This is a genomic window from Hydrocarboniphaga sp., assembly GCF_965279055.1.
In the GTDB taxonomy this organism is placed as follows: domain Bacteria; phylum Pseudomonadota; class Gammaproteobacteria; order Nevskiales; family Nevskiaceae; genus Hydrocarboniphaga.
This window is the reverse complement of the sequence record NZ_OZ257125.1, coordinates 4920001-4977671: the sequence shown is the minus strand read 5'-3', so window position 1 is coordinate 4977671 and position 57671 is coordinate 4920001. Positions and strand designations below refer to the sequence as shown.

The 57671-nt window shown below is 63.9% G+C and carries 51 protein-coding genes, 4 tRNA genes and 2 rRNA genes (2 of these 57 only partly in view); 16 read left to right on the top strand and 41 right to left on the bottom strand.

Annotated elements, in window-relative coordinates:
- Positions 1-530, top strand: the 3' end of a protein-coding gene (locus tag ACQZF9_RS22290) for a glycosyltransferase family 4 protein (RefSeq protein ID WP_428311151.1). 643 nt of this gene lie to the left of the window's left edge; the window shows 530 of its 1173 coding nt (coding positions 644-1173); its start codon lies off the left edge, out of view; its stop codon occupies positions 528-530.
- 29 nt (positions 531-559) lie between these two features.
- On the top strand, positions 560-1813 hold the full coding sequence (locus ACQZF9_RS22285; RefSeq protein ID WP_428311150.1) for a hypothetical protein: 1254 nt from the start codon (positions 560-562) through the stop codon (positions 1811-1813).
- A 2-nt stretch (positions 1814-1815) separates the two neighbouring features.
- Here the strand turns inward: ACQZF9_RS22285 and ACQZF9_RS22280 are convergent, their stop codons facing one another.
- From ACQZF9_RS22280 to ACQZF9_RS22205, 16 genes are all read right to left on the bottom strand, one after another.
- Positions 1816-2670 carry a Wzz/FepE/Etk N-terminal domain-containing protein gene (locus tag ACQZF9_RS22280; RefSeq protein WP_428311149.1) on the bottom strand — a complete coding sequence of 285 codons (855 nt, stop codon included), beginning with the start codon at positions 2668-2670 and terminating at the stop codon, positions 1816-1818.
- Between the two features lie 175 nt (positions 2671-2845).
- Positions 2846-7093 carry a DNA-directed RNA polymerase subunit beta' gene (rpoC, locus tag ACQZF9_RS22275; protein WP_428311148.1) on the bottom strand — a complete coding sequence of 1416 codons (4248 nt, stop codon included), beginning with the start codon at positions 7091-7093 and terminating at the stop codon, positions 2846-2848.
- A gap of 80 nt (positions 7094-7173) precedes the next feature.
- On the bottom strand, positions 7174-11328 hold the full coding sequence (gene rpoB, locus ACQZF9_RS22270; RefSeq protein ID WP_428311147.1) for a DNA-directed RNA polymerase subunit beta: 4155 nt from the start codon (positions 11326-11328) through the stop codon (positions 7174-7176).
- A gap of 248 nt (positions 11329-11576) precedes the next feature.
- Entirely contained in the window at positions 11577-11954 is a 378-nt protein-coding gene (rplL, locus tag ACQZF9_RS22265; protein ID WP_428311146.1) for a 50S ribosomal protein L7/L12, read from the bottom strand.
- 70 nt (positions 11955-12024) lie between these two features.
- Positions 12025-12558: a 50S ribosomal protein L10 gene (gene rplJ / locus ACQZF9_RS22260; RefSeq protein ID WP_428311145.1), complete on the bottom strand. Its 534-nt coding sequence runs from the start codon at positions 12556-12558 to the stop codon at positions 12025-12027.
- A gap of 251 nt (positions 12559-12809) precedes the next feature.
- The gene (gene rplA / locus ACQZF9_RS22255) at positions 12810-13502 is read right to left on the bottom strand and encodes a 50S ribosomal protein L1 (RefSeq protein ID WP_428311144.1); all 693 of its coding nucleotides are present in this window, start codon (positions 13500-13502) and stop codon (positions 12810-12812) included.
- Positions 13503-13505: 3 nt separating this feature from the next.
- Complete coding sequence (gene rplK / locus ACQZF9_RS22250) at positions 13506-13937, bottom strand: 50S ribosomal protein L11 (protein ID WP_299695592.1); 432 nt, start codon at positions 13935-13937, stop codon at positions 13506-13508.
- Between the two features lie 200 nt (positions 13938-14137).
- Positions 14138-14671 (bottom strand): transcription termination/antitermination protein NusG, encoded by a 534-nt coding sequence (nusG, locus tag ACQZF9_RS22245; RefSeq protein ID WP_428311143.1) that lies wholly within the window; start codon positions 14669-14671, stop codon positions 14138-14140.
- A 7-nt stretch (positions 14672-14678) separates the two neighbouring features.
- Positions 14679-15059 (bottom strand): preprotein translocase subunit SecE, encoded by a 381-nt coding sequence (gene secE / locus ACQZF9_RS22240; RefSeq protein WP_428311142.1) that lies wholly within the window; start codon positions 15057-15059, stop codon positions 14679-14681.
- A 60-nt stretch (positions 15060-15119) separates the two neighbouring features.
- Positions 15120-15195, bottom strand: a tRNA-Trp gene (locus tag ACQZF9_RS22235).
- Between the two features lie 123 nt (positions 15196-15318).
- Positions 15319-16521 (bottom strand): elongation factor Tu, encoded by a 1203-nt coding sequence (tuf, locus tag ACQZF9_RS22230; protein WP_428311141.1) that lies wholly within the window; start codon positions 16519-16521, stop codon positions 15319-15321.
- A gap of 199 nt (positions 16522-16720) precedes the next feature.
- Positions 16721-16796, bottom strand: a tRNA-Thr gene (locus ACQZF9_RS22225).
- Between the two features lie 49 nt (positions 16797-16845).
- Positions 16846-16919: transfer RNA gene (locus ACQZF9_RS22220), tRNA-Gly, on the bottom strand.
- Between the two features lie 2 nt (positions 16920-16921).
- A tRNA-Tyr gene (locus ACQZF9_RS22215) sits at positions 16922-17007 on the bottom strand.
- 92 nt (positions 17008-17099) lie between these two features.
- Positions 17100-19580, bottom strand: a complete 2481-nt coding sequence (gene hrpB / locus ACQZF9_RS22210) for an ATP-dependent helicase HrpB (RefSeq protein ID WP_428311140.1) — start codon at positions 19578-19580, stop codon at positions 17100-17102.
- Positions 19581-19724: 144 nt separating this feature from the next.
- Positions 19725-20600, bottom strand: a complete 876-nt coding sequence (locus tag ACQZF9_RS22205) for an alpha/beta fold hydrolase (protein ID WP_428311139.1) — start codon at positions 20598-20600, stop codon at positions 19725-19727.
- Positions 20601-21025: 425 nt separating this feature from the next.
- On the opposite strand from ACQZF9_RS22205, the gene ACQZF9_RS22200 reads away from it, so the two are divergent.
- The 7 genes from ACQZF9_RS22200 to trpC all read left to right on the top strand — a co-directional run bounded on the left by ACQZF9_RS22200 (position 21026) and on the right by trpC (position 27787).
- The gene (locus tag ACQZF9_RS22200; protein ID WP_428311138.1) at positions 21026-21787 is read left to right on the top strand and encodes a peptidase; all 762 of its coding nucleotides are present in this window, start codon (positions 21026-21028) and stop codon (positions 21785-21787) included.
- Between the two features lie 270 nt (positions 21788-22057).
- Positions 22058-22738: a ribulose-phosphate 3-epimerase gene (gene rpe, locus ACQZF9_RS22195; protein WP_428311137.1), complete on the top strand. Its 681-nt coding sequence runs from the start codon at positions 22058-22060 to the stop codon at positions 22736-22738.
- Complete coding sequence (locus ACQZF9_RS22190) at positions 22738-23757, top strand: MFS transporter (RefSeq protein WP_428311136.1); 1020 nt, start codon at positions 22738-22740, stop codon at positions 23755-23757. The genes rpe and ACQZF9_RS22190 overlap by 1 nt, the downstream gene beginning before the upstream one ends.
- Positions 23758-23909: 152 nt before the next feature.
- Positions 23910-25349, top strand: coding sequence for an anthranilate synthase component I (gene trpE / locus ACQZF9_RS22185; RefSeq protein ID WP_428311135.1), 1440 nt, complete (start codon positions 23910-23912; stop codon positions 25347-25349).
- Between the two features lie 19 nt (positions 25350-25368).
- Positions 25369-25959, top strand: a complete 591-nt coding sequence (locus ACQZF9_RS22180) for an anthranilate synthase component II (RefSeq protein WP_428311134.1) — start codon at positions 25369-25371, stop codon at positions 25957-25959.
- A complete protein-coding gene (gene trpD, locus ACQZF9_RS22175) occupies positions 25956-26996 on the top strand; it encodes an anthranilate phosphoribosyltransferase (RefSeq protein WP_428311133.1) in 1041 nt (346 codons plus the stop codon). Before ACQZF9_RS22180 ends, trpD begins: the two co-directional genes overlap by 4 nt.
- The gene (gene trpC / locus ACQZF9_RS22170; protein ID WP_428311132.1) at positions 26993-27787 is read left to right on the top strand and encodes an indole-3-glycerol phosphate synthase TrpC; all 795 of its coding nucleotides are present in this window, start codon (positions 26993-26995) and stop codon (positions 27785-27787) included. Before trpD ends, trpC begins: the two co-directional genes overlap by 4 nt.
- A 16-nt stretch (positions 27788-27803) precedes the next feature.
- On the opposite strand, the gene crp is transcribed toward trpC, so the two are convergent.
- Entirely contained in the window at positions 27804-28460 is a 657-nt protein-coding gene (crp, locus tag ACQZF9_RS22165; RefSeq protein WP_428311131.1) for a cAMP-activated global transcriptional regulator CRP, read from the bottom strand.
- Between the two features lie 129 nt (positions 28461-28589).
- On the opposite strand from crp, the gene ACQZF9_RS22160 reads away from it, so the two are divergent.
- From ACQZF9_RS22160 to ACQZF9_RS22150, 3 genes are all read left to right on the top strand, one after another.
- A complete protein-coding gene (locus ACQZF9_RS22160; RefSeq protein ID WP_428311130.1) occupies positions 28590-29012 on the top strand; it encodes an OsmC family protein in 423 nt (140 codons plus the stop codon).
- A 128-nt stretch (positions 29013-29140) separates the two neighbouring features.
- Entirely contained in the window at positions 29141-29962 is an 822-nt protein-coding gene (speD, locus tag ACQZF9_RS22155; protein WP_428311129.1) for an adenosylmethionine decarboxylase, read from the top strand.
- 122 nt (positions 29963-30084) lie between these two features.
- The gene (locus ACQZF9_RS22150; RefSeq protein ID WP_428311128.1) at positions 30085-30783 is read left to right on the top strand and encodes an RBBP9/YdeN family alpha/beta hydrolase; all 699 of its coding nucleotides are present in this window, start codon (positions 30085-30087) and stop codon (positions 30781-30783) included.
- Positions 30784-30976: 193 nt separating this feature from the next.
- On the opposite strand, the gene coq7 is transcribed toward ACQZF9_RS22150, so the two are convergent.
- The 4 genes from coq7 to ACQZF9_RS22130 all read right to left on the bottom strand — a co-directional run bounded on the left by coq7 (position 30977) and on the right by ACQZF9_RS22130 (position 33981).
- On the bottom strand, positions 30977-31624 hold the full coding sequence (coq7, locus tag ACQZF9_RS22145; protein ID WP_428311127.1) for a 2-polyprenyl-3-methyl-6-methoxy-1,4-benzoquinone monooxygenase: 648 nt from the start codon (positions 31622-31624) through the stop codon (positions 30977-30979).
- Positions 31625-31631: 7 nt separating this feature from the next.
- Positions 31632-32336: a SanA/YdcF family protein gene (locus ACQZF9_RS22140; RefSeq protein WP_428311126.1), complete on the bottom strand. Its 705-nt coding sequence runs from the start codon at positions 32334-32336 to the stop codon at positions 31632-31634.
- Positions 32318-32722: an MAPEG family protein gene (locus ACQZF9_RS22135; RefSeq protein ID WP_428311125.1), complete on the bottom strand. Its 405-nt coding sequence runs from the start codon at positions 32720-32722 to the stop codon at positions 32318-32320. Before ACQZF9_RS22135 ends, ACQZF9_RS22140 begins: the two co-directional genes overlap by 19 nt.
- 77 nt (positions 32723-32799) lie before the next feature.
- Complete coding sequence (locus tag ACQZF9_RS22130; protein WP_428311124.1) at positions 32800-33981, bottom strand: vWA domain-containing protein; 1182 nt, start codon at positions 33979-33981, stop codon at positions 32800-32802.
- Positions 33982-34038: 57 nt separating this feature from the next.
- Here ACQZF9_RS22130 and ACQZF9_RS22125 point away from each other — a divergent pair, with 57 nt between their 5' ends.
- On the top strand, positions 34039-34707 hold the full coding sequence (locus tag ACQZF9_RS22125) for a DNA-3-methyladenine glycosylase family protein (protein WP_428311123.1): 669 nt from the start codon (positions 34039-34041) through the stop codon (positions 34705-34707).
- Between the two features lie 185 nt (positions 34708-34892).
- Here the strand turns inward: ACQZF9_RS22125 and ACQZF9_RS22120 are convergent, their stop codons facing one another.
- The 5 genes from ACQZF9_RS22120 to ACQZF9_RS22100 form a co-directional block, all read right to left on the bottom strand.
- Positions 34893-35960, bottom strand: coding sequence for an NADH:flavin oxidoreductase/NADH oxidase (locus tag ACQZF9_RS22120; protein WP_428311122.1), 1068 nt, complete (start codon positions 35958-35960; stop codon positions 34893-34895).
- Between the two features lie 153 nt (positions 35961-36113).
- Positions 36114-36956, bottom strand: coding sequence for an AAA family ATPase (locus ACQZF9_RS22115; RefSeq protein WP_428311121.1), 843 nt, complete (start codon positions 36954-36956; stop codon positions 36114-36116).
- A gap of 35 nt (positions 36957-36991) precedes the next feature.
- The gene (locus tag ACQZF9_RS22110) at positions 36992-37501 is read right to left on the bottom strand and encodes a TPM domain-containing protein (protein WP_428311120.1); all 510 of its coding nucleotides are present in this window, start codon (positions 37499-37501) and stop codon (positions 36992-36994) included.
- Positions 37501-38352 (bottom strand): TPM domain-containing protein, encoded by an 852-nt coding sequence (locus ACQZF9_RS22105; RefSeq protein WP_428311119.1) that lies wholly within the window; start codon positions 38350-38352, stop codon positions 37501-37503. Before ACQZF9_RS22105 ends, ACQZF9_RS22110 begins: the two co-directional genes overlap by 1 nt.
- A gap of 7 nt (positions 38353-38359) precedes the next feature.
- Positions 38360-38968, bottom strand: a complete 609-nt coding sequence (locus ACQZF9_RS22100) for a LemA family protein (protein WP_428311118.1) — start codon at positions 38966-38968, stop codon at positions 38360-38362.
- 123 nt (positions 38969-39091) lie between these two features.
- Here ACQZF9_RS22100 and ACQZF9_RS22095 point away from each other — a divergent pair, with 123 nt between their 5' ends.
- Together ACQZF9_RS22095 and ACQZF9_RS22090 are read left to right on the top strand one after the other, a co-directional pair.
- Positions 39092-40345 carry an MFS transporter gene (locus ACQZF9_RS22095; protein WP_428313478.1) on the top strand — a complete coding sequence of 418 codons (1254 nt, stop codon included), beginning with the start codon at positions 39092-39094 and terminating at the stop codon, positions 40343-40345.
- Between the two features lie 31 nt (positions 40346-40376).
- Positions 40377-40721: a RidA family protein gene (locus tag ACQZF9_RS22090; protein ID WP_428311117.1), complete on the top strand. Its 345-nt coding sequence runs from the start codon at positions 40377-40379 to the stop codon at positions 40719-40721.
- Positions 40722-41033: 312 nt separating this feature from the next.
- On the opposite strand, the gene ACQZF9_RS22085 is transcribed toward ACQZF9_RS22090, so the two are convergent.
- The 12 genes from ACQZF9_RS22085 to ACQZF9_RS22030 form a co-directional block, all read right to left on the bottom strand.
- On the bottom strand, positions 41034-42218 hold the full coding sequence (locus ACQZF9_RS22085; RefSeq protein WP_428311116.1) for a phosphoglycerate kinase: 1185 nt from the start codon (positions 42216-42218) through the stop codon (positions 41034-41036).
- A 70-nt stretch (positions 42219-42288) separates the two neighbouring features.
- Positions 42289-43290, bottom strand: a complete 1002-nt coding sequence (gene gap, locus ACQZF9_RS22080; protein ID WP_428311115.1) for a type I glyceraldehyde-3-phosphate dehydrogenase — start codon at positions 43288-43290, stop codon at positions 42289-42291.
- Between the two features lie 53 nt (positions 43291-43343).
- Entirely contained in the window at positions 43344-45338 is a 1995-nt protein-coding gene (gene tkt, locus ACQZF9_RS22075) for a transketolase (RefSeq protein WP_428311114.1), read from the bottom strand.
- Positions 45339-45443: 105 nt separating this feature from the next.
- The gene (gene rpoZ / locus ACQZF9_RS22070; protein ID WP_428311113.1) at positions 45444-45707 is read right to left on the bottom strand and encodes a DNA-directed RNA polymerase subunit omega; all 264 of its coding nucleotides are present in this window, start codon (positions 45705-45707) and stop codon (positions 45444-45446) included.
- Between the two features lie 35 nt (positions 45708-45742).
- Positions 45743-46402 carry a guanylate kinase gene (gene gmk, locus ACQZF9_RS22065; protein ID WP_428311112.1) on the bottom strand — a complete coding sequence of 220 codons (660 nt, stop codon included), beginning with the start codon at positions 46400-46402 and terminating at the stop codon, positions 45743-45745.
- A 324-nt stretch (positions 46403-46726) separates the two neighbouring features.
- On the bottom strand, positions 46727-49198 hold the full coding sequence (locus ACQZF9_RS22060) for a catalase (protein ID WP_428311111.1): 2472 nt from the start codon (positions 49196-49198) through the stop codon (positions 46727-46729).
- 423 nt (positions 49199-49621) lie between these two features.
- Complete coding sequence (locus ACQZF9_RS22055) at positions 49622-50983, bottom strand: FAD-dependent oxidoreductase (protein WP_428311110.1); 1362 nt, start codon at positions 50981-50983, stop codon at positions 49622-49624.
- Entirely contained in the window at positions 50980-51243 is a 264-nt protein-coding gene (locus tag ACQZF9_RS22050) for a 4Fe-4S dicluster domain-containing protein (RefSeq protein ID WP_428311109.1), read from the bottom strand. The genes ACQZF9_RS22055 and ACQZF9_RS22050 overlap by 4 nt, the downstream gene beginning before the upstream one ends.
- The gene (locus ACQZF9_RS22045) at positions 51231-53453 is read right to left on the bottom strand and encodes a molybdopterin-dependent oxidoreductase (protein WP_428311108.1); all 2223 of its coding nucleotides are present in this window, start codon (positions 53451-53453) and stop codon (positions 51231-51233) included. The genes ACQZF9_RS22050 and ACQZF9_RS22045 overlap by 13 nt, the downstream gene beginning before the upstream one ends.
- Before the next feature lie 301 nt (positions 53454-53754).
- Complete coding sequence (locus ACQZF9_RS22040; RefSeq protein ID WP_428311107.1) at positions 53755-53988, bottom strand: hypothetical protein; 234 nt, start codon at positions 53986-53988, stop codon at positions 53755-53757.
- A 123-nt stretch (positions 53989-54111) separates the two neighbouring features.
- Positions 54112-55032 carry a YicC/YloC family endoribonuclease gene (locus tag ACQZF9_RS22035; protein WP_428311106.1) on the bottom strand — a complete coding sequence of 307 codons (921 nt, stop codon included), beginning with the start codon at positions 55030-55032 and terminating at the stop codon, positions 54112-54114.
- 124 nt (positions 55033-55156) lie between these two features.
- Positions 55157-55561 (bottom strand): histidine biosynthesis protein HisIE, encoded by a 405-nt coding sequence (locus tag ACQZF9_RS22030; RefSeq protein ID WP_428311105.1) that lies wholly within the window; start codon positions 55559-55561, stop codon positions 55157-55159.
- Between the two features lie 151 nt (positions 55562-55712).
- Between ACQZF9_RS22030 and ACQZF9_RS22025 the strand changes: the two genes are divergently transcribed.
- Positions 55713-56492, top strand: coding sequence for a glutaminyl-peptide cyclotransferase (locus ACQZF9_RS22025; RefSeq protein WP_428311104.1), 780 nt, complete (start codon positions 55713-55715; stop codon positions 56490-56492).
- Between the two features lie 59 nt (positions 56493-56551).
- Here ACQZF9_RS22025 and ACQZF9_RS22020 read toward each other — a convergent pair whose 3' ends face one another.
- The 3 genes from ACQZF9_RS22020 to ACQZF9_RS22010 form a co-directional block, all read right to left on the bottom strand.
- Positions 56552-56827 (bottom strand): ComEA family DNA-binding protein, encoded by a 276-nt coding sequence (locus ACQZF9_RS22020; protein WP_428311103.1) that lies wholly within the window; start codon positions 56825-56827, stop codon positions 56552-56554.
- 189 nt (positions 56828-57016) lie between these two features.
- Positions 57017-57131, bottom strand: a 5S ribosomal RNA gene (gene rrf / locus ACQZF9_RS22015).
- A gap of 133 nt (positions 57132-57264) precedes the next feature.
- Positions 57265-57671 (bottom strand): 23S ribosomal RNA (locus tag ACQZF9_RS22010) (it continues 2435 nt past the right edge of the window).

The following is a 57671-nucleotide window of genomic DNA, read 5'->3' as shown; positions in this document are numbered from 1 at the left end:
GACGCCTGGAACACCAGAAAGGAGCGGACGTACTGTTGCATGCCGTCGCTCAACTAAAGACGGACAAGGCGGTCAAGCTATTGATCTGCGGCGACGGTACATTGATGGCGGAACTGCGTTCGCTGTGCTCCGGCCTCGGCATCGACGACCGGGTCCTTTGGCTGGGCTGGCAATCAAATCTGGAAAATTTTTATCGGGCAGCAGACATCTTCGTTATGCCCAGCCGCTGGGAATCGTTCGGCCTGGTTTTTCTTGAAGCGATGTTTTACAGGCTGCCGGTTGTGTCGACCACTGCGCAGGCCATCCCCGAGGTAGTATTGGACGGTGAGACCGGCCTACTTTCGATTAGCGAGGACAGCCTTGCCCTTGCTGCCAATCTGAAGTTGCTGCTGGAAGATAGCAATAGGCTGCAGGCTATGGGTTCTTATGGCCAAGTCAGAGCATCAGTTGCATTTGGCTTTGATCGCTTCGTTGCCGAGCACGACATGATGTATCGCAGAGTAACCGGTGGGTCGGCACTGCCTCTGTAGGACCATTCGACGGAACTCAGAAAAACCAAGTGGCATCATCTCCACGACCATTAGCTTTTTCATCGCCCGGGTTTGCGTACTTGGCGTTCACTGGCTTTTTCGTTTTTGGAGAATTTCTATATCGAGCTGCGATTAACGACCTGCCAGCCGACTGGCAGATCTGGTTGCTCGACACAGCGGCGGCCCTGGCTACGGCAGTCGCTTTCTATGTCCCTTACACCATTTTTCTCCACGGACACTTCGATAGTGTCCGCGCACACCGTCAGACAATATTTAAGGTGCGCCCGGTAGTTGTTTGCGTCTGTCACGCTGCGACGCTGCTGCTCGTATTTTCACTATTGGCCATCGGCGGCCGAGCCGTCGGCAGCCCCCTGAACGATCCATTAGGGTTCAGACAGGCGATCCAGGGCGGCGGTGCGGCATATTTCCTAGTCGCCTTCCTGTTTTTTTTGAAACTGCAGGGCCTTATCTACTTCAGTAGATGGCGATCAAACTCGCTCACTCTTCTCGATCACGCTGCAGCTGCAACCACAATCGGTTTCTGCCTGATCAGTGGCTTCGCGTCTCTTTTCGCCTATTTCTTTCTTGCAGGAATGCTGTTTTTGAACCAGCGCTATTCCGTAAGAGTGGTCAGACTAAACCTTGTTGTCGGATTTTTGGCCCTGATCGTTTTCGTGCCGCTGTACACCGTCGTCCGGGAGCAGCTTCGTTTCGGCACTCAAGCCCTCTCCCCAGACATCTGGATGACTTTCTATGATCGTGTATCGATAGATCCGCTTGCCGTGATCTACGATAGGTTCGACTATTTTGATAGTCAAACGACAGGCTCTATTGGAGCACGTGCTTACCACGATACTGGTTATATAACAGACACGCTATTTCAACCCTTGCCACGATCAATTTATCCAGAAAAACCGCTGACATTTTCCTCGACCCTGACTTCCAAGGTATTGCCCGAGGTCTACGCCATGGGCGTGACCGTCAATTTCGGGTTCATCAACGAGTTTATTCTTTATTTTGGGGACATTGGCCCCTTCGTAGCCGGCGCGTTTTTTGGAATGCTGCTTTGCATTTCGCACTACTATTTCGTTCGCGGCGGAAACGACGGCAACACTTGCCTGATCTACATCCTTGGCTTCTACCCTTATGTAAGCGGCTTCCCAGTCGGCTTTCTCAACGACATGCCTCTACCAACATTGATCATTTCGATGGCGTTTTTGCTTTCCCTAGGCTGGGGCAAATGGGGCGTCGAAGTTCCAGCCGACGCGGTCATACGGAACTAGCGCTAAGCCGCTGGTTCTCTATACCGCTTAGTCGATATCAGCACGGCAATGACGCATGACACTCCAAAGCCAAGAAAGAAACCGAGCCCAACAATAATGCCGCGCGCCGGACGTATTTTTTCTTCTGGGACAACGGCCGGATCAAGAACTTTGAACGCGTATTCCGAGTCGCCGTGCGCCAGCATTACTTTCTTGATCTCGTCTTCGAGCAGGCGATAGATCGACTGACGAACCTCGATCACACTGGTCTGATCCAATTGCGTTTTTAGAAAAGCGATATTGACTTCAGCATGCTCGATGGCTCTCGCTCGCAGCAGCCTGTTGGTGCTGTTGACCAATTCAGTAACCCAGTCAGCTGCGAGTGTCGGATCGGTCCACTCAACGGAAACTGTCACCAGACCTGTTTTTTTGTCATCCAATATCTGTCGAACGCTTTTCGAGAAAATCCGCTCGGCGTCCCACAGCGTCGGAACTTTAACGTTGTCTTTCCACCGATGCTGAGCTTGATCCCATTTTTTTGGAAATAGGAGTGGCAAAAGGTTTCTCTCTTTAATCAAAGAATACGTAAGCAGCCGCGATTTCAACATCGCAATTGCTTCGGCATCGTCTCCCGATTTCCCGCCCAGCGAAACCCCGGCCAAGGAGGCAAGTCCACCAATCTGGCTGGATAGTCCCCTCCCGCCAGATGAGTCGTGTTCGACTGGGACTAGCAGAACCTCGGCCTTGAATATCGGAGTGGACAGCAACGCCACCGCGAGGGCGGCGGCTGTCGCAGCCATCGTTACCGACATCACCAGCCATTTCGACTCGTAGAGCCGGCGCGTTAGTTCTGCAAACGACAACTCGTTGTCGGACATATTCCCTACCAACTGATAAACCGTTGACCGCCAAGAAGAGGCTGAGTATTACCTATCGGCGGCGACTCGTTAACCATCAACCAAAATAGAAAGCCGGCCACCAACCGTGCAGCAATCACGTAGTTGGTGGCCGGCCTTGATGTCTACCGGTCTGTCTGGATGAGTTCTCTTGCGACTACTCCTCGCTACCGCCCTCATCCCCATCATCATCCCCACCCGCAATCGTCCGGCGCTCGTTGCCAGTGGCTTCGAACACGTCGCTGATCGGGCTGGAGGCGGAGCTAACTTTCTGCAGGTCGTCGAGGAAGCTGCCGCCGCGGTTGCGGCGGCGCTGCTCGTGATGCGCCAGGCCCGTGCCAGCCGGGATCAGACGGCCGACGATGACGTTTTCCTTCAGGCCGCGCAGTTCGTCGCGTGAGCCGCGGACCGATGCTTCGGTCAGCACTCGCGTGGTTTCCTGGAACGACGCCGCGGAGATGAAGCTTTCCGTCGACAGCGAAGCCTTGGTGATACCCAGCAGCTGGCGGTAGTACTGCGCGCCCCGCTTGTTCTCGCCCTTGAGCTTCTTGTTCTCGGCCAGCACGTGGAAGATTTCGGCCTGTTCGCCCTGCAGGAAGCGGCTGTCGCCGGTTTCGGCGATCTCCACCTTGCGCAGCATCTGGCGAATGATCACTTCGATGTGCTTGTCGTTGATGCGCACGCCCTGCAGGCGATACACGTCCTGGATTTCCTTGACCAGGTGGTTGGCGAGCGCGGTCACGCCCTGCAGACGCAGGATGTCATGCGGGCTGGGTTCGCCATCCGACATGATTTCGCCCTTCTCCACGTGTTCGCCTTCGAACACACGGATTTCCACCCACTTCGGTACCAGCAGCTCGGCCTCTTCGCCGTCGGCCTGGACGATCTTGATGCGCTGCTTGCCCTTGGTGCCGGCACCGAACTTGATGGTGCCGCTGGCTTCCGCCAGAACCGCCGGCTCCTTCGGCTTGCGCGCCTCGAACAAATCGGCAACACGCGGCAGACCGCCGGTGATGTCGCGCGAGCGGCCCTTTTCCTGTGGGATGCGCGCGACGACGTCGCCGACCTTCACTTCGCCACCGTCTTCGGTGCCGATAACGGCCTTCGGCGGCAGCGAGTACGCGGCCGGAATGTCGGTGCCCGGGAAGTTCAGCTGCTTGCCCTTGGCGTCGACCAGCATCAGCAAGGGACGCAGATCCTTACCGGCGCTGCCACGCGAACGCGCTTCGGTGACGACCAGGTTGGAGAGGCCGGTGATCGCATCGCTTTCGCGCTGCACGGTCACGCCTTCTTCGAAGTCCTGGAACTTCACGAAGCCCGCCAGCTCGGTGACGATCGGGTGAGTATGCGGATCCCACTTGGCCAGACGCAGGCCGGCTTTCACTTCCTGGCCGTCGTCGACCAGGATGGTGGCGCCGTACGGAATCTTGTAGCGCTCACGCTCACGGCCGTCGGCGGCGATGACGCCGATTTCACCGGAACGCGAAACCGCAACCAGATTGTTGTCCTTGTTGCGGACCGTCTTCAGGTTGTGCACGCGCGCGGTACCGGCAGCACGCGCGTCGACACCGTCGCTGGACGCGCTACGGTTGGCGGCGCCGCCGACGTGGAAGGTGCGCATCGTCAGCTGCGTGCCCGGCTCGCCGATCGACTGCGCGGCGATGACGCCGACCGCTTCGCCGATGTTGATCTTGTGGCCACGCGCCAGGTCGCGGCCGTAGCACTTGCCGCAGATGCCGAACGGCAGCTCGCAGGTGATCGGCGAACGCACCCAGATTTCATCGACGCTGTTGCGCTCGATGGATTCGGCCCACTTTTCGTCGATCAGCGTACCGGCGGGCACGATGACTTCTTCGCGGCCCGGCTGGTAGGCATCACGCAGCGTGACACGGCCGAGCACGCGCTCGCGCAGCGGCTCGAGAATGTCGCCGCCTTCCACGATCGGCATCATCAGCAGGCCCTGATCGGTGCCGCAGTCTTCTGCGGTCACGACCACGTCCTGCGCCACGTCGACCAGACGACGCGTCAGATAACCGGAGTTGGCGGTCTTCAGCGCGGTATCGGCCAGGCCTTTACGAGCACCGTGGGTGGAGATGAAGTACTGCAGAACGTTCAGACCTTCGCGGAAGTTCGCGGTGATCGGCGTTTCGATGATCGAGCCGTCCGGCTTGGCCATCAGACCACGCATGCCGGCCAGCTGACGGATCTGCGCCTGGCTACCACGCGCGCCGGAGTCGGCCATCATGAACACGGAGTTGAACGAGGCCTGCTCGCCTTCCTTGCCGTCCTTGCCGACGTACTTCTCCTTGCCGATACGCACCATCATCGCCTTGGAGATGTCGTCGTTGGCACGCGACCAATGATCGACCACTCGGTTGTAGCGTTCCTGCTGCGTGGTCAGACCTTCGGAATATTCGCGGTCGACTTCCTTCACCTTGGCTTCGGCCGCGGCGAGGATCTTGGCTTTTTCTTCCGGGATGATGATGTCGTCGAGGCAGAAGCTGATGCCGGCCTTGGTCGACATGCGGAAGCCCGTGTACATCAGCTGGTCGGCGAACACGACAGTGTCCTTGGTGCCGGCCTTGCGGTACACGTAGTTGATCACGCGCGACACTTCCTTCTTGGTCATCGTTTTGTTGATGACCGAGAACGGAATGGTTTCCGGCAGGATTTCGCTGAGCAGGGCGCGGCCGGTGGTGGTCTCGACGCGGCGGAACAGCTTCTCGCCGCTCTCGGTCACGTCGCGCAGACGCACGCTGATCTTGGCCTGCAGGTGAACCTGCGCGGTCTCGTAGGCGCGATGCACTTCGCCCACGTCGGTGAAGACCATGCCTTCGCCCGGCGCACCGATGCGCTCACGCGTCATCCAGTACAGGCCGAGCACGACGTCCTGCGACGGCACGATGATCGGGTCGCCGGAGGCCGGCGACAGGATGTTGTTGCTGGCCATCATCAGCACGCGCGCTTCCAGCTGGGCCTCGAGGCTCAGCGGAACGTGCACGGCCATCTGGTCACCGTCGAAGTCGGCGTTGAATGCCGTGCAGACGAGCGGGTGCAGGTTGATCGCCTTGCCTTCGATCAGGATCGGCTCGAACGCCTGGATGCCGAGGCGATGCAGCGTCGGCGCGCGGTTCAGCAGCACCGGATGTTCGCGGATGCACTCTTCGAGGCAATCCCAAACGGCGGCTTCTTCGCGCTCGACCATCTTCTTGGCGGCCTTGATCGTGGTCGCCAGGCCCTTGCGCTGCAGCAGGCTGAACACGAACGGCTTGAACAGTTCGAGGGCCATCTTCTTCGGCAGGCCGCACTGGTGCAGCTTCAGCGTCGGGCCGACCACGATGACGCTACGGCCGGAGTAGTCGACGCGCTTGCCGAGCAAGTTCTGGCGGAAGCGGCCCTGCTTGCCCTTGATCATGTCGGCCAGCGACTTCAGCGGGCGCTTGTTGGTGCCGGTGATCGCACGGCCGCGACGGCCGTTGTCGATCAGCGCGTCGACCGATTCCTGCAGCATGCGCTTTTCGTTGCGCACGATGATGTCCGGCGCCGTCAGTTCGAGCAGGCGCTTCAGACGGTTGTTGCGGTTGATGACGCGGCGATACAGATCGTTCAGATCCGAGGTCGCGAAGCGGCCGCCGTCCAGCGGCACCAGCGGACGCAGATCCGGCGGCAGCACCGGCAGAACCGTCATCACCATCCATTCCGGACGGTTGTGGCTGGCGATGAAGTATTCGATCAGCTTGAGGCGCTTGCCGAGCTTCTTGATCTTGGTCTCGCTGGCAGTGCCGGCGAGCTCTTCGCGCATGCGGATCGTTTCCTTCTGCAGGTCGATCGCCTTGAGCAGGTCGTGCACGGCTTCGGCGCCCATGCGCGCGTCGAACTCGTCACCGTACTTCTCGACGGAATCGAGGTATTCCTCTTCCGTCAGCAGCTGGCCTTTCTCGAGCGGCGTCAGGCCCGGGTCGACGACGATGTGCGCTTCGAAATACAGCACGCGTTCGATCGCGCGCAGCGGCATGTCGAGCAGCAGGCCGATACGGCTCGGCAGCGATTTCAGGAACCAGATGTGCGCGACCGGCGAGGCCAGGTCGATGTGGCCCATGCGCTCACGGCGCACCTTGGCGACGGTGACTTCCACGCCGCACTTTTCGCAGACCACGCCGCGGTGCTTCAGGCGCTTGTACTTGCCGCACAGGCACTCGTAATCCTTGATCGGTCCAAAGATCTTGGCGCAGAACAGGCCGTCGCGTTCCGGCTTGAACGTGCGGTAGTTGATCGTCTCGGGCTTCTTCACTTCGCCGAACGACCACGAGCGGATCACTTCCGGCGACGACAGGCCGATCTTGATCGCGTCGAAATCTTCGAATTCTTCGGCCGGAGCGCGAAGCATGTTGAACAGTTCTTTCATGGTGACTCCAAAAACTCGATTCTTTGTAGGGTGGGCTAGCGGCTAGCCGCCAACCCACCTTCTGGTCACTCAACCACGCGCTACTGGTTCTGCTCCAGCTCGATGTTCAGACCGATCGAGCGGATTTCCTTGACCAGCACGTTGAACGATTCCGGCATGCCGGCGTGCATGCGGTGATCGCCATCGACGATCGCCTTGTACATGCGCGTACGGCCGTTGGTGTCGTCCGACTTCACGGTCAACATTTCCTGCAGCGTGTACGCCGCGCCGTAGGCTTCCAACGCCCAGACTTCCATCTCGCCGAAGCGCTGACCGCCGAACTGCGCCTTGCCACCCAGCGGCTGCTGCGTGACCAGCGAGTACGGGCCGGTGGAACGCGCGTGCATCTTGTCGTCGACCAGATGGTTGAGCTTCAGGTAGTACATGTAGCCGACCGTGATCGGACGAGCGAAGTCATCGCCGGTGCGGCCGTCGGTGAGCTGCGCCTGGCCGGTACGCGGCAGGCCCGCCAGCTCCAGCAGCTCCTTGATCTCTTCTTCGGCCGCGCCGTCGAACACCGGCGACGCCACCGGCAGACCGGTGGTCAGGTTCTTCGCCAGCGCCAGGATTTCCGTGTCGTTGAGCTGCGACAGGTCTTCCTTCTTCGCGGCCGGAGTCTTGCCGCTGTTGTAGACCTTCTCGAGGAACTTGCGGATTTCGCCGACCGCCTTCTGCTGCTGGATCATCGTGTCAATCTTCTTGCCGATGCCTTTCGCAGCCCAGCCCAGATGCACTTCCAGCAGCTGGCCGATGTTCATGCGCGACGGCACGCCCAGCGGGTTCAGCACGATGTCGACCGGCGTGCCGTCCGGCATGTGCGGCATGTCTTCCACCGGCACGATCTGCGAGATCACGCCCTTGTTGCCGTGGCGGCCGGCCATCTTGTCGCCCGGCTGGATACGGCGCTTCACGGCCAGGTAGACCTTGACCATCTTCAGCACGCCGGGGCTGAGCTCGTCGCCCGCCTGGATCTTGCGCTTCTTGTTCTCGTAACGAGCATCGAAGTAGGCGCGCTGATCCTTGAGCTGCTTGGTCGCGGCTTCGAGCTGCGCCTGCGCATCTTCGTCCTGCAGGCGGATTTCGAACCACTTGTCGCGCTCGACCGAAGCCAGATATTCGGCGTCGACCTTGCTGCCCTTCTTCAGCTTGTTCGGGCCGCCGTCGGCGACCTTGCCCTGCAGGATGCGGTACAGACGGTCGTAGATGTCGTCTTCGAAAATACGCTGCTGGTCGTTCAAGTCCTTGCGGACCGCGGTCAGCTCGCTCTCCTCGATCGACAGCGCACGCTTGTCTTTCTTGACGCCTTCGCGGGTGAACACGCGCACGTCGATGACGGTGCCGTCCATGCCGGCCGGCACGCGCAGGCCGGTGTCCTTCACGTCGCTGGCCTTCTCGCCGAAGATCGCGCGCAGCAGCTTTTCTTCCGGCGTCAGCTGGGTCTCGCCCTTGGGCGTGACCTTGCCGACGAGGATGTCGCCGGCCTTCACTTCGGCGCCGATGTAGACGATGCCGCTCTCGTCGAGACGACGCAGCGCCTGCTCGTTGACGTTGGGAATGTCGGCGGTGATTTCTTCCGGCCCCAGCTTGGTTTCACGCGCGACGCAAGTCAGTTCTTCGATGTGGATCGTGGTGAAGCGATCTTCTTCGACGACGCGCTCGCTGATCAGGATCGAGTCTTCGAAGTTGTAGCCGTTCCACGGCATGAACGCGATCAGCATGTTCTGGCCGAGCGCGAGCTCGCCCAGATCGGTGGACGGACCATCGGCCAGCACGTCGCCGCGCGCGACCACGTCACCCGGCGCCACCAGCGGACGCTGGTTGATGCAGGTGTTCTGGTTGGAGCGCGTGTACTTGACCAGGTTGTAGATGTCGACGCCCGCTTCGCCGGCGACGGTTTCTTCGTCGTTGACGCGGATCACGACGCGCGAGGCGTCGGACTTGTCGACCACGCCGCCGCGACGGGCGACGATCGCATTGCCGGAGTCGATCGCGACGCGACGCTCCATGCCGGTGCCGACCAGCGGCTTTTCGTTACGCAGCGTCGGCACGGCCTGGCGCTGCATGTTCGAACCCATCAGCGCGCGGTTGGCATCGTCGTGTTCCAGGAACGGAATCAGCGCGGCGGCAACCGACACGATCTGGCGCGGCGACACGTCCATGTACTGGACCTTGTCGGGCGTCATCAAGGTGAATTCGTTCTGGAAACGGCAGGACACCAGGTCGGACTGGAACGCGCCCTTGGCGTTGAGTTCCGAGTTCGCCTGCGCGATCACGTAGCGGCCTTCTTCGATCGCCGACAGGTAGTCGATCTCGTTGCTGACCTTGCCGTCGATGACCTTGCGATACGGCGTCTCGAGGAAGCCGTAGTCGTTGGTGCGCGCATAGCAGGCCAGCGAGTTGATCAGACCGATGTTCGGGCCTTCCGGCGTTTCGATCGGGCAGACGCGGCCGTAGTGGGTCGGATGCACGTCGCGGACTTCGAAGCCGGCACGCTCACGCGTCAAACCGCCCGGCCCAAGCGCCGAGACGCGGCGCTTGTGGGTGATCTCGGACAGCGGATTGTTCTGATCCATGAACTGCGACAGCTGCGACGAGCCGAAGAATTCCTTGATCGCGGCGCCGACCGGCTTGGCATTGATCAGGTCCTGCGGCGTCAGGTTCTCGGCTTCGGCCAGCGCCAGGCGCTCGCGCACCGCGCGCTCGACACGGACCAGGCCGGTACGGAACACGTTCTCGGTCATTTCGCCAACGGCACGAATGCGACGATTGCCGAGGTGATCGATATCGTCGGTGACGTCTTCGCCGTTGCGGATCGCGATGATCTGCTTCATCACGTCGGCGATGTCGCTGACGTCCGGGCCGAGCTTGGCGGCAAGTTCCTTGGCGGTTTCGTGCTTCAGCAGCTGGAAGAACTTGCCGTCGTACAGAATGCCGGAGCCGGTGGTCTCGTTGCGGCGCAGACGACGGTTGAACTTCATGCGGCCGACGCCCGACAGGTCGTACTTTTCGGGCGCGAAGAACAGGCCTTCGAACAGCGCCTCGGCGGCTTCCTTGGTCGGCGGCTCGCCGGGACGCATCATGCGATAGATTTCGACCAGCGCTTCGAGCTTGGTGCGCGTCGGGTCGATGTTCAGCGTCGTGCTGACATACGGGCCCTTGTCGAGATCGTTGACGAACAGCGTCGGCAGCTCCTTGATACCGGCGGCGCGCAGCTTCGGCAGCAGCACTTCGGTGATTTCGGAGTTGGCGGCGGCGAGCAGCTCGCCGGTGTTGGTGTCGATGGTGTCGCGCGCCAGGATGCGGCCGACCAGGTAGCTGTCCGGCACTTCCAGCTGCGCGATCTTGGCTTCGCGGATCAGCTTGATGTGGCGCGCGGTGATCGGTTTGCCGGCTTCCACCAGCACCTTCTTGCCGTCGACGATATCGAACTGCGCCTTTTCACCCTTCAGACGTTCCGGCACCAGATCCCACAGCGCGCCCGAATCCTGCAGCGTGAAGGTGTTGATCTCGTGGAACATCGCCAGCATCTGCTGGTTGTCGTAGCCGAGCGCGCGCATCAGGATCGTCGCCGGCAGCTTGCGGCGACGATCGATACGCACGAACAGGTTGTCCTTCGGATCGAACTCGAAGTCCAGCCAGGAGCCGCGGTACGGAATGATGCGGGCGCTGTACAGCAACTTGCCCGAGCTGTGCGTCTTGCCCTTGTCGTGATCGAAGAACACGCCGGGCGAACGATGCAGCTGCGACACCACGACACGCTCGGTGCCGTTGATGATGAAGGTGCCGTTGTCGGTCATCAGCGGCACTTCGCCGAGATAGACTTCCTGCTCACGCACGTCCTTGATGCGCTTTTCCTTCGACTCGCGATCGAAGATCACCAGACGCACGGTGACTTTCAGCGGGCTGGCGAAGGTCAGGCCGCGCACGCGGCACTCGACTTCTTCGAACACCGGCTCGTCGAGGCGGTACTTGACGTACTCCAGCATCGCGCCGCCGTTGTAGCTGGTCATCGGGAACACCGACTTGAAGGCGGCGTGCAGGCCGGCTTCCTTGCGCTTGTTGGCGGTGGTGTCGGCTTGCAGGAACTCGCGATACGAATCGATCTGGGTGGCCAGCAGGAAAGGAATTTCCAGCGTGTCGGTGAGCTTGCTGAAATCCTTGCGGATACGCTTCTTGGCGGTGAAGGTGTAGGCCATCTCTACCTCGTCTCAAGACTGGGGGCTACCAGCCGTGGATGAAAAAAAGTGCTGCGGAGTTTCAAAAACCACTGCAATGGATCGCTAAACCACTCGAGTGCCGCGAGCCATTGCAGTGACTTCTGTAAGCGGCGAAAGGCCGGGAGCGTGAGCCCCCAGCCTTTGCCGATTCAACTATGACGCGGATGCTTCAATTCGACTTTCGTTCCTCGACTCTCGCTGCCGATACGTGCAGCGATGAATCAGATTTACTTGATGTCGACCTTGGCGCCGGCGGCTTCGAGCTTCTTCTTCAGAGCTTCGGAGTCGGCCTTGTTCACGCCGTCTTTCACGGTCTGCGGCGCGCCTTCGACCAGATCCTTGGCTTCCTTCAGGCCCAGGCCGGTGATTTCGCGAACGACCTTGATGACTTCGACTTTCTTCTCGCCGAAGGCGGTCAGAACGACGGTGAACTCGGTCTTCTCTTCGACCGGGGCGGCGGCGGCAGCGGCCGGGCCGGCAGCAGCGGCGACCGGAGCGGCGGCGGAAACGCCGAACTTTTCTTCCATCAACTTGACCAGCTCGACGATGTCCATGACGGACTTGGCGGCGATCGCGTCAAGGATTTCCTGATTGCTGAGCGACATGGGTAACTCCTTAAAAACTTAAATAGATGTGTGTGCGAAAACTGGACTGCGTAAGTGAGGCTGCGACGACTTAAGCGGCTTCTTCTGCCTTCTTGTCGCCGACGGCCTTGACGGCGCGTACGAACTGGGCGGTGGGTTCCGCAACGGTACGGACGAACTGTGCGATCGGTGCCTTCATGACGCCGAGGAGCATGGACAGAGCCTGATCCTTGGTCGGCAGATTGGCGAGGCGATCGAGATCGGCGGCACCATAGAGGTTGCCACCCACCGCGAGACCCTTGACCACCAGCTTGTCGTTGGCCTTTGCGAAGTCCTTGATCACCCGACCGACGGAACCCGGATCATCGAGAGAAAAACCGATGACCAGCGGACCCGTCAGCACCGGATCCAGGCACTCGAACTCCGTGCCCTTCACCGCGCGCTTGGCCAGCGTGTTCTTCACCACGTGCAGGTAGATGCCGTTTTCACGGGCAGTACTGCGCAGGATGTCGAACTTGCCGGCGGTCAGACCGCGGTACTCGGCAACCACTGCCGAGAGCGCGCGCGACGCGACTTCATTCACTTCCGCAACCAGGACCTTCTTGTCTTCGAGCCTTAGCGCCATCCGACTTAACTCCTGTGTTGCTCTACTACGTTGACGACTCGGGCTTGCCCGACTTTCGCCGAGTGCCCACCTTTGCTGCGTACCACGGTGCCGTCAGCGGAGAGCCTCGTGCACCATCTGCGTAAGCGCTCTTTCGAGCTTTAAGCCTTGCGGCGACTTACGGTCTCGGATGGAGCAGCCTTGCGGCCACACACATCTGAATTACCAATCTGCGGCGATGCTTCGCAACGCCGCAGACACTTGAAAAAGCCTTACTCCGGCAGCGTCGACACGTCGACGCGGATGCCCGGGCCCATCGTGGTCGAGAGCGTGACCTTCTTGATGTACACGCCCTTGCTCGAGGACGGCTTCTGCTTGCGCACGTCGCGGACGACGGCCAGCAGGTTGTCCATCAGCTTGGCCTTGTCGAAATCGGCGGAGCCGACCGAGCAATGCACGATGCCGGCCTTGTCGGTGCGGAACTTGGCCATACCGGCCTTGGCGTTCTTGACCGCTTCGGCGACGTTCGGCGTCACGGTGCCGGTCTTCGGGTTCGGCATCAGGCCGCGCGGACCGAGCAGCTGGCCCAACTGACCGACGACGCGCATCGCGTCCGGGCTGGCGATGACGACCTGGTAGTCCATGTCGCCGGCCTTCATCTTGGCGGCGAGGTCATCCATACCGACGGCGTCGGCGCCGGCAGCAGTGGCTTCGGCCGCCTTGGCGCCCTGGGTGAACACGGCGACGCGGACCGACTTGCCGTTGCCGTGCGGCAGCACGGTGGAGCCACGGACGTTCTGGTCCGACTTCTTGGCGTCGATGCCGAGGTTGATCGACAGATCGACCGATTCCTTGAACTTGGCGGTGGAGCAGGTGGCGATCAGATCGAGCGCCTGCTCGAGCGGATAGGCCTTGCCCTGGACGACCTTGGATGCAAACAGTTTGGCGCGCTTGGTGAGTGCCATGGCTTAGACCCCTTCCACTTCGACGCCCATCGAACGGGCAGAGCCGGCGATGATCTTGATCGCGGCGGTCATGTCGGCGGCGTTGAGATCCGGCCACTTCAGCTTGGCGATGTCTTCCAGCTGGCTCTTCTTGATCTTGCCCACCTTCTTGGTATGGGGCGTCGGCGAGCCGGATTCAATACCGACGGCCTTCTTGATCAGGTAAGTCGCCGGCGGCGTCTTCATGATGAAGGTGAAGGACTTGTCCGAATACACGGTGATGACCACCGGGATCGGCATGCCGGGTTCGAGCTTCTGCGTTGCCGCGTTGAACTCTTTGCAGAAACCCATGATGTTCACGCCCTGCTGACCGAGCGCAGGACCAATGGGCGGCGAGGGATTGGCCTTGCCGGCCGGAATTTGCAGCTTGACGTAGCCTTGGACTTTCTTGGCCATGAATGCTCCTGATGGGTGATAGCGCCGCGTTTATTTCGCGGCTCCCCGGTTGATGCTTATGGAACCGGCTGCGCCGGCTCCGCCTTTGAAACGCTTACATCGCTAAAACAGCCATCCTTGGCGAAGCTTCCGGCCCGGCCATCCGTGGCCGGGCGCTGAGCCGGGCGAACAGTCCACTGGACTGTTCGCACAACCCCGTCTCAGCCCTTTTCGACCTGAGAGAATTCCAGCTCGACCGGCGTCGACCGGCCGAAGATCAGAACGGCCACACGCAGACGGTTCTTCTCGTAATTGACTTCCTCGACGACGCCGTTGAAATCGGCGAACGGACCTTCGGTCACGCGCACGGATTCGCCCGGCTCGTACAGCGTCTTCGGCTTCGGCTTCTCGACCGATTCCTCGACGCGATTCAGGATCGCATTGGCTTCCTTCTCGGAAATCGGCGCGGGCTTGTCCGGCGTACCGCCGATGAAGCCCAGCACTTTCGGCGTGGACTTGACCAGATGCCAGGTGTCCTCGCCCATTTCCATCTGCACCAGCACATAGCCGGGGAAGAACTTGCGCTCGGTGGTGCGCTTGACGCCGTCCTTGATCTCGACCACTTCTTCAGTGGGGACCAGGATGTCGCCGAACTTGTCTTGCAGACCCGCGCGGCCGATGCGCTCGACCAGGGCCTTCTTCACATTATTCTCGTACTGCGAATACGCATGTACGACGTACCAACGCATGCTCATCGTGTTCTTAACCCCGACCGGTGAGCGATTTCACGCCGAACAGCAGCACGGAGTCCAAGCCCCAGAGCAGCACCGACATGATCAGAACGACCACGGCGATCATCAGCGTGGCCTGCAGGCTTTCCTGGCGAGACGGCCAGACCACCTTGCGCAACTCGGTGCGGGCGCCGACGACATAGCCCCACAGTTCCTGGCCAAGATGGGTGCGATAAGCGAGTGCAACGGAGGCGCCGAGTGCAGCCAGCAGAATCAGCAGGCGCAGGGCCGCGTTGACTTCGCCGTTGAACCAGTAAAACGCCACCATGCCGCCCACGAGCAACAGCGCCGAACCGATCAGCAACAGGCTGTCGTAGCGCGATGAGCTGGGTGCTTCGATCTGGGGTTCCATCAACATCCCGGTGTGCGACTGATGCAAAATGATTTCGACGTGAAACGCTCTAGCGCTTAATGGCAGGGGCGGAGGGTGTCGAACCCCCAACCTTCGGTTTTGGAGACCGACGCTCTACCAATTGAGCTACGCCCCTACAGACACAAAGCCGAGCACTTCAAAAGGGGCGCGGAGTTTACGCGCCCTACCGCCAAAAATCAAAGACGAACCCTCGGCGCCCTGACCGGATGTCCGGTCGGGGCGCCGAGGGCTGGTGTCTTTAAGCGAGGATCTTCGTAACGACGCCGGCGCCGACGGTGCGGCCGCCTTCACGGATCGCGAAACGAACCTGCTCTTCCATCGCGATCGGGTTGATCAGCTCAACCGTCACCTTGATATTGTCGCCCGGCATCACCATCTCCGTGCCTTCCGGCAGGAACACAGAGCCCGTCACGTCGGTCGTGCGGAAGTAAAACTGCGGACGATAGCCCTTGAAGAACGGCGTGTGACGACCGCCCTCTTCCTTCGTCAGCACGTAAACCTCACCCTCGAACTTCGCATGCGGCTTGATGCTGCCCGGCTTGCACAGAACCTGGCCGCGCTCGATGTCTTCCTTCTTCGTGCCGCGCAGCAGCAGGCCGACGTTGTCGCCCGCCTGGCCCTGGTCGAGCAGCTTGCGGAACATTTCAACACCGGTGATGGTGCTCACCGCCGTCGGGCGAATGCCGACGATCTCAACGTTCTCACCGACCTTGATGATGCCGCGCTCGATACGACCCGTGGCCACGGTGCCGCGGCCCGAGATCGAGAACACGTCTTCCACCGGCAGCAGGAAGGGCTTGTCCACCTGGCGTTCCGGCTCCGGAATGTAGGTGTCCAGCGCGTCGTACAGCTCCTGCACCTTGGCCACCCACTCCGGCTCGCCGGCGATCGCCTTGGTCGCGCTGCCGCGGATGATCGGGGTGTCGTCGCCCGGGAAGCCGTACTTGCTCAGCAGGTCGCGTACTTCCATCTCGACCAGTTCCAGCAGTTCGGTGTCTTCCACCAGGTCGCACTTGTTCAGCCACACCACGACCTTGGGCACGTTGACCTGCTTGGCCAGCAGCACGTGCTCACGGGTCTGCGGCATCGGGCCGTCCACCGCCGACACTACCAGGATCGCGCCGTCCATCTGCGCGGCGCCGGTGATCATGTTCTTCACATAGTCCGCGTGGCCGGGGCAGTCGACGTGCGCGTAGTGGCGCGCGTTGGTTTCGTACTCCACGTGGCTGGTCGCGATCGTCAGAATCTTCGTGCTGTCACGACGACCCTGCGATTCCGACGCCTTCGCCACTTCGTCGTACGCCACGTACTTGGTCTTGCCAAACTTGTCCGACGAAATCTTCGTCAGCGCCGCCGTCGTCGTCGTCTTGCCGTGGTCAACGTGACCAATCGTGCCAACGTTCACATGCGGCTTCGCGCGCTCGAACTTTTCCTTTGCCATGACTCTTGCGACTCCAGTTTAGATAGCGTTTTTGCCGGACGACGGCGATTTTATAAAGAACAAGAAAAACTAAATTTGGTGCCCACGAAAGGAATCGAACTTTCGATGGCGCTTCGCGCCATCGAAACAACCCGATCCATCCATTGGAGGTCGAAGCTTCGATTCCTTTCGTCATCGCTGCCCTCAACCTCTTTGAAACTGGTGCCCACGAAAGGAATCGAACCTTCGACCTCACCCTTACCAAGGGTGTGCTCTACCGACTGAGCTACGGGGGCGTTGCTTGCAACTTGTTACCGCTTACGACTCGTTTCTTGAAGCATTCAATGGAGCGGGAGACGGGAATCGAACCCGCGTGATCAGCTTGGAAGGCTGAAGTTCTACCATTGAACTACTCCCGCAATGGTGGAGGGAGAAGGATTCGAACCTTCGTAGACATAAGTCAGCAGATTTACAGTCTGCCCTCGTTGGCCGCTTGAGTATCCCTCCCACGCAGGCAAAGACCCGAAGGCCCCGGCCCAAAACGAGCCGCGTATTCTGGTGACCGGGACCGGGCGCGTCAAGGGAATTCGCGAGAATTTTTATGGGGCGCGCGGCTTGGCTCGCGCCGTCGGCGGCGCCTGCAGCGGATCGTCCGGCCAGGGATGGCGCGGATAACGGCCTTTCAGCTCTTTCTTGACCTCGGCGTAGGTGCGCGCCCAGAAGCCGGCCAGGTCCTGGGTGACCTGGATCGGCCGCTTGCCCGGCGACAGCAGGTGCAGCATCGCCGGCATGCGGCCGTCGTCGACCGCCGGCGTCCGGGTCAGCCCGAACAGCTCCTGCAGCTTGACCGCCAGCACCGGCGGCGCGCCGTCGGGCGAGTAGTCCAGCGCGATGCGCGAGCCGCTGGGCACCCCGAGATGGGTCGGCGCCAGCTGCGCCAGCCTCTGCTGGCGCTCGTAGCTGAGGTCGCCGTTGAGGATCGACCCCAGATCCAGCCGCTCCAGATGCTCGCGCCGGGTGATGCCGGCCAGATGCGGCAGCAGCCAGTCGTCGAGGCTCGCGGCAAGGGCCTCATCGGACACGTCCGGCCAGCCATCGTCGGCGCGCCAGCGGCGCAGCGACAGCACCCGCGCCTGCCACTGCCGCGTCGCTTCGGTCCACGGCAGCACGCCCACGCCGAGCGCGGCGACGCCCCGGATCATCGCCGCGGCGGTCGCCTCCGCGCCGGCGCGCCAGGGCCGGCGCTCCATCACGATCGCGCCGAGGCCGCGGCGCTCCTCGGCGATCACCGCCTCGGCGATCGCGTCCCAGCGCACCTGGCGCTGCCAGCTCAGCGCCTCGGCCTGATCCTTCAGCAGCTGCGCCTCGACCAGCCGCGCGGCGGCGCGCACCTTGCGCGGCGGGCCCGGGTCCCAGTTGCCGATCGCCAGCCAGGTCTGCTGCGCCAGCGGATCGTTCTCCGGCAGCCGCGCCTCCGAGCCGTCGGCGCACAGGTAAAGCCCGCGGCCGCTGTCGCGTCGCCGCGCGATGCGCTCCGGGTAGGCCAGTGCCAGCACGCGGCCGACATCGTCCTCGTCGAAGTCGGCGGCCAGCTCGGCGTCGCGGGCATCCCGCTGGCGCAGCAGCTGGCGCACCGAGTCGCGCACCCGGCGCAGCGCATTGGGGTCGCTGACGCGGCCGAGTACGTAGCCGCGGACGGTATGCGCCAGGTCGAGTTGCGAGCTGCCGTCGCGCTCGTCGAGCACCGCCGCGGTCCAGGCCGCGACCGCCTCAAGCCCGAGCGCTCGCGCGCCGACCAGCATGTGGCCGCGCCGCGGCGAGGCCGGCAGCCGCACCAGCTCCCGGCCATGGGCGCTGATGCGACCGTCGTCGCCGAGCGCGCCCAGCGCGCGCAACAGATCGCGTGCGACCTGCCAGGCGATCGCCGGCGGCTGATCGAGCAGCCTCAGTTCGGCCGGCGTCGTGCCCCAGGACGCCAGCTCCAGCGCGAAGCGGCTGATGTCGGCGGTCAGGATTTCGGGATCGTCGAACGGTGCCAGCCGTCCCTGCTGCTCGCTGCTCCACAGCCGGTAGCAGACGCCGGGGCCGAGACGCCCGGCGCGGCCGGCGCGCTGCTCGGCCGAGGCGCGCGAGATGCGCTCGGTCTGCAGGCCGTTGGCGCCAGAGCCGAGGTCGTAGCGCGCGACGCGCGCATAGCCGGCGTCGACCACCGTGGTCACGCCTTCGACGGTCAGGCTGGTCTGCGCGATGTTGGTCGCCAGGATCACCTTGCGCCGCCCGGCCGGCACCGGCGCCAGCGCCAGGTCCTGCTCGCGGCTGTCGAGCTCGCCATACAGAGGCCGTATTTCCACCGACTCGGGCAGCCGCGATTCCAGCCGTCTTTGCACGCCGCGGATTTCGCGGCCGCCGGGCAGGAAGGCGAGCACGTCGCCCTCGGTCTCGTTGAGGCCGGCGAGCACGCCGCCGACCATCGCGCTCTCCAGGTCCTCGCCGGCCTTCGGCGGCCGATAGCGGATCTCGACCGGAAACATGCGGCCGCCGGCCTCGATCACCGGCGCCTGGTCCAGCAGCTTCGACACGCGCGCGGTGTCCAGCGTCGCCGACATCACCAGCAGCCGCAGGTCGGGCCGCAGGCTGGCACGGGCGTCCCAGCACAGCGCCAGCGCCAGATCGGCGTCGAGGCTGCGCTCGTGGAACTCGTCGAAGATCACCAGGCCGACGCCGGGCAGATCGGCATCCGCCTGCAGCCGCCGCGCGAGCAGGCCTTCGGTGATCACCTCGATACGCGTGTCCGGGCCGATGCGCCGCTCGAAGCGCACCTGATAGCCGACGGTATCGCCGACTTTCTCCGCCAGCAGGCTGGCCATGCGCGCCGCCGAGGCCCGCGCGGCGATGCGCCGCGGCTCCAGAATGACGATGCGCTTGCCGGCCAGCCAGGGTTCGTCCAGCAGCGCCAGTGGCACCACCGTGGTCTTGCCCGAGCCCGGCGGCGCGGCCAGCACCGCGCGGCCGGCGTCGGCCAGCGCCAGGCGCAGCGCGGGGACGGCTTCGAGGGCGGGGAGCGGAGGCAGAGCACGCATGCTAGCTACCGCCCCCCTCCCCCGCCTGCGGGGGAAGGCCGGGATGGGGGCGCCTCGCAGTTACAGAGCTACGCCGCGACGTCCGCCCCCACCCTAGCCCTCCCCGGCACGCGGGGGAGGGGATGTTGTTTGGGGAGCGACGCATCAATCCGCGAAAAACGCCCGCAGTAGCGCGGCCGTCTCGGCCGGGCGCTCGAAATGCAGCATGTGGCCGGCGTCCTCGACGATCTGCTCGCGGCGGTCGCGGAAGCAGGCGCGCCGCTCGGCTCGCTCGTCGTCGCTGATCTGCCGGCGCAGCTCGGACTGGCCGCCGTCGATGAACAGGGTCCTGGCAGTGACTTCGGACCAGGCCGCCTTGCTCTCGGCAACGCGGTAAGGCACCGCGAACACGCGGCGGTGCTTGGGATCGGCGCACAGGCCAATACGGCCGTCCTCGCGCAGATAGCTCCAGCCGTGAGCGACGGACAGCGCGCGCTCCGGCGTCAGCCGCGGATGCAGCCGGCGGACGCGCTCGGCCAGCTGCTCGTAGCTGGCGTAATGCTGCTCGCGCGGCGACTCGCGCAGCTCGTCGAGCCATTGCCGCAGTTTCTTTGGCGTCTCCGCCGGCGGCTGGTCGCGCATGAACAGCCCGTCCAGCAGCGCCAGCTTTCCGACGCGATGCGGCCGCAAGCCGGAATAAATGCTGGCGATCTGCGCGCCGAGGCTGTGGCCGATCAGGCGCACCGCGGCATCCGGCGCATAGTGGTCGAGCAGCGCGTCGAGGTCGCCCAGGTAATCGGCGAACCAGTAGCCGTCCTGCGGCCATTCGCTCAGGCCGAAGCCGCGCAGATCGGGCGCCAGCACCTGCCAGTCGGGCAGCAGCGGCTGCACCAGGTCGTGGAACGTCGCCGAGGTGTCGAGCCAGCCATGCAGCAGGAACAGCGCCGGCGCCTGCGGCGAGCCCCAGCGGCGAACGTGGTAGCGCAGGCCGCGCAGCTGGACAAATTCTGATCGGCTGGCTGAGGGGTTGATAGGCTTCATCGGTTGGGCGTTTTCGGGCGAGTCTGCATGCGTGGCTCAGGAATTGCACCAGAGCCGGCACGACCCGGAACAGATAAGCCGTGACGTGGCTCCCCACCACCCCTAAACTGTGATCGCCAATGCGCGCTCAGCTTGCCAGCCTCTACAAGGAACCTCTGATTAAGTCCTGCGCGCCCGCGTTGCCCCGGAAATGGCGCCAGGCCAGGCGCGGGCTGCGCGGCTTGGTGATTCCAAGCAAGCAGCGCGCAACGCCGCATGGCGACATTTCCGGGGCAACCCGAAGGGCGGTGACCGAAAGGGGCGCATTGCTGCGTCTCTCCTTCCTCACGTACGTCCAGTACATTTCGTCAGTCGTTCCTTGCACTGCGCCCCTTTCGGTCACCGCGCGGACGTGCAGGACTTAATCTGAGGTTCCCGAAGACTCCATGACCTATTGCCTCGCCATCAAAGTGGACGACGGCCTCGTGTTTGCGTCCGACACCCGCACCAGTGCCGGCGTCGACGATGTGCGGACCTACAACAAGCTGCACATCTCCGAGACCGCCGGCGAGCGCGTGTTCGTGGTGCTGTCGGCCGGCAACCTGGCGACCACGCAGTGGGTGCTCAACACCCTGCGCCGGGATCTGGACTCGCCCGACGCGCCGGTGTCGCTGCGCAACGTGCGCCACATGTACGACGCCGCCGAGTACATGGGCACCCTGTCGGTGCGCGCGCAGAAAGAGTCCTCGGCCTACGGCCAGTACAGCAACGTCGACTTCCGCACCACGTTGATCCTCGGCGGCCAGATCCTCGGCGAGGAACCCTCGCTGTACATGATCTACCCCGAGGGCAACTGCATTTCGGTGTCGCCGGAGACGCCGTATCTGCAGATCGGCGAGAGCAAGTACGGCAAGCCGATCCTGGACCGCATCATCCGCCCTCACATCTCGCTGGAAGAGGCCACGCGCTGCGCGCTGGTGTCGCTGGACTCGACGATGAAGTCCAACCTCACAGTCGGCCCGCCGCTGGACGTGGCGATCCTGGCGCGCGACGCGCTGCGCATCACCCACAAGCTGCGCCTGGACATCGACACGCCTTACTACGCGGCGCTGAAGAAGGCCTGGGGCGAGAACCTGGAGCGGATCTTCCGCGAGGAACTGCCCAAGTTCGACTGGGAAGCCAATCCGCACCAGCGGTCGATGCTCTGATCGCGCTATCCCCGGGGTCTCAACGGGGCTGCGGCAGGTTTCATGTAGCCCGGGTGAAACCCGGGTCGCTTCAGCCGGAATTCACCGCCAGCGCCTAGCGTTCGGTTATCCGACGAATGCAGCGAGGCCCGCCATGGCGCTCTACTACCTGACCCGCACCCACACGCTGACGTTCGCGTTGTCGCTGTGCAGCGTGCTGGCGAGCTTCCCGGCCTAGCGAAGCCGGCTTTTCTGGGATAATCGCGGGCGCTTTCCAGCCGGTGGTGTCCCATGTCACGTCAAAAGCCCGTCATTGCTCCCTCGATCCTGTCCGCTGACTTCGCGCGGCTGGGCGAGGACACCGCCAAGGTGCTGGCCGCCGGCGCCGACTGGGTGCATTTCGACGTGATGGACAACCACTACGTGCCCAATCTGACCATGGGCCCGATGTTCTGCGAGGGCCTGCGCAAGTACGGCATCAAGGCGCATATCGACGTCCATCTGATGATCGAGCCGGTCGACGCGCTGGCCCAGGGCTTCGCCAAGGCCGGCGCCAGCTCGATCACCTTCCATCCCGAAGCGACGCGCCATATCGACCGCAGCCTGCAGGCGATCCGCGACGCCGGCTGCCAGACCGGCCTGGTGTTCAACCCGGCGACCTCGCTGGACTGCCTCGAATACGTGATGGACAAGATCGACATCATCCTGCTGATGTCGGTCAACCCCGGCTTCGGCGGCCAGAGCTTTCTGCCCAGCGCGCTGGTCAAGCTGCGCCAGGCGCGCGCGCTGATCGACAAGAGCGGACGCGACATCCGTCTGGAAATCGATGGCGGCGTCAAGATCGACAACATCGGTGAAATCGCCGCCGCCGGCGCCGACACCTTCGTCGCCGGCTCGGCGATTTTCGGCACGAGCGACTACGCCGCGACGATCAAGGCTATGCACGAGCAGATCGCGCGCAGCGTCGGCTGATGACCGATACACACGCGCCGGCAATGGGCCCGGCGCTGACCACGCTGTTCGCGGTCGGCTGCGGCCTGATCGTCGCCAACCTGTACTACGGCCAGCCGCTGATCGGCCTGATCGGCCCCGAACTCGGGCTGCCGGCCGAGACCATCAGCCTGGTCGTCACGCTGACCCAGATCGGCTACGGCCTCGGCCTGTTGCTGATCGTGCCGCTGGGTGACCGGCTGGAAAACCGCCGCCTGCTCGCCGGCATCCTGCTGGCACGGCCGGTGGCCAGCATGACCGCGCACCTGTTCGGCTGGCGCGCGATCTACGCGGCGTCCGCCTTGCTGATGGTCGTGCTGGCGCTGGTGTTGCGGCGCGCGCTGCCGGCGCGGCATCCGAGCGCGACGATGCGCTATCCGCAGCTGCTGCATTCGCTGTACGAGCTGTTTCGCGACACGCCGCTGCTGCGCCGGCGCTCGGCTTATCACGCGGCGATGTTCGGCGCCTTCAGCCTGTTCTGGAGCGCGATCGCACTGCTGCTGGCGTCACCGGCTTTCGGCTATTCGCAGAGCGGTATCGCCGCGTTCGCGCTGGCCGGCGCGGCCGGCGCCTTGTGCGCACCTTTCGCCGGACGTCTTGCCGATCGCGGCCTGACCCGGCCGGCGACCGGCGCGGCTCTGGCCCTGGCGGCGCTGGCCTTCGTCATCGCCGCGATCGGCGCGGCGACCACGTCGGTGAGCCTGCTGCTGATCGCCGCGCTGCTGCTCGACGTCGGCGTGTCGCTGAACCTGGTGCTCGGCCAGCGCAGCCTGTATGCGCTCGGCGACGCGATCCGCAGCCGCCTCAATGCCCTGTACATGTCGCTGTTCTTCGCCGGCGGCGCGGTCGGCTCGGCGTTGGCCGGATGGGCCTGGGCGCGGCACGGCTGGAACGGCGTCTGCGTGGTGGGCCTGGCGTTCGCGCTCGCGGCACTGCTGTATTTCGCCACCGAATTCGGCAGCCGCCGCTCGGCTGCGAGCCGCAGCGGCGGCGGTGTATAGTTCCGCCGATGAACAACACGCAGATGCAGTTTCGGGAGTCGATCGCGCGGGCAGCCTGCCCGCGCCTGTGGTGGCGATGGCGCTGACCAGCGCCCGGCGCGGACCAAGGTCCGCGCACTCTCCCGCTGCACGATCCACTTAAAGCCGAACTCATGACTTCTGCGACTCCGTACACGCATGTTGCGCTGACGCGCGAACTCTCCGCCGACCTCGACACGCCGGTCGGCGCCTATCTGAAGCTCGCCGCCGCGCCCTACTCTTTCCTGCTCGAATCGATGGTCGGCGGCGAACGCTGGGGCCGCTATTCCTTCATCGGCCTGCCGTCGCGCGAAGTGCTGCGGGTCAGCGGCGATGCGATCACGCTGAGCCGCGATGGCCATGTGATCGAGAAAGCGAGCGCGACCAATCCGATGGAGTGGATCCGCGCCTACGCCGCGCGCCGCCACGTTCAACCCGACGCCGCGCTGCCGCGCTTTTCCGGCGGTCTGGTCGGCTATTTCGGCTACGACTGCGTGCGCTACTTCGAGCCGCGGCTGGCGGCGACGCAGCCGGCCGACACCGTCGGCACGCCGGACATCCTGCTGATGCTCGCCGACGAGCTGGTCGCTTTCGACAACCAGCGCGCGATCCTGACGATCATCACCCACGCGCTCGCCGACGACGCGGCCGACCAGGCGCGCGCGCGCCTGCGCCTCGACGAAATCGAAGCGCAGCTCAACGCGAAAACCGAAGTCTCGCGCGCACCGCTGCCGACGAATGCGCGGGAACTCGATTTCACATCCTGCTTCGGCGAAGCCAAGTTCAAGCAAGCGGTACAGCGCGTGCAGAACTACATCGCCGCCGGCGACTGCATGCAGGTGGTGCCGTCGCAGCGCCTGTCCGCGCCGTTCGCGGCCGAGCCGATCGCGCTGTATCGGGCGATCCGACGCCTTAATCCGTCGCCGTATCTTTACTGCATGGACCTGGGCGATCACCACGTCGTCGGCTCCTCGCCGGAAATCCTGGTGCGCGTCGAGGACGGTGATGTCACCGTGCGGCCGATCGCCGGCACGCGCAAACGCGGCGCGACGATCGTCGAAGACCAGCAACTCGAAACCGAGCTGCTCGCCGACGACAAGGAACTCGCCGAACACCTGATGCTGATCGATCTCGGCCGCAACGATGTCGGCCGCGTCGCGTCCACCGGCAGCGTCAAGGTCACCGAGAAAATGGCGATCGAGCGCTACAGCCACGTGATGCACATCGTCAGCAACGTCACCGGAAAGTTGAAGCCGGGCCTCGACGCGCTGCATGCGCTCGCGGCGACCTTCCCGGCCGGCACCTTGTCCGGCGCGCCGAAAGTGCGCGCGATGGAAATCATCGACGAAGTCGAGCCGGTGAAACGCGGCATCTACGGCGGCGCCGTCGGTTATCTGGGCTGGGACGGCAATATGGACACCGCGATCGCGATACGCACCGCGGTGATCAAGGACGGCCTGGTGCACGTACAGGCCGGCGCCGGCATCGTCGCCGACTCGGTGCCGCAATCCGAATGGGACGAGACCATGAACAAGGCGCGGGCGATGATGAAAGCCGCCGCGCAGGCCTCGTGAACGGAATCGGAAGAACGCCATGCTGCTGATGATCGACAACTACGATTCCTTCACCTACAACCTCGTCCAGTATTTCGGCGAGCTCGGCGTCGAGGTGCAGGTGCACCGCAACGATGCGATCACGGTCGACGAGGTCGCCGCGCTCAAGCCCAGCCAGATCGTGCTGTCGCCGGGGCCATGCACGCCGAACGAGGCCGGCATCTGCCTGGAGCTGATCGACAAGCTCGGCAAGACCGGCCGCTTTCCGATACTCGGCGTGTGCCTGGGCCATCAGGCTATCGGCCAGGCTTTTGGCGGCGACGTGCGCCGCGCACGCGCGGTGATGCACGGCAAGACCAGCCTGGTGCATCACCAGGGTGTCGGTGTATTTCGCGATCTGCCGTCGCCGTACACGGCGACGCGCTATCACTCGCTGATCGTCGAGCAGGGCACGTTCCCGGCGGAGCTGGAAGTCACCGCCTGGACCGAACACGCCGACGGTACGCGTGACGAGGTCATGGGCCTGCGTCATAAAACGCTGGCAATCGAGGGCGTGCAGTTTCATCCCGAGTCGATCCTGACCGAGCACGGTCATGCGCTGCTGAAGAATTTCGTGGAGCACAGCCGATGAGCATCACGCCGCAGCAGGCGCTGACGCGCACCATCGAGCATCGCGAGATTTTTCACGATGAAATGATCGACCTGATGCGCCAGATCATGCGCGGCGAGGTCTCGCCGCTGATGGTCGCGGCGCTGCTGACCGGCCTGCGCGTGAAGAAGGAAACCATCGGCGAAATCGCCGCCGCGGCCAGCGTGCTGCGCGAGTTCTCGCGCAAGGTGGTGTTGCCGCCAGACCCGCATTTCGTCGACGTGGTCGGCACCGGCGGCGACGGCGCGCACACGTTCAACATCTCCACCGCGGCGAGCTTCACCGCGGCGGCGGCCGGCGCGCGCGTCGCCAAGCACGGCAATCGCGGCGTGTCGTCGAAGAGCGGCGCCGCCGACGTGCTCGAAGCCTTAGGCGCGGCAATCGAGCTGGAGCCCGAGCAGGTTGCGGCCTGCCTGAAGGAAGTCGGCTTCGGCTTCATGTTCGCGCCCAAGCATCACCCGGCGATGAAGGTGGTCGCGCCGGTGCGCAAGGAACTCGGCGCGCGCACGATCTTCAACATCCTCGGCCCGCTGACCAATCCGGCGGACGCGCCGAATATTTTGATGGGCGTATTCCACGTCGACCTGGTCGGTATCCAGGTGCGCGCGCTGCAGAAACTCGGCAGCGAGCGCGCGCTGGTGGTCTGGGGCAGCGACGGTCTCGACGAGATTTCACTCGGTGCCGCGACCAAGGTCGGCGAGCTGCGCGACGGCCTGGTGCGCGAATACGAAATCCATCCGGAAGACTTCGGCATCGCGATGTCGGCGACGCGCAACCTGCGTGTCGACAATGCAGAAGAATCGAAGACGCGATTACTCGAAGCCTTGGGCGATCAGCCCGGCCCGGCGCGCGACATCGTCGCGCTCAATGCCGGCGCCGCGCTGTATGCAGCCGGTGTCGCCCGCGACATCGCCGACGGCCTGGCGCGCGCGCGCGCCGCCATCCGCAGCGGCGCGGCACGCGCCAAGCTCGACGACTACGTGCGCGTTTCGCGCCGTCTCGGAGATATCAAGGCATGAGCGACATCCTCGACACCATCCTGGCACGCAAGCGCGAAGAAATCGCCGAGCTGCGCAAGACCACGACGATCGATCAGCTGCGCACGCTGGCGCTGGCTCAGGATCCGCTGCGCGGCTTTTCCGCGGCACTGCGCCGCGCCGCGGTCGCCGGCCCCGCGGTGATCGCCGAGATCAAGCGCGCCTCGCCGAGCAAAGGTCTGATCCGCGCCGATTTCGACGCGGCCTGGCTGGCGCTGGAGTACGAGCAGGGCGGTGCGGCTTGCCTGTCGGTACTGACCGACCGCGATTTCTTTCAGGGCGGCGACGAGTATCTGGTCGCCGCGCGCCGCGCCTGCTCGCTGCCGGTGATCCGCAAGGATTTCCTGATCGACGAAATCCAGATCGTGCAGGCGCGCGCGATCGGTGCCGACTGCGTGCTGCTGATCGCGGCCGCGCTGAGCACGCAGCGCCTGCGCGAATTGCACACCTGTTCGCGTGAACTCGGCCTCGACGTGCTGGTGGAGATTCACGACGGCGCCGAACTGCAGCAGGTGCTCGACGCGCAACTCGGCGACGACTATCTGCTGGGCATCAACAACCGCAACCTGCGCAGCTTCGCCACCAGCCTGGACACTACGCTGGATCTGCTGGACCAGCTGCCGGCCGGTGCCGAAGTGGTCACCGAAAGCGGCATCGCCGCGAGCGCGGACGTACAGCGCATGCTCGCCGCCGGCGTGCGTCGCTTCCTGGTCGGTGAGTCGCTGATGCGCCAGCCGAGCCCGGCCGCGGCGCTGCAGGCGCTGATCGGCTGAGGCGCGACGACCGGCGCTAGCTGCGCTCGCCGGCCCGGCCGATGTTTTCCTTGCCCTTGTGCTGGACGCCGAGCACCAGGATGCTGCGGCCCTGGGCTTGCAGCATGCCGTCCTCCTCCAGCTTCTTCAGCACGCGGCCGGCCATTTCGCGCGAGCAGCCGATGATGCGCGCCAGCTCCTGGCGACTGCATTTGACCATGGTGCCGCGCGGATTCGGCTGTGCGTCGGGCTGCTGGCACAGCTCCAGCAGCGCGTGGGCAAGGCGGCCGGCGACATCCAGAAAAGCCAGGTCGCCGAGGCGCCGGCTGGTGTCGCGCAGGCGGGCCGCGAGCTGGCCGGCGACTTCGTACATGATTTGCGGGTTCTGCTGCACGAAAGTCGAAAACGCCTGGTAGCCGATTTCGGCGACCAGGGTCGGCACGCGCGTGCGCACGATCGCCGAGCGCCGCGGCTGATCCGGAAACAGGCACATTTCGCCGAAGAAGGAGCCGGTGTTCAGGTAGGCCAGCACCATCTCGCGCCCATCCTCGTCCTCGAGCAGGATGCTGACCGAACCCTCGAGGATCAGGTACAGCGACTTGGGCTCGTCCCCGGCATGAATGACCGTATGCTTGGGAGGCAGCGTGCGCTTGTGCGCCTGCGCGATGAAGGCCTGCACGGCCGGCTTCTGCATGAACATATCCCCACCCCCTTTTACCGCAATGGACCACGTGAAACAGCCAGAATAATTATTGGGTCGTGCCCTTTTATTGGGGAAAATAACACCAAAATTCCATGTCAACTAGTAAATACGGAGAGAATCGTGCAAGCACGGGTGAAGTGGGTCGAGAACGCCGCGTTCATCGGCGAAACCGGCAGCAGCCACGCGGTGGTGATCGACGGGCCGCCGGATATCGGCGGCCGCAACCTCGGCGCGCGGCCGATGGAGCTGATGCTGCTCTCGGTGGGCTCCTGCTCCGCAGTCGACATGGTGCATATCCTCAAGAAGGCCCGGCAGCCGGTCAGCGACTGCTCGGTGGAAGTGGACGGCAGGCGTGCCGACACCGAGCCCAAAGTGTTCACCGACATCCACCTGAAGTTCATCATCAAAGGTAAGGGCATGAACGAGAACCAGGTGAAACGCGCGGTGGAACTGTCGGCCGACAAGTACTGCTCGGCCTCGATCATGCTCAAGCGTGGCGGCGTCAACGTCACGCACAGCTACGAGCTGATCGAGACGCCGTAGCGGGAGCCTGCAGCGGGAAGCCGGGCGACGCACCGCTGTCATCGAATTCCCTCATAATGTCGCCCCTTCGCGTGCGGGGTTCGCACGCGGTCCCTCTCAATCTGCTCATCTCCTCGGGGATCTCTCGCGTGACGAAGACCAAGCCGACCAATAATCCCAAGCTCAAGCTCCTCGGGTTCAACAACCTGACCAAGACCTTGAGCTTCAACATTTACGACATCTGCTATGCGCGCACGCCGCAGCATCAGCAGGAATACATCGAGTACATCGACGAGGCCTACAACGCCGAGCGTCTGACCGCGATCCTGACCGAAGTCGCCGACATCATCGGCGCCAACGTGCTCAACGTCGCCCGCCAGGACTACGACCCCCAGGGCGCCTCGGTGACGATGCTGATCTCCGAAGGCCACCTCGACGGCCTGCCGACGCCGGGCATGCCGGAACCGGGCACCGAGATCACCAAGGAGTCCGTGGTCTCGCACCTGGACAAGAGCCACATCACCGTCCACACCTACCCGGAAACGCACCCGGACGCCGGCATCAGCACCTTCCGCGCCGATATCGACGTCAGCACCTGCGGCAAGATTTCGCCGCTGAAGGCGCTGAACTACCTGATCAAGAGCTTCGAGAGCGACATCGTGGTGATGGACTACCGCGTGCGCGGCTTCACCCGCAACGTGCGCGGCATGAAGCATTTCATCGACCACAACGTCGACTCGATCCAGAACTTCATCGGCAAGAGCATCCGCGAGCGCTACGACATGGTCGACGTCAACGTCTACCAGGAGAACATCTTCCACACCAAGATGAAGCTCAAGGAACTGGACCTGGACACCTACCTGTTCGGCGAAGGTGCAGCCGAGCTGCCGCTGCGCGACGCCAAGCGAATCAGCGAGCGGGTCGACCACGAGATCATGGAAATCTTCTACGGCAGGCTGATCCAGCGATAGAAGTCGGGCGCTTTATACCGCTTTGTTAGGCATAAATACTTTCATATTCCTTTTGCATTAAGCGCGTTCTCCCTAAGGTGGCGATACCGCAGCAGCCTGCTGCGGGTCTTATGGAGAACGTGATGCCGATTCAGGCCCTCGCCCGCCCGCAGCGGGCCACCCCGCAGACCAGCGGCAGCAGCCGCGACACGGTCAGCGAGCGCAGCCGCAATGCCACCAACGACGGCCAGATGCTGGTCGACGTCGCCGGCGCGCGCTTCGCCGGCGTCCGGGTGCTGATGGCGCCGGGCCTGTTCGGCAGCGGCCCGGATCACTGGCAGAGCGCCTGGCAGCGCCAGCATCCGCGCTTCACTCGCGTCGAGCAGGACGACTGGACCTGGCCCAACCTCGAGCGCTGGTCGCGCAAGGTGGTCGAGACCGCGATCAGCGCCAACGAGCCGGTGGTGATCGTCGCGCACAGCTTCGGCTGCCTGGCGACGGTGCGCGCCTCGGTGTTCCAGAGCAACCTGATCGCCGGTGCCCTGCTGGTGGCCCCGGCCGATCCGGCGCGCTTCCGCGTCGAGGACAAGCTGCCGCAGCACACCATCGACTTTCCGACCACGGTCGTGGCCAGCACCAACGATCCCTGGATGCCGTTCGAGAAGGCCCAGGCCTGGGCCGAACGCTGGGGCAGTGACTTCGTGCGGCTGGACGCCGCCGGTCACATCAACACCAAGTCCGGCTACTCGGAATGGCCGCTGGGCCTGCAACTGCTGGAGCAGCTTTGTGAGCGCGTAAACCCGCAGCCGGCGCGAATGCCATTGCTGCAGCTGCTGCATTGAGGTGAAAAAAGCCGGCGAAAGCCGGCTTTTTTGTTTGGCGGATACCGCGCTCCTCCGTTCGTCCCGAGTAGCCTCGCTGGCAGGCGTATCGAGGGAGCCGACGGCACGCGCAGTCCGATCCCTCGATACGCGGGCTCAAGCCCGCTGCTCGGGACGAACGGGGTTTCGTGGCGGGGTTTTTGTGGGATCGGCCCTAAAAGCGGTATGCCGCGGTCTTCATCACGATGGCGACGCGCTTCATCAGCGCGCGCACCGGCGCCGGCAACGGACGGCCGCCAAGGTCATGGGCTTCCTGGCCGTGGCGCTGCTCGTCGGCGCGCATGGCCTCGATGACGGCGCGGCTGCGGGCGTCGTCGACGGGGAGTTTCTGCAGATGCTCTTCGAGATGTTCGGCGACCTGCTTTTCGGTCTCCTCGACGAAGCCCAGGCTCCAGCGATCACCGGCGATGCCGGCGGCCGCGCCCATCGCGAACGAGCCGGCGTACCACAGCGGCTGCAGCAGGCTAGGCTTTTCGCCGAGTTCGGTGAGGCGCTGCTCGCACCATTGCAGATGCGCGCGCTCCTCGTCGGCGGCCTGCAGCAGGTGCTCGCGCAGCAGCGGATCACGCGAGGCCAGCGCCTGGCCGTGATACAGCGCCTGAGCGGCGACCTCGCCGGCGTGGTTGACGCGCATCAGCCCGGCCGCGTGGCGGCGCTCGCTATCGGCGAGGTCGCCGGCCGGCGCGCCGCGCGCCGGGCTCGGCATGGTCGTCGCGCGGCTTGAAGCCGCACGATTGAAACCGGAAAGGCGCTGCTGCAGGCCGATCAGCAGCCGGTCGGCGGCGCTGTACTCGCGGCTCATCAGCGGCTCACCGCGAACCGCCGCTGGCGCCGGCACCGACGCTGCCGCCCTGGTTCAGATCGATGGTCTCGGGCGCGCCGAGAAACTTCGGCCGCGTGCGCAGCACGAACAGATCGAGCACCGCCTTGACCCGCGCGAACACCTCGCGCGTATACGGCTGGAAATGCGGGCCGGGCCCCGGCGCTGCATAGGCGGCGATGCGCATGTTGATCTTCTTGCCGATGAAAACGGCGCGGTAGGCGTGGTATTCCTGGGTGATCACGGTGATGCGGTCCAGCCCGAACACGTCGTGCGCGCGGGTGATGGAATCGAGCGTGCGCAGGCCGGCGAAATCCATGGTGATGACGTTGTCCGGAATGCCGGCCTTGACCAGCTCCTTGCGCATCTGCCGTGGCTCGTTGTAGGTCTCGTCGGGGTTGGCGCCGCTGACGATGATGTGCCGGATCTTGCCGATCTGGTAGAGCTGCACCGCGGCCTCGATGCGGCCGTAGAAATGCGGATTGGGCTTGCCGTTGCCGGTGTACGGGCTGGTGCCGAGCACCAGACCGACATCGTTCTCCGGCAGCAGCGCCCAATTGCGGTAGACGTAGGCGTCGGTGCTGTTGATGACCCAGCGATTGGCGAGCAGGGTCAGCAGCGCGATCACGAATAGCGCGCTCCACAACAGGCGCCACAGGCGGCGCCGCAGTCGTTTCAGACGAAGAGTTGCCACAGCATCCAGAACATGAGGAAGAGTTGGATCGACCAGAACGTGGCGCGGATCAGCACCAGGATCTGGTTGGTGCCGATCAGGTGCACGACGCTCTGGCCGATGCGGGCGTACAGCACGTACGCGGCGAAAGCCGCAATCGCGTCCGCACGGCCCAGCGCCTGCGCCGACAGCACGATCGCAGCAAAGACAACCAGATTCTCCACTGCGTTCGCATGCGCGTCGCCGGCGCGAATCGCGAAGCCCGCCTCGTTGGCCGGCTTGCTGCCGCGCGGCCAGGCATTGATCGGCGTGCCGGTCAGGAAGCGGAAGCCGCGGTAGCCGAACACGATCAGCACCAGCAGCAGGGTCCAGCCAGCAAATCCAAGCAAAGCGTGAATGGCAGCCATCAGATTGTCTCCCCAGTAGTTTTTTGTTGAAGCCCTGTCGAGCAGGGCGGCTAGTGTAGCGGACGCACCACGCGCCCCTAGTGGCTGAGCCGGCGCATGCCCTGCTCGAGCCCGGCCAGCGTCAGCGGGAACATCCTGTCCTCACCGACGAGCTTTTGCACTACCCCAACCGAAGGCGTGTACTCCCAGCGCTGCGGCGCTTCGGGATTGAACCAGACCAGATGCGGATAGGCGTTCATCAGCCGCTGCATCCACACCGCGCCGGCCTCCTCGTTCCAGTGCTCGACACTGCCGCCAGCCTGGACGATTTCGTAGGGACTCATCGCAGCGTCGCCGACGAACACGATCTTGTAGTCGGGCGTGTACTTGCGCAGCACGTCGTACAGCGGAATACGCTCGGCGTGGCGGCGCGCATTGTCCTTCCACACACTTTCGTAAATGAAGTTGTGGAAGTAGTAGTACTCGAGATGCTTGAACTCGGTCTTGGCCGCGCTGAACAGCTCTTCGCAGATCTTGATGTAAGGGTCCATCGAGCCGCCGACATCGAGAAACAGCAGCACTTTGGCCGCGTTGCGGCGCTCCGGCACCATCTTGATGTCGAGGTAGCCGGCGTTGCGCGCGGTGCTGCGGATGGTGTCGTCCAGGTCCAGCTGATCGGCCGCGCCTTCGCGCGCAAAGCGGCGCAGGCGGCGCAGCGCGATCTTGATGTTGCGCGTGCCGAGCTCGACGCTGTCGTCGAGGTTCTTGAAGTCGCGCTTTTCCCAGACCTTGACCGCTTTCTTCTGCCCGCCTTCGCCGCCGATGCGCACGCCTTCCGGGTTGTAGCCGCCATTGCCGAACGGGCTGGTGCCGCCGGTGCCGACCCATTTGTTGCCGCCCTGGTGACGGTCCTTCTGTTCTTCCAGACGCTGCTTCAGCGTCTCCATCAATTTGTCGAGGCCGCCGAGCGCGGCGATCTTGGCCTTCTCCTCATCGGTGAGGAATTTGTCGGCCTGCTTGCGCAGCCATTCTTCGGGGATGCTGGTGCCGAAGGCTTCGCCGGTCACCGCCTCGATGCCCTTGAAATAGGCGGCGAACGCGCGATCGAAGCGGTCGTACTGGCTTTCGTCCTTGACCAGCGTGGTGCGCGCGAGGTGATAGAAGTCGTCGATCGAGAAGATCGCGACGTGCTTGGACAGCGCTTCGAGCAGGGTGAGAAACTCGGAGAGTGCCGTTTTCAATCCCGCGGCACGCAGCGTGAAGAAGAACGAGAACAGCATGGTCCAGGCCGATCCGGGTGGTTACGGGTTCATCGCATTGTACGCAAGGGCGCGCTCTTGAGTCCGGCGCCGGTCAAAGTGCTGGTCAGCGCCGATGAGATGGCCGCCGCCGAGCGCCATCTGGCCAGGCGCTGCCCGGTGATGAAGCGGCTGATCAAGACCTACCCGCGTTGCACCATCGGCCAGTCGCGGCTCGATCCGTTTCATGTGCTGTGCACCTCGATCATCAGCCAGCAGCTGTCGGTGAAAGCAGCCGACACGATCCAGGCCCGCGTCGCCACCGCCGTGCTGGCCGGCGCGACAAAGAAGGGCTGGTTCACGCCGGCGCATTTCGTCGAGGCCGAGCACGAGATCCTGCGTGCCGCCGGCCTGTCGAATGCGAAAGCCAGATGGCTGGTCGGCATCGCGCGACTCGTACACAGCGGCGAATTTAGTTTTGCGAAGCTGCGCCACATGGACGACGAGTCCGCGATAGCAGCGCTGGACGCGCTGCCCGGCATCGGCCGCTGGACCGCCGAGATGTACCTGATGTTCGCGCTCGCGCGCCTGGACATTTTCTCGCTCGGCGACGTCGGCCTGCGCAACGGCGTCAACCGGCTGTTCAACGATGGCGACAAGCTCGACGACGAGGCGACGCTCGCGATCGCGGCGCGCTGGGCGCCTTACCGGTCGATCGCCAGCTGGTACCTGTGGCGCGCGATGGAGGCGGCGCCCAAGCTGGCTTAGCGCTGCACCCGCATGGAGTTGCCGACACCACCCTCCGTTCGTCCCGAGTAGCTTCGCTTGCGAAGCGTATCGAGGGAGCGGATCGCGGTCGGGTCCCTCGATACGCGGGCAAAGCCCGCTACTCGGGACGAACGGAGGGTGGTGGTATCCGCACCGGATTCCCGCTTTCGCGGGAATATCAGGCCCTACCAGGCGCGCCCGTATTGCAGCGGCGCCTTGATCTCCGCGCCGAGCTGCTTGGCGGCATGCATCGGCCAGTACGGATCGCGCAACAGCTCGCGGGCCAGCAGCACCAGATCGGCGTCGCCGGCTTCGATGATCCCCTGCGCCTGCAGCGCCTCGGTGATCATGCCGACCGCGCCGGTGGCGATGCTCGCTTCGCGGCGGATGCGCGCCGACAACGGCACCTGGTAGCCGGGCCCGACCGGGATTTTCACTTTCGGCAGATTGCCGCCGCTGGAGACGTCGATCAGGTCGACGCCCAACGGCTTCACGCGGCGCGCCAGCTCGATGCTCTGTTCGATGTCCCAGCCGCCGCTATCGGCCCAATCGGTCGCGGAGATGCGCAACAGCAGCGGCAGCCGTTCCGGCCACACGGCGCGCACCGCGGCAATCACATCGAGCGTCAGCCGGATGCGATTGTCGAAGCTGCCGCCGCAGTCGTCGCTGCGCTGATTGCTCAGCGGCGACAGGAATTCGTGCAGCAGATAGCCGTGCGCGCCGTGAATTTCGATCAGCTCGAAACCGGCGGCGAGCGCGCGTTGTGCCGCCAGCGCGAAGCTCGCGATCAGGTCGGGCAGCTCGGACGCCGCCAGTGCGCGCGGCGTGATGGAGCTGTCGTCGAAAGCCAGCGCGCTCGGCGCGACGATCGGCGCCCAGCCGCCCTGCTCCGGCGTGATGCCGAGACCGCCGTCCCAGGGCAGGGCGCAGCTGGCCTTGCGGCCGGCATGCGCAAGCTGGATTCCGGCAACCGCGCCGGCTTCCCTGATGAAACGCGTGATCGGCGCCCAGGCCGCGATGTGCTCGTCGCGATACAGGCCGGTGTCGCCGGGGCTGATGCGGCCGCGCGCCTCGACGGCGGTGGCCTCCGCGATCACCAGGCCGGCGCCGCCGATCGCGCGGCTGCCCAGATGGACGCGATGCCAGTCGTTGGGCGATCCGTCGACGGCCGAGTACTGGCACATCGGCGAGACGACAACGCGATTGCGCAATGTGAGGTCGCGCAGCTTGTAGGGCTCGAAAAGACGACTCATCTGAAACTCCGAATGCGAATGCTTGCCTCTCCCTCCGGGAGAGGTCGGCGCGCTTGGCGCGTCGGGTGAGGGCGTTTCAGATTAGATCGGCGCTGCGAGGCCCTCACCCGTCGCTTCGCGACACCCTCTGCCGGAGGGAGAGGGAAAAAGCAGCTAGTTTCCGCGACGCGCCATGAACGCGATGCGCTCGAACAGATGCACGTCCTGCTCGTTCTTCAGCAGCGCACCGTACAGCGGCGGCAGCGATTTCTTGGTCGCGGTTTCGCGCAGCACGCTGGGATCGATGTCCTCGGCCATCAGCAGCTTGAGCCAGTCGAGCAGCTCCGAAGTGGACGGCTTTTTCTTCAGGCCCGGCAGATCGCGCAGGCCGAAGAACACTTCCATCGCCTCCTTGACCAGATTCTTTTTCAGATCCGGGAAATGCACGTCGACGATCTTCTGCATCGTTTCCTTCTCGGGGAAACGGATGTAGTGGAAGAAGCAGCGGCGCAGGAACGCATCCGGCAGTTCCTTTTCGTTGTTCGACGTGATGATGATCACCGGGCGATTGGTCGCGCGGATGGTCTGCTTGGTTTCGTAGACGTAGAACTCCATCTGGTCGAGTTCGCGCAGCAAATCGTTCGGGAACTCGATGTCGGCCTTGTCGATTTCGTCGATCAGCAGCACCGGCTGCTGGTTGCTTTCGAAACACTCCCAGAGCTTGCCTTTGATGATGTAGTTGCCGATGTCCTTGACCTTGTCGTCGCCGAGCTGGCTGTCGCGCAGGCGCGACACCGCGTCGTATTCGTAGAGGCCGTGCTGGGCCTTGGTCGTGGACTTGATTGCCCAGTCCAGGAACGGGCGGTTCAGCGCCTTGGCGACTTCCATCGCCAGCTGGGTCTTGCCGGTGCCGGGCTCGCCCTTGACCAGCAGCGGCCGGCCGAGGGTCACGGCGGCATTGACCGCCATCGTCAGGTCGTCGGTGGCGACGTAGTTTTCGGTACCTTCAAAGCGCACGGCGGATCCTCGGTGGCGGGCAGCGTTACCGCAGTCTAAATGACGATCGGTGCATCCGGCAGTTCATTGCCGGCATCGGCGCGCTCCGGCGGGTACTTCGCCAGCACCGCGGCGACGGCCTCGATACCGGCGACCGAGCCGGCGCTGTAGCGGCCGGCGGCGTAGTGCTGCTCCATGATCCGGCAGCAGGCTTCCCATTCGGCGGGCGGCACGCGGCCATCGGCGACCCCGCGGTCGGCGACGATTTCGACGTCGCGATCCGCCAGCAAAACGTAGATCAGCACGCCGTTGTTATGTTCGGTGTCCCAGACGCCGTAATGCGCGAACAGCTCGACCGCACGCTGCCGCGGCGTGGTGCCGGCGAGCACGCTGGCGACCGGCAGCGCGGCCTCGACGATGAAGCGGATTTCGCCCGGATGCTGGCCTTCGCAGCGCTTCGTCGCGGCTTCGATGTCGGCGAGCACGGCTGCCGGAAAATGGCGGCGCGTGGCGCGCGCGCCGAGCAGATGGCGCCACAGGCGCGAGCCCTTGCTTGCGGATGTCATCACCATCTCCCCGAAGCGCCGCCGCCACCGAAGCCGCCGCCTCCGCCGCTGAAACCGCCACCACCGCCGCCGAAGCCGCCGCCGCCACGACCACCGCCACTGAGCATGCCGTAGAGCACCGCTTCGGCGCCGCCGATGACGAAGATGAAGGCGAAGATCGCGTAGATCAGCGCGCCGGCCAAGCCGATCAGTAGCGCCGCGATGACGCCGGACACGATCAGCGCGGTGCCGGCGCCGGCGACGCGATTGGTCGAGAAACGCACCACGAAACCGACGATGACGCCGATGATCACCGCGATCACGCCCAGCGGCGAAATCTCGCCGTGCCGCGAAGAATGCGAGCGATCACGCGAAGGCTCCGGCAGCGGCTCGCCGTCGACGACTGCGATCATCGCGTCGACACCGGCGGAGATGCCGGTGTAGAAGTCGCCGTTGCGGAAGTAGGGCGTGATCGTCTCGCTGATGATGCGCTTGGCGATCGCATCCGGCAGCGCGCCTTCCAGGCCGTAGCCGACCTCGATGCGCAGCTGCCGGTCGTTCTTGGCGACCAGCAGGATCGCGCCGTCGTCGACGTTCTTGCGGCCGAGCTTCCAGGCTTCCGCAACGCGAATGCCGTACTGCTCGATGGTCTCGTCGCCCAGCGTCGGCACGATCAGCACCGCCAGCTGGCTGCCCTTGCGCTGCTCGAACGCCGCGAGCTTGCTGTCCAGCGCCTGCTGCTCGGTCTGCGTCAGCGTGCCGCTGGTGTCGGTAACGTGGGCACGCAGCGCCGGCACCGGTGTCTGCTGCGCCCACGCCGGCACCGCGGCGAACAGCGCCGCGAGCAGCAGAAAACGGCTGAAAATCCGCACGCGACGCTTACTGCGGCTTGCCGAAATCCACGGTCGGCGGCTTGGCAATCTGCGCCTCGTTCTCGACCTTGAAGTTCGGCTTGACGCTGGCGCCGAACATTTTCGCGGTCAGATTCTGCGGGAACGAGCGCACCGTGACGTTATAGACCTGAACCGCGTCGATGTAGCGCTTGCGCGCCACGGTGATGCGGTTCTCGGTGCCTTCGAGCTGCGCCTGCAGATCGCGGAACGCGGCGTCGGATTTCAGGTTCGGATAGTTCTCGCTGACCACCAGCAGGCGCGACAGCGCCGAGGTCAGCTGGCCCTGGGCCTGCTGGAATTTCTCGAAAGCTTCCGGATCGTTGATCAGCTCCGGCGTCGCATTGATGCCGCCGACTCTCGCCCGCGCCTCGGTCACCTCGACCAGCACGCTTTTCTCCTGGTCGGCGTAGCCCTTGACGGTGTTGACCAGGTTCGGCACCAGATCGGCGCGCCGCTGGTACTGGTTCACCACTTCGGACCAGGACGCCGTCACCGCTTCATCCTGCTGCTGGATCTTGTTGTAGCCGCAGCCCGACAGCAGCAGCGCCAGCATCGGCACCAGCCAGATCGCGAACCGCTTCGACGTATGTTTCATCGTCACTCCCTGTGTGTTCAACGGCCATCCGCCAGGATCGGCAGAGGCCCTCTGCGGAATGATCTTAGCGGTCGCCGCCTTTTCAAGCTGGCATCATGGCCGTCCGATCGTCGCAGCGCCCGTATCGTGTCGACTTCCACCGCCGCTCCCGCCGTCGCTTTCGCCGCGCTGCGCCATCCCGGCTATCGCCAGTATTTCGCCTGGTCGGCGATGGCGATGATGGCCGACAGCATCGAGCACGTGATCAGCTACTGGGTGTGTTTCCAGAAATTTCATTCGCCGGCGCTGGGCGGCTTCGCGGTGATTTCCCACTGGCTGCCGTTCCTGCTGTTTTCGGTGTACTCCGGCCTGCTGACCGACCGCTACGATCCGCGCCGCATGATCCAGCTCGGCATGGGCCTGTTCAGCGCGGTGTCGGTGGCCTGGGGTCTGCTGTTCCTGAACGACTCGCTGCAGCTGTGGCATGCGGCGCTGCTGCTGATCCTGCATGGCTGCGCCGGCGTGCTCTGGGGCCCGGCCTCGCAGGTGCTGCTGCACGACATCGTCGGGCCTGCGCATCTGCAGAGCGCGGTGCGGCTGACGGCGACCTCGCGCCAGCTCGGCCTGCTCGCCGGCCCCGCGGTCGGCGGTGCTTTCCTGCTGCTGCTCGGCCCGTCGTTCGGCATTCTGGCGAATGCGCTGCTGTATCTGCCTTTCATCATCTGGCTGATCGCCGCGCCTTACGGGCCTCAGTTTCGCGCGGCCGGTGCGAGCGTGGCGCGTCGCGCGATCCGCGGCTTCGGCGACATCTGGAGCACCCTTCGCGAAGTCGGCAGCAACCGCGTGATCGTGTCGATGACCGCACTCGCCGGCTCGGCTTCGCTGTTCATCGGCAACGCCTACCAGGCGCAGATGCCGGGCTTCGCGCAGGACCTCGGTCACACGCATGCGGACCTGTCGTACAGCGCCCTGCTCGCCGCCGATGCGGCCGGCGCGCTGGTTGCCGGCGTTTTGCTGGAAAGCCGCAACCTGCTGCGGCCGGCGGCGCGCACCGCCTGTGTGCTGGCGATGATCTGGTGCCTGTCGCTGGGCACCTTCGCGCTGCTGCCGTTCTACCCGCTGTCCCTGCTGCTGCTGTTCTTCACCGGCTTCGTCGAACTGGCCTTCAACTCGATGGCGCAGACCCTGGTGCAGTTGGAGGCGCCGGCCGAAATGCGCGGCCGCGCGATCGGCGTCTACAACATGTTCGCGATGGGCATGCGCACGTTCAGCGGCATCACCGTCGGCCTGGTCGGACAGCGCATCGGCATCCACTGGTCGCTGGCGCTCAGCGCGGCGGTGCTGTTCGTCGTGGTCGGCGTGCTCATGCAGCGCGGCTTGCGCGCGCAGCCGCAATAGAATGAGCGCTTCAACCGCAGGAGCCCGTTCGATGATCCAGCGTTTCGAGGTGGGGCGGCGCATGTCCGAGATGGCCGTTCACAACGGCGTTGCCTACCTGGCCGGCCAGGTCGCCGACGATGCCAGCGCCGACATTCGCGGCCAGACCGCGCAGGTGCTGGCGTCGATCGACGCCTTGCTGGCGCAGGCCGGCAGCGACAAGACGCGCATCCTGCGTGCCGAGGTTTTTCTGGCCGACATCGCCGACTTCGCGGCGATGAACGACGTCTGGGACGGCTGGGTCGCTCAAGGCCACACCCCGCCGCGCGCGACCGTGCAGGCGCGGCTCGCGCTGGCGGAGTGGAAGATCGAAATCGTGGTGACGGCGACGGTTTGAGCCGGACAATAGCGGCAGGTCACGAACCGCCCTGCGCGCGCGGGAGATGCGTCCCTCGATACGCCGCTACGCCGCTACGCGGGATGAACGGGCTCAACGCCAGCCCATGTAGGGTCGTGATCCGCCGTTTTAAGCCGCCACAACAAAACTCCGTTCGTCCCGAGTAGCGGGCTTTGCCCGCGTATCGAGGGAGGCGACCGCACTTTCGTGCCGGATTCCGACGATACGCCGCGTCGCGGCCACTCGGGATCAACGGAGAGCGGTGATATCCGCGCAGGATTCCCGCTTTCGCGGGAATGACAGCGGCGAAGCTCAGCCCTTGAAGCGCTGCTCCAGCGCTTCCACCGCCGGCAGCTTCTTGCCTTCGAGGAATTCCAGGAACGCGCCGCCGGCGGTCGAGATGTAACCGACGTCCTTCTCGATGCCGAACTTGGCGATCGCCGCGACGGTATCGCCGCCGCCGGCGATCGACATCGCGCTGGACCTGGCGATCGCCTCGGCCAGCGACTTCGTGCCGGCCGCGAACGAGTCGAACTCGAACACGCCGACCGGTCCGTTCCAGACGATGGTGCCGGCCTTGGCCATGATCTCGGCGAGCTGCGCCGAGGTATCCGGGCCGATGTCGAAGATCATGTCGTCGTCGGCCACGTCATCGGCCGACTTCACGCTCGGCGCGGCATCGGCGGCGAACCGGGTCGCGGTGACCACGTCGGTCGGGATCGGCACCGAGGCGCCGCGCTGGGCGAGCTTGTCGATGATGCGCCTGGCTTCCGGCACCAGATCTTTTTCGGCCAGCGATTTGCCGATCGGCTTGCCCGCCGCGAGCAGGAAGGTGTTGGCGATGCCGCCGCCGACGACCAGCTGGTCGACCTTGTCGGCGAGCGCGTCGAGAATCGTCAGCTTGGTCGAGACCTTGGAACCGCCGACGATCGCCACCAGCGGGCGCTTCGGATTGCCCAGCGCCTTGCCGAGCGCTTCCAGTTCGGCGGCCACCAGCGGGCCGGCGCAGGCAACTTTCGCCGCGAGCGCGAGACCCACCGTGGTGGCCTCGGCGCGATGCGCGGTGCCGAAGGCGTCATTGGCGTAGACGTCGCACAGCAGCGCCATTTTTTTTGCGAGCTCTTCGCTGTTCTTCTTCTCGCCCTTGTTGCAGCGGCAGTTCTCGAGCAGCACCACTTCGCCCGGCTTGACGGTGAAACCACCGTCGACCCAGTTCTGGATCAGCTTCACTTCCTGGCCGAGCAGCTCGCTCATGCGCTTGGCGATCGGCGCCAGCGAATCGGCCGGCTTGAACTCGCCTTCGGTCGGACGGCCCAGATGGCTGGTGACCATCACCGCCGCGCCTTTCTTCAAAGCCAGCTGAATGCCGGGAATCGACGCGCGGATGCGCGTGTCTTCGGTGATCGCGCCGGTGTCGTCCTGCGGCACGTTGAGGTCGGCGCGGATGAACACGCGCTGGTTGGTCAGATCGAGATCAGCGAGGCGGAGAAAATTCATGTGTGTTCCATAAGGCTGTGCAAGCGAAAACCCCTCCGGTAAAGGAGGGGTCTCATTCGAAACGCGGCGATTACTTCGCGGCTACGACGCGCGCCATTTCCAGGCACTTGTTGGAGTAGCCCCACTCGTTGTCGTACCAGCTGACCAGCTTGACGAAGGTGCTGTCGAGCGCGATGCCGGCGTCGGCGTCGAAGATCGAGGTGCGGGCGTCGCCGCGGAAGTCGGTGGCGACGACCTTGTCTTCGGTGTAGCCGAGGATGCCCTTGAGCGCACCTTCGGACTGCGCCTTCATTTCGGCCTTGATCTCTTCATACGTCGCCGGCTTTTCCAGCTCGGCGGTCAGATCGACAACCGAAACGTCGGAGGTCGGCACGCGGAAGCTCATGCCGGTGAGCTTCTTGTTGAGCTCCGGAATCACCACGCCGACGGCCTTGGCCGCGCCGGTGGACGAGGGAATGATGTTCTCGAGAATGCCGCGACCGCCGCGCCAGTCCTTGCTGCTCGGACCGTCGACGGTCTTCTGCGTCGCGGTGGTGGCGTGCACCGTGGTCATCAGGCCGCGCTTGATGCCCCATTTGTCGTTGATGACCTTGGCCAACGGCGCCAGGCAGTTGGTCGTGCACGAGGCGTTGCTGATGATCTGCTGGCCGGCGTAGGTCTTGTGATTGACGCCGTAGACGAACATGGGGGTGTCGTCTTTCGACGGCGCCGACAGGATGACTTTCGGCGCGCCCGCGTCGATGTGCTTCTGCGCGGTGGCCTTGTCGAGGAACAGGCCGGTGGATTCGATGACGACGTCGGCGCCGACTTCGTTCCACTTCAGGTTCAGCGGATCGCGTTCCTGCGTCAGGCGGATCTTCTTGCCGTTGACGATCAGCGCGCCGCCTTCGATCGAGACTTCGCCCTTGAAGTGGCCGTGCACGGAATCGTACTTGAGCATGTAGGCGAGATAGTCGGGCTCGAGCAGGTCGTTGATCGCGACGATTTCGATGTCGCCGAAATTCTGCACTGCGGCGCGCAGCACGTTGCGGCCGATGCGGCCGAAGCCGTTGATGCCTACTTTCACTGCCATGTCTCGATCCTCTTGATTAGCCAAACGTTGACGACAAAGGTGGGAGCGACGCTTCAGCCGATCAAGGCCTGCACGCGCGAAACGATGTTGGAAACGGTGAGCCCGAAGTGCTCGAACAGCGCCGGCGCGGGCGCCGATTCGCCGAAGCTGTCGACGCCGATCACGTCGCCGTCGTCGCCGACGAAGCCGCGCCAGTACTGCGTAACGCCGGCTTCGACCGCGAGGCGCTTGGAGCCTTTGGGCAACACGCTCGTGCGGTAGGCCGCGTCCTGCTTCAGGAAGCGCTCGGCGCAGGGCATCGATACGACGCGCACCGCGTGGCCGGCGTCGGCCAGTTTCTTCGCCGCGTCGACGGCGATCGAGACTTCCGAGCCGGTGGCGATGATCACCGCCTCGAAGCTGCCGAGCGGCTCGTGGACGACGTAGCCGCCACGCAAAATCTGTTCGGCCTGCCCGGCCGGATGCGGCTGCGGCGGCAGGTTCTGCCGCGACAGCGCCAGCGCGGTCGGGCCATTGCGGCGCTCGACGGCCGCCTGCCAGGCGATCGCGGTTTCGAACGCGTCGGCCGGGCGCCAGGTTTCCAGGTTCGGAATCAGGCGCAGCGCCGAAACATGCTCCACCGGCTGGTGCGTCGGGCCGTCTTCGCCCAGGCCGATCGAGTCGTGCGTGAATACGTGGATCACGCCGATCTTCATCAGCGCGGCCATGCGTACCGCGTTGCGCGAATAGTCAGAAAACACCAGGAAGGTGCCGCCGAACGGGATCAGGCCGCCGTGCAGCAGCATGCCGTTCATGGCGGCCGCCATGCCGAATTCGCGCACGCCGTAGGAGATGTAATTGCCGAACACGCGAGCCGGCTTGCTGGTCAGCGCGCCTTCCCAGCGAGTCAGGTTGGAATCGGTCAGATCCGCCGAGCCGCCGAGGAATTCCGGCAGCTGCGGCGCGATCAGGTTGAGCGCGTTCTGCGAGCTTTTACGCGTCGCCACCGGCTTGTCGACGGCGAGGAAAGTCGAATGCAGGTGAGCGACGGTTTCCGCCCAGTTTTCCGGCAGCTTGCCGGCGATGCGGCGACGCAGTTCGGCGGCTTCCTTCGGATACTCGGCGGCGTAGCGATCGAACAGCGCGTTCCACACGCGTTGCGCGGTCGCGCCTTTCTCCATGGTGTTCCAGCCGTCGCGGATGTCCTGCGGAATCTCGAACGGCGCATGCGGCCAGCCCAGCTGCTCGCGGGTCTTGGCGATCTCCTCGGCGCCCAGCGGCGCGCCATGCGAGGACTCCTTGCCGGCCTTGTTCGGCGAGCCGAAGCCGATGACGGTCTTGCAGCAGATCAGCGTCGGCTTGTCCTTGGACGCGCGCGCGGTTTCGATCGCCAGCTTGATCTCGGCCGGGTCGTGGCCGTTGACCTTGCGCACGACCTGCCAGCCATAGGCTTCGAAGCGGCCGGGCGTGTCGTCGGCGAACCAGTCATGCACTTCGCCGTCGATCGAGATGTTGTTGTCGTCGTAGAACACGATCAGCTTGCCCAGGCCGAGCGTACCGGCCAGCGAGCAGGCCTCGTGGCTGATGCCCTCCATCAGGCAACCGTCGCCGGCGAAGACGTAGGTGTAGTGATCGACGACCGGAAAGCCGTCGCGGTTGAACTGCCAGCCGAGCACCGATTCGGCGATCGCCATGCCGACCGCGTTCGCCAGGCCCTGGCCCAGCGGGCCGGTGGTGGTTTCGACGCCGGCCGTCACGTACTGCTCGGGATGGCCCGGCGTCTTGCTGTGCAGCTGACGGAAGTTCTTCAGATCATCGATCGTCAGGCCGTAGCCGCTCAGATGCAGCAGCGAATACAGCAGCATCGAACCGTGGCCGTTGCTGACGACGAAGCGGTCGCGGTTGAACCACTTCGGGTCCGCCGGATGATGCGAGAGGTAGTCGTTCCACAGCACTTCGGCGATGTCGGCCATGCCCATCGGCATGCCGGGGTGGCCGGAGTTGGCTTTCTGCACCGCGTCCATCGAGAGGGCGCGGATCGCGTTGGCAAGTTCGAGACGTGTGGGCATTAAGTACTTTTTGAAAGGGACGACGGCAGCGCGGACGCGTTCGCAAACGACAAGGCCGGCAATAAGCCGGCCTCGCTACAGCATGCTTGCACGCAAGAGGACAGCTTAAAGATCGAAGCTGGCGTCGAGCGGCTCGAGGTCGACCTTGGGCTGCTGGATCGCCGGCAGATCCTGCTCGGCGAGGACGTCCTTGCCGACATGTCCGTCGGCGATTTCACGCAGCGACAGCACGGTGGACTTGTGGTTGCCCCAGGGCAGGCGCGCTTCGGCGCCGCGGGCGAGCTGACGGGCGCGCTTGGCTGCGACCAGGGTCAGTTCGAACTGGTTGGGGATCTTATCGAGGCAATCTTCGACGGTAACGCGGGCCATGTGCACAACTCTGGCAGCGGAAAAGGGCGGCGAGTTTAGCCGATTTGCCCGGGCGAGGCCAGCAGATCCTCGATCAGCGCCTGGTGGCCGCTGCGCTGGCGCGCCGCCTGCAGCCGCGGCGCCAGCAGGATCGCGCCGAGTTCGGCCACGGCCCTGTCGAAATCCTGGTTGATGACCAGATAGTCGTATTCGTCGTGGTGCGACATCTCCTCGCGCGCAGCGGCCATGCGCCCGGCGATGACGTCGTCGCTGTCGGTGCCGCGCGAACGCAGCCGGCGTTCGAGCTCAGCGGCCGAAGGCGGCAGGATGAAGATGCTGGTCACGGCCGGATGCTGCTGCCGAACCTGGCGCGCGCCCTGCCAGTCGATGTCCAGGATGACGTCGTGGCCGGCGTCGAGCAGCGCCCGGGTGCGGGCGCGCCCGGTGCCGTAGCGGCGGCCGAAGACTTCGGCGTGCTCAAGGAATTCGTTGCCTTGCGCCATCGCCAGGAAACCCGGCATGTCGGTGAAGTGGTAGTGCACGCCATGCTGCTCGCCGGGCCGCGGCGCGCGCGTGGTGTACGAAACCGAGATTTCGGCGCTGACGCCATGCGCCGCCAGGTAGGGCAACAGCGCGCGGCTGAGGCTGGTCTTGCCGCCGCCGGACGGCGCCGACAGGATGAACAGACCGCCTGGGGAAGTCGGGTTGAGGCTCACGAAACGCTCGGTTGTCGGCGGCGGCAGCAACGCCGGGCGGCGCAGTTTGCGGTCAAAGCGCGCGGACCGGAAGAGCCGGCGGCGGAAAAGGGCTCGGCAGTCCGCCCGAACGGTAGCGTGAACGCTTCCGACGACCGTCGCCAGGCGATTCATGGATCCCTCATCGGCACGCCCCTAGGCTTGCCGACACGGAAACAAATCTAAGGTAGAAGGGGCTGCCGTCATCGACCCGCGCCGATACCAAGCCCAGACGACGTCGCCAACGAACTGCGGCGGACCTCGCCGTGCAAGGCAAAGGGCCACCGCGCCCCGTTGCCTGTCTGCCTAAACCAACGGCGGATCCATGTCTCGATCGAAGTAGCGATGCTTGGCCAGTGCGGCGATGAACGCGTCCACGCCGGCCGACCTTCGTTTCCCCTTCGCCGACATCGCATCCTGGATGATTCCCAGATCGGGGCTGCCATCGGCAAGCACCGTCGGTAAACCGGCCGCCTCGATGAGCTGCCGCGATGCGCCCAGCGCGAGTATCGGTTTGCAGTGGCGGTATTGGTCCTTCAGGAATTCCTTCACCTGCCCGAGCGCCGACAAGCTGGCCTGCGCCGCCTCGCCGCCGGGAATCACCACGGCGTCCCAGAGCACGGACGGCGCGGTTTCGGTGGTGATCTCGACGTGGATGGGCTGGCCCGATTCGGGCTTGACGATGCCGAGCCTCGCGCCGACGAAGCGCGGCGCGGCACCGGCTTCGATCAGCGCCTGATGCACGGCGCGCAAGGACACACCGTCGACGCCATCGCACACCAGCAATGCGATCTTCTTGCCGGTGGCGCTGCCATCGCCCGGACGAGCGAACAGCGACAGCATCTTCGACACCTCGACTTCGGGCTTGGCCGCGTTCGCCAGCGCCCTCGGCTGGGCCGGTGGCACCGGAATGCCGAGACCAGCGGCGACACCCTGAGCGAGCTCGTCCGCCACATTCGCCAGCAGGCCGAGCACGCGCTCGCGGATCGCCTGCACCTGCACGCGCGTCAGCTCGAAGCGGAACGCGGCGATGATGTGGTTCTTCTCCACCTGCGTCTGGCTGTTCCAGAACAAAGTCGCCTGCGTGTAGTGATCGGCGAACTTCTCCGGCTTGCCGCGCAGCTTGTCTTCGAACACCGGCGCGGGAAACGTCGTGAAGCCGCGCATGCCGGCCTGAAACGGGCAACCGCCGCCGAGTGAATTCGGCTCGTAGGCGACACGCCCGCGCGGTATCGCCTGACGGTGGATGCCGTCGCGCTGATTGTTGTGCACCGGCGCGATCGAGGCGTTGATCGGCAGCTCGTGGAAATTCGGGCCGCCCAGGCGGCTGAGCTGCGTGTCGAGATACGAGTGGTGCCGGCCGTGCAGCAGCGGGTCGTTGCTGAAGTCGATGCCCGGCACCACGTTGGCGGTACCGAAAGCCACCTGCTCGGTTTCTGCGAAGAAGTTGTCGGGGTTGCGGTTCAGCACCATGCGGCCGACGGGAACCAGCGGCACCAGCTCCTCCGGCACGATCTTGGTGGCGTCGAGCACGTCGAAGCTGAACTGTTCCGCCTGCTCCTCGGTGAACGTCTGCAGGCACAGTTCCCATTCCGGGAACGAGCCGGCCTCGATCGCTTCCCACAGATCGCGGCGATGGTAGTCGGCGTCGGCGCCGCTGATCTTCACCGCCTCGTCCCAGACCACGGAATGCGTGCCGGCCACCGGGTTCCAATGAAACTTGCAGAACACCGACTTCCCGGCTTCGTTGACCAGCCGGAAGGTGTGAACGCCGAAACCCTGCATCGTGCGATAGCTGCGCGGCAGCGCGCGGTCCGACATCACCCACAGCAGCATGTGCGTGGACTCGGGCATCAGGCTGGCGAAGTCCCAGAACGTGTCGTGCGCCGACGCGGCCTGCGGAATGCCGTTGTGGGGTTCGGGCTTCACCGCGTGGATCAGGTCCGGAAACTTCATCGCGTCCTGGATGAAGAACACCGGGATGTTGTTGCCGACGATGTCCCAGTTGCCCTCGTCGGTATAGAACTTGACCGCGAAGCCGCGAACGTCGCGCGCGAGATCGGTGGAACCGCGCTCGCCGGCCACCGTCGAAAAGCGCACGAACACCGGCGTGATCTTGCCGGCCGCCGCGAAAGGTGCAGCCTTGGTCAGCTTGCCGAGCGGCTTGTAGCACTCGAAATAGCCATGCGCGCCGGACCCGCGCGCATGGACGATGCGCTCGGGAATGCGCTCGTGATCAAAGTGCGTGAGCTTCTCGCGCAGCACGAAGTCTTCGAGCAGCGTCGGCCCGCGCAGGCCGGCCTTCAAAGAGTTCTGGTTGTCGCTGATCGCCGTGCCCATGTTGGTGGTCAGCGCCTGGCCCGCCGAGTCGACGCGCACGCGATCCAGCGTGTCGATGGTGGCGTTGACGCCGGCGGCCGCGGCGCCGCCGGTCTTCGCCGATGCGCTCGACTCGGTCTGCGTGCTCGCCGTTGCCAAAGGATTCGGCGATGCCACGGCGGTGCCGGCCCGCGGCGCGTGCGCGTTGTCGTAACCGTGCTCGCCGGCTTTCAGTGCGTTGAATGGCTGCGCCTGAGCCATCACCTGGGCGCCGGCCTTTTGCCGGACCGCATTCTTCTGTGGCCTGGTCGTGGCGGCTGCCGGATCGATCTGCGCGGTGGAAGGCCCGCCCACCGTCGCCAACGCGCTGGGGATGGCTTCACCGGTCAAGGGAACGGACTTGGATGGCGGTTTTTTCGAGGCCGGCTCAGCGCGGGCGTGTTTCTTTTTCTGGGGCATGGATTCCTTTCCTTGAGAACAAGCACGGGGCATCGCCGCAGTGGCAGGCCGCCGCAATCAGCGGCTTCGCACGGATGCCGTACTGGTGAAGCGGCGCGCCGAGTCTGGTCAGCGCGAGCTTTCCCCGGTCTGAAGACGAGCCTTGTTTTGCGCTTTGGTCCAGCGATGTCGAACAGCAATTCGGAACGTCCGCAACCTTCGCGTCGCCTTCAACTAAGCGGGTTCGAGGCCGCCGGAGGGGGATTCTTTGGGGCTGCGGATTGTCACTCAGTTGAGCGGCTGTTCTCGTACTTCGTGATCAGCAGATCGCGCGCCTGACGGCCGGTGAGCATTCTGCCGACTAACCCGAGACGCTCATGTACTAGAGGCTACCCGTCGGGATCGTCTGCTCCATGCCCTTCGAAAGCTAATCGGGCCAAGCAGTCACAATCCGTGAGGACGCGCAGTGGCAAGCAGCTCGGACCAGTCAGTCCGCTTCAGGCGCGGACGATCGATCCCGGCGCCTGCCGACAGCTCGGCCTCGTCGATGGATTGCCAGCCTCTGTAGCTGACCACACCAATTGATCGCTTTTGAAGTACGTCCGCAACCTCGCGGGCGCTCGATACGAGATCGGTGCCGATACGCCCTGATCGGAAGTCTTCGAAAAGGGCATCGACTGCGCGATGAGCACACAGCTTGTTGGAGCCGATGATTCCGCTCGGACCGCGGGCGATCCATCCCGTCACATAGGTGCCACCGCGGTCCAGTCCCTTCACTCGCTGTGCTTGGTGGGGGACCGTGCCGGTTGCCGAGTCGAACGGCACACCTGGCAACTCACATCCCCGGAACCCGATCGCAAAAAGCACGAGGCCGGTCTCCAGCAGCTCGCAACTGCTCGGTGCCTGCACTTCCCTTCGGGCCTGCATCGCTTGGTTGTGCTCGAAACGTATTGCTTCGCAACGGCGATCCCCGACAACTTCAACCGGAGTAGCCAGAAACTGCAGCCGGATGCGTCGCGCAGGCCCGGCTTGTCGAGCACTCCAACTCCGCAGTGTTTCGAGCTTGCGGCGCGCTTCCCAGGAAAGACCGCCCGCGTTGGCAATTGCCTCATCGACGACGCCGTCGGGGCCGACCGACACATCGACACCTTCAAGATGTCCAAGCTCTGCCAACTCGGGATTGTTGAACGCAGCGTACTGGGGACCGCGCCTTCCCATGACGACGACCTCGCGGATACGGCTACGACTCAAGGCCTCAAGTGCATGCCCGGCAATGTCGGTGCGCTTCAACTCATCGCAGCTCAGACTCAGGATACGAGCGACGTCGAGCGCAACGTTGCCATTACCGATGATCACTGCGCGCTCGGTCGAGAAGTCGTAAGTTCTGCCGGAGTGATCAGGGTGGCCGTTGTACCAGTTGACGAAGTCGGTCGCGGAGCCACAGCCCGGCAGGTCACTGCCGGGGACGCCCGCAGGCCGCGAAGCCGCTGCGCCATAGGCGTAGATCACCGCGTCGTACCAATCCCGTAGTTCGGCCGCCTGTACATCACGACCGATTTCGACATTTCCGAAGAAGCGGAATCCCGGGATCGCGGCGGTCAGCTCGAAAACGCGGGTCACCCCTTTTTTCTCCGGGTGGTCTGGCGCTACGCCGTTTCGCACCAGCCCCCATGGGGTCGGCAAGCGATCGAAGACATCCACTTCCACCGTAACCTCATGCTGACGCAACAGATGCCCGGCCGCGTACATCCCGGAGGGTCCTGCCCCGACGATCGCGACCCGCAGTACTCGTCGTTCCGCGGTCATTCCTCGACCCTCTCGAAGTACTCGGCATTGATCCGCGCGTAATCCTTCCATTTCTTGGGCAGTGCCTTGGCCTCGAAGATCGCACCGACGGGGCAGGCCTCGACGCAGGCTTCGCAATGAATGCAGAGGCTGGGATTGATGTACAGCTGCTCCGTTTTTTCGAACCCGGGTTGGTCTGGGCGCGGCGAAATGCAGTTGACCGGGCAGACTTCAACGCAGGAATAGTCAGCGACACAAGGTGCAGCGATCACGAACGGCATGGGCTTTCCTCGGTCGCCTGCGGCTCGTTCGATTCACTGCGACCCAGGCCGATGATTCGTACCGGGACGCCGGTGAGCTGCGGCTGGCCCGACGGCCGATCCGATTGGCCGGCGGCGTCGGACGTCAGGTCGTTGAAGCAGGCACCGCCGGCAGCAACGGCGCGTTTCCACCCGCCACGATGACCCCAGCCATGCGGCAGGCCGACGGTCCCGGGCATCACTTCGTCGCTGACCCAGGCCATGACTTCGATTGCACCGTATGCAGACTCGACACGGACCCGGTCGCCGCTGCGAATGTCGTGGGCCCTGGCGTCGGTCGGGTGCACTCGCAGTCGCTGGAAGCGATCACCCGCCATTAGCTTCGGAATGTTGTGCAGCCAGGTGTTGTGCGAACGCAGCTCGCGCACGCTGATGATGAACAGCGGATAGGCCGCGTCGACCGTCGGGCGCGACGCCAGACGTTGCATCTCGTCATGTATCACCGAGTGCTCCAGATGCACCTTGTGGTCATGCGTTTCCAAGCGCTTGCCCAGCACGCCAGTGGGCGGATGATCGTGCAACTTGACCCCGGCTCCATCGCGCACCAGCTTGGCGCGGTTGAAACCCTTGGGGCGGAGACCGAACCAGTCGCCCATGGGCCCGAGTCGCAGGAAAGCGTCCACGAGGGTCTGCGGTGAAAAGCGGATGCCGACCTTGCCCAGCGCCCTGACCACGGCGAACGGCGACGGCACGATGTCGATGCGTCGGCAGATCTGATCGAGAATCCACCAGTCATCCCGGACACCAGGCGGCGGTGGCACTACCGCCTCGGACCATTGGGCGTACGGCACCGCGGTGTGCGACATCGTGAAGATGGGAAAGCCTTCGCGCTCGATCCACAACGTCGGCGGCAATACGTAATGCGCGAGGCGGCTGGTTTCGGTCAGATAGGGGTCCATCGAGACCAGCAGGTCAAGCCCGCCGAGCGCTTTCTCCAGGCGGCGCCCACCCGGTCCCGAGGCCGCAGGGTTGCCGTGCGACACCAGCAGCGCCTTGAGCTGCCCTTCACCGGGTGTTTCGATCTCGGCGGACATTGTGGCGATCGGCGCGCTGCCGGCCACCTCCGGCACACCTTCCACGCGCGAGCGCCAGCGGTCATAGCCGACCTGCCCGGTGTCCTTCATGAGCTTTTCGATGTCGATCATTGAGTGGCCGCAGACGACGCCGCCGGGGCGGTCGAAGTTGCCGGTCACCAGATTCAGTGCATCGACCAGATACTTGGTCAGCGTTGAGAACTGCCCCAGCGAAGATCCCCAGCGGCAGTAGCACGAGGCGCTTGTCGCGGCGACGAAGTCGCGCGCGAGCTGAGCGATGCGGTCGGCCGGAATCCGTGTCTCGACAGAGGCCCGTTTCAATGTGGCGACGTCGACCAATTCCTTCAGGAACGGCAAACCGTTCACTCGCGAGGCAATGGTGTTCTGCGCAACCAATCCCTCCTCGAACAGAAGACGGATCATCGCTGCCAGCAGCCAGGCGTCAGCGTCGGGCCGGATCGGCACATGCTCAAAAAGCTCGGCAGTCTCCGTCCTGCGCGGATCGACTACCACGACTCTGCCACGACGACGGACCACGTCCTGCAGCGCCTCGCGAACATGGCCGACGGTCATCATGCTGCCGTGGGACACCACCGGGTTGGACCCCAGGATCAGCATGAACTGGGTACGCGCAACATCCGGGAACAGCGTCAGAAAATTGTTGCCGTACAGCAGCTGGTTGACGACGTAGTAATTGTTGATATCGAGCGATGCCGCGAGAAACGTGTGCTTGGTCTTGAGCGCGGCCGCCACGCCGAGGGCGGTTGCAAACGCGGCGTAGTTCCAGACGATGGGATTGCCTAGATACACGCCGACGCTTTGCGTCCCGTTGTTCTTGATGACGGCTCGCAGCCGGCTGCCGATCTCGTCGAGCGCCTGATCCCAGCTGATCGGTTCCAGCTCACCGTTGGCTGCACGCCGAAGCGGCTGCGTCACCCGATCCGGATCGTTGCGGACATGATGAAACTGGGTGCCCTTGGAGCACGCAAAGCCAGCTGAGCTAGGGTGCTGAGCATCCGGCCGGATGCTTAGGACCTCATCGCCACGCACCTCGACGACCAGGCCGCAAGAGGCTTCGCAAATACCGCAAGTGGTCCGCTTCGATACCACCGGTGCCTCTTTGACGCTGGCGTTCATCGCTTTCTCCTCCGCGCTCGCTCTTTGGCGACTAGGCATGTTGCCGACGGATAGGGCACCTCGTGCACAACTTTCGGCTAGCAAAGCTTGTACTACGGCCGGACGATTACGTAACGCCGCTCTTGAACGAATTCGATAGTAGGCATAACCGGGACGGGTCAAGACGTCCATCTCACCGACCATCAACGCGGCGAGGCAGATACCAACACCACGAATGACCGTTTTCAGATCAGTCAATCATGGTCTTCGGCCGTCAGCTCAGGGCTGGTACTTGCCGGTCGCGTCCTGTGCAACTTACTGATCAGAACGCACGAGAATCGGCGATCAGGATCAGTGACAGTCGCCGGTCACGGACGGTGAGCGCGCGCAGGGGCACAGCGCCAGCAGAAAATCGGCAAAGTGTGCGCGGGACGCTGGATTCTTCTACGAAGAAATCGCCGGCCTCGCGCACGGTCATCTGCAACACCTGCGCGATGGCTTCGCTGCGGCTGATAACGCCACCATCGTCCGCGTGATCCAGCTCGCCGCGGATCACACGCCCGCGCACCGATCAGGGCATCCATCGACGGGCTGAGCACATGGTGAAAGCTAACTACACGCTCGACCGGGGGAAGTCACAACAGACAAAGCCTGTCGCGGGCCAGGCTGCGCCCAGACATCACTCGATGTTCTGCACCTGTTCGCGCATCTGCTCGATGCTGACTTTCATCTCGACCGCGTACCGGGTCATGTCGGCGTCCTGGGATTTGGACGACAAGGTATTGGCTTCGCGATTGAGTTCCTGCATCAGGAAGTCCAGGCGCCGGCCGACCGGCTCGGGCCGGTCCAGGGTCGCCCGCACTTCCAGCAAGTGCGACAGCAGGCGCGAGATTTCTTCCTCGACGTCCAGGCGTTGCAGCGCGACGACGAGTTCCTGTTCGAGCCGCCCCGGGTCGAGCTCGACGCCGAGTTCGCGGGCGCGGGCGCGCATGCGCTCCCACCACAGGCCGCGGACCTGCACGTAACGGTCGCGAACCTGCCCGGCCAGAACCAGCAGGGCATCGCAGCGCTCCAGCAGAAACTCGCCGAGCCGCTGGCCTTCGCGACTGCGGGTGTCGGTGAAATCTTTCAGCGTTTGCTCGAACAGGCTGCGCGCGGCTTTTTGCAGCGGTGCCGTGTCGGCCGTCTCCTCCCGGGTGACACCCGGATACGCCAACACCCGTAGCGCGTCGGGCAAGGCAACAGCCGTTATCGTCTGCGATATAAGATCCAAAGCATCGCGAACGTCGGTCAATCGCCCCACATCAATACTGATCGAGCCGCCGGCCGCGCCGTCGCGCTGGTAGCGCAGGCCGCATTCGACCTTGCCGCGTGCCACGTGCGGGCTGGCCTGGTTGCGGAAGTCGTTTTCGAGCGCACGAAAATCGTCCGGCAGCTTGAACTGCAGGTCGAGATAGCGATGATTGACGCCGCGCATCTCCCAGCTCAGCCGACCCCAGGGGCCTTGAGCTTCGGAGCGGGCATAGCCCGTCATGCTGCGGATCATGGGTTGCGGTCCATCGGCGCCACCAAGGGTTGCGGCCCCGAAATGCCGGAGCAATCAACACATTGTAAGACGCGCCGGAGACTACTGCCGCTCGTGAACTTGAGCGACAAAGCAACCCGGACGTGGTGTCCGGGCGTCTTTGGCGGCGTAAGCGCAGGCGGCAGTGCCGCCCACAGGCTTAGACGATCGGCGTCGGAGCCGGAGCAAGCGCCGGTTCGGCAGGCGCGACAACCGGCGCGACTGCTTTCTTGACGGACTTGCGAGCCTTCTTGGCCGTACCCTTGGCCTTGGCGACGAGCTTCTTGACGGAAGCCTTGGCCTTCTTGACGCTGGTCTTCTTGCCGGCGGCCTTCTTGGCAACCTTCTTAGCCGCCTTTTTCGGGGCGGCTTTCTTGGTGGCTTTTTTGGCGACCTTCTTCGCAGCCTTCTTCGGAGCCGCCTTCTTGGCAACCTTCTTCACGGCCTTTTTGCTGGCCTTCTTCGGAGCTGCCTTCTTTGCCACTTTCTTCACGGCCTTCTTGGCGGTCTTCTTAGACGCCTTCTTTGCCGAGGACTTCTTCGCCGCTTTGGATTTCGCCGCCATGTGTCTATCCTCCGTCTATACAGACGTTCCAGCATTGTTGAGATTAAGCTAACGAAGAACCCATTCTTCGCTATTTTGGAACTTTACGCACTTGGCTAGAAAAGTCAATACTCCCTCACAATCCTATGCTTTCCCGAGGCTTGTAAGCGGTTTGAAGGCGCTCGGCGGGGCTTGTCTGCTGGTTTTGTACTCGGCCACGGTCGCTGGAGCGGATACGCCTAGCCTCGGCTACCGCATCGTCGCCAAATACCCTCATGACATCCGGCACTTCACCGAAGGACTGGAAATCAGGGATGGACAGCTTTACGAGAGCACCGGCGGCTATGGCCAATCCCAGGTTTTCATCAAGGATCTGCGCACGGGCCGTACGTTGCGCCAGCTGAATCTTCCGTCCGCGATGTTCGGCGAAGGGTTGACCACGCTGGTCGATCAGGTCTTCGTGCTGACCTGGCGCGAGGGCGTGGGCATGATCTTCGACCGCCAGCTCAGGGAGAAACGCCGCTTCAAGATCCCGCGGGAAGGTTGGGGCCTGACCCACATGCCGACCCTAGGTGGCGAACGCCTGGTAATGAGCGACGGCAGTTCCAAGCTGTTCCAGCTTGATCCGGCAACGCTGAAAGACACCGGCAGCATTAGCGTCACCGAAAAGGCTTATCCGGTCGAACGCCTCAACGAGCTGGAGTATGCGCGGGGTGAGATCTACGCCAACGTGTGGATGAGCCCGAAGATCGCCGTCATTCAGACCGGCAGCGGGCAAGTTCGCGCCTGGGTTGATCTGAGCAGGTTATCGTCGCTGTTCGAGAAGCCGGCCAGTTGGAATGCGAGCGAACATGTTCTGAACGGAATCGCTTTCGATCCGGAATCCGGCCATTTTTTCGTTACCGGCAAATGTTGGCCAAAATTATTCGAGATCGATATTTCTGCCGACTGAGAAGAAAAGAGCGGCGATCCCGACTTACGCCGAAGGTCGCCGCTCAATAATGTCGCGGGTTACTTGTCAGCAAATTTGATTTTGTCTTTGTTCTTTTCGCTGGTTTTCTTGCCCCAGCCTTTCACCCGTTTATCGACGTCATCCAGACTGGTAAAGGGCGTTTTTGCACGCTCGGCAACAATCACGGCCGCCATTTTCTCACCGACCCCGTCGAGTTCTTTGGCGATGGTCTTTGCGTCGGCGGTGTTGATATTGACCGCGGCCCATCCCAGGCTCGAGAACGACAAAAGCATTAATGCCAGAAACCATTGCCGCAAGTTGAATTGGCTGTTCATGACGCGATCCCCGCAGTAAGCCGCTTCATGGCGGCTTGCAAAGCGTGGTCGTGTTGTGTGTTCAAGCCCGTGCTGCGGTTCACAGGAGCGAAACGGGCTTGGTGCAGCGCTTCACATCAGAAGCGACTTTTCCCGCCGCCAAAAAGAAACCCCCTCGACGACTACACGTTGAGGGGGTTGGTATTAAGAGCCTGGCAGTGTCCTACTCTCGCATGGTCATTGCCACACTATCATCGGCGCTGAGTCGTTTCACTTCCGTGTTCGGGATGGGAACGGGTGGTTCCAACTCGCTAATGCCGCCAGGCAAACTGGCTGAGTTCTTGGTTTATGGTGTCCAAGAAGCTCGAATTTGGTTTGTAGTCAACACGATGTTGCGTAAGCGTTTTGTTCTCAAGGCACAAAGGTGCGATGACGGTTAAAAAATGCTTGAGCGTTATATGGTCAAGCCTCACGAGCAATTAGTACGCCTTAGCTACATGCATTACTGCACTTCCACATGGCGCCTATCAACCTCCTAGTCTAGAAGGGCTCTTAAGAGAGCTTAAAGCTCTGCGAAGTCTCATCTTGAGGTGGGCTTCCCGCTTAGATGCTTTCAGCGGTTATCCCGTCCGTATTTAGCTACCCAGCGATGCCACTGGCGTGACAACTGGAACACCAGAGATACGTTCAACCCGGTCCTCTCGTACTAAGGTCAACTCCTCTCAAACTTCGAACGCCCACGGCAGATAGGGACCGAACTGTCTCACGACGTTCTGAACCCAGCTCGCGTACCACTTTAACCGGCGAACAGCCGGACCCTTGGGACCTGCTACAGCCCCAGGATGTGATGAGCCGACATCGAGGT

Bases quoted from the DNA above. Each gene is read 5' to 3' on its own strand.
- ACQZF9_RS22280 (WP_428311149.1), bottom strand. From the start codon at position 2,670: ATGTCCGACAACGAGTTGTCGTTTGCAGAACTAACGCGCCGGCTCTAC.
- rpoC (WP_428311148.1), bottom strand. From the start codon at position 7,093: ATGAAAGAACTGTTCAACATGCTTCGCGCTCCGGCCGAAGAATTCGAA.
- rpoB (WP_428311147.1), bottom strand. From the start codon at position 11,328: ATGGCCTACACCTTCACCGCCAAGAAGCGTATCCGCAAGGATTTCAGC.
- rplL (WP_428311146.1), bottom strand. From the start codon at position 11,954: ATGTCGCTCAGCAATCAGGAAATCCTTGACGCGATCGCCGCCAAGTCC.
- rplJ (WP_428311145.1), bottom strand. From the start codon at position 12,558: ATGGCGCTAAGGCTCGAAGACAAGAAGGTCCTGGTTGCGGAAGTGAAT.
- rplA (WP_428311144.1), bottom strand. From the start codon at position 13,502: ATGGCACTCACCAAGCGCGCCAAACTGTTTGCATCCAAGGTCGTCCAG.
- rplK (WP_299695592.1), bottom strand. From the start codon at position 13,937: ATGGCCAAGAAAGTCCAAGGCTACGTCAAGCTGCAAATTCCGGCCGGC.
- nusG (WP_428311143.1), bottom strand. From the start codon at position 14,671: ATGAGCATGCGTTGGTACGTCGTACATGCGTATTCGCAGTACGAGAAT.
- secE (WP_428311142.1), bottom strand. From the start codon at position 15,059: ATGGAACCCCAGATCGAAGCACCCAGCTCATCGCGCTACGACAGCCTG.
- tuf (WP_428311141.1), bottom strand. From the start codon at position 16,521: ATGGCAAAGGAAAAGTTCGAGCGCGCGAAGCCGCATGTGAACGTTGGC.
- hrpB (WP_428311140.1), bottom strand. From the start codon at position 19,580: ATGCGTGCTCTGCCTCCGCTCCCCGCCCTCGAAGCCGTCCCCGCGCTG.
- ACQZF9_RS22205 (WP_428311139.1), bottom strand. From the start codon at position 20,600: ATGAAGCCTATCAACCCCTCAGCCAGCCGATCAGAATTTGTCCAGCTG.
- ACQZF9_RS22200 (WP_428311138.1), top strand. From the start codon at position 21,026: ATGACCTATTGCCTCGCCATCAAAGTGGACGACGGCCTCGTGTTTGCG.
- rpe (WP_428311137.1), top strand. From the start codon at position 22,058: ATGTCACGTCAAAAGCCCGTCATTGCTCCCTCGATCCTGTCCGCTGAC.
- ACQZF9_RS22190 (WP_428311136.1), top strand. From the start codon at position 22,738: ATGACCGATACACACGCGCCGGCAATGGGCCCGGCGCTGACCACGCTG.
- trpE (WP_428311135.1), top strand. From the start codon at position 23,910: ATGACTTCTGCGACTCCGTACACGCATGTTGCGCTGACGCGCGAACTC.
- ACQZF9_RS22180 (WP_428311134.1), top strand. From the start codon at position 25,369: ATGCTGCTGATGATCGACAACTACGATTCCTTCACCTACAACCTCGTC.
- trpD (WP_428311133.1), top strand. From the start codon at position 25,956: ATGAGCATCACGCCGCAGCAGGCGCTGACGCGCACCATCGAGCATCGC.
- trpC (WP_428311132.1), top strand. From the start codon at position 26,993: ATGAGCGACATCCTCGACACCATCCTGGCACGCAAGCGCGAAGAAATC.
- crp (WP_428311131.1), bottom strand. From the start codon at position 28,460: ATGCAGAAGCCGGCCGTGCAGGCCTTCATCGCGCAGGCGCACAAGCGC.
- ACQZF9_RS22150 (WP_428311128.1), top strand. From the start codon at position 30,085: ATGCCGATTCAGGCCCTCGCCCGCCCGCAGCGGGCCACCCCGCAGACC.
- coq7 (WP_428311127.1), bottom strand. From the start codon at position 31,624: ATGAGCCGCGAGTACAGCGCCGCCGACCGGCTGCTGATCGGCCTGCAG.
- ACQZF9_RS22135 (WP_428311125.1), bottom strand. From the start codon at position 32,722: ATGGCTGCCATTCACGCTTTGCTTGGATTTGCTGGCTGGACCCTGCTG.
- ACQZF9_RS22130 (WP_428311124.1), bottom strand. From the start codon at position 33,981: ATGCTGTTCTCGTTCTTCTTCACGCTGCGTGCCGCGGGATTGAAAACG.
- ACQZF9_RS22120 (WP_428311122.1), bottom strand. From the start codon at position 35,960: ATGAGTCGTCTTTTCGAGCCCTACAAGCTGCGCGACCTCACATTGCGC.
- ACQZF9_RS22110 (WP_428311120.1), bottom strand. From the start codon at position 37,501: ATGACATCCGCAAGCAAGGGCTCGCGCCTGTGGCGCCATCTGCTCGGC.
- ACQZF9_RS22100 (WP_428311118.1), bottom strand. From the start codon at position 38,968: ATGAAACATACGTCGAAGCGGTTCGCGATCTGGCTGGTGCCGATGCTG.
- ACQZF9_RS22090 (WP_428311117.1), top strand. From the start codon at position 40,377: ATGATCCAGCGTTTCGAGGTGGGGCGGCGCATGTCCGAGATGGCCGTT.
- ACQZF9_RS22085 (WP_428311116.1), bottom strand. From the start codon at position 42,218: ATGAATTTTCTCCGCCTCGCTGATCTCGATCTGACCAACCAGCGCGTG.
- gap (WP_428311115.1), bottom strand. From the start codon at position 43,290: ATGGCAGTGAAAGTAGGCATCAACGGCTTCGGCCGCATCGGCCGCAAC.
- tkt (WP_428311114.1), bottom strand. From the start codon at position 45,338: ATGCCCACACGTCTCGAACTTGCCAACGCGATCCGCGCCCTCTCGATG.
- rpoZ (WP_428311113.1), bottom strand. From the start codon at position 45,707: ATGGCCCGCGTTACCGTCGAAGATTGCCTCGATAAGATCCCCAACCAG.
- ACQZF9_RS22060 (WP_428311111.1), bottom strand. From the start codon at position 49,198: ATGCCCCAGAAAAAGAAACACGCCCGCGCTGAGCCGGCCTCGAAAAAA.
- ACQZF9_RS22055 (WP_428311110.1), bottom strand. From the start codon at position 50,983: ATGACCGCGGAACGACGAGTACTGCGGGTCGCGATCGTCGGGGCAGGA.
- ACQZF9_RS22050 (WP_428311109.1), bottom strand. From the start codon at position 51,243: ATGCCGTTCGTGATCGCTGCACCTTGTGTCGCTGACTATTCCTGCGTT.
- ACQZF9_RS22045 (WP_428311108.1), bottom strand. From the start codon at position 53,453: ATGAACGCCAGCGTCAAAGAGGCACCGGTGGTATCGAAGCGGACCACT.
- ACQZF9_RS22030 (WP_428311105.1), bottom strand. From the start codon at position 55,561: ATGGCGGCGAAATCCAAAGCGGCGAAGAAGTCCTCGGCAAAGAAGGCG.
- ACQZF9_RS22020 (WP_428311103.1), bottom strand. From the start codon at position 56,827: ATGAACAGCCAATTCAACTTGCGGCAATGGTTTCTGGCATTAATGCTT.